Source organism: Neorhizobium sp. PAMB6716 (assembly GCF_058242805.1).
Map to the genome: position 1 here is coordinate 510,106 of NZ_CM177835.1, position 55,486 is coordinate 565,591.

The 55,486-nt window shown below is 61.2% G+C and carries 57 protein-coding genes (2 of these 57 running past the window's edge); 41 read left to right on the plus strand and 16 right to left on the minus strand.

Going from position 1 to position 55,486, the window contains the following annotated elements; genetic code table 11:
- Both AC4CWH_RS02410 and AC4CWH_RS02415 read right to left on the minus strand, forming a co-directional pair.
- A protein-coding gene (locus AC4CWH_RS02410) for a class I SAM-dependent methyltransferase (RefSeq protein ID WP_491320223.1) crosses the window boundary here: on the minus strand, positions 1-402 show its 5' portion. Its footprint begins 384 nt before the window's first position; 402 of the gene's 786 nt are visible here — the first part of the coding sequence; it begins with the start codon at positions 400-402; its stop codon lies off the left edge, out of view.
- Positions 403-687: 285 nt separating this feature from the next.
- Complete coding sequence (locus AC4CWH_RS02415) at positions 688-1,713, minus strand: RluA family pseudouridine synthase (protein WP_491320224.1); 1,026 nt, start codon at positions 1,711-1,713, stop codon at positions 688-690.
- A gap of 42 nt (positions 1,714-1,755) precedes the next feature.
- Between AC4CWH_RS02415 and AC4CWH_RS02420 the strand changes: the two genes are divergently transcribed.
- The gene (locus tag AC4CWH_RS02420) at positions 1,756-2,142 is read left to right on the plus strand and encodes a hypothetical protein (protein ID WP_491320225.1); all 387 of its coding nucleotides are present in this window, start codon (positions 1,756-1,758) and stop codon (positions 2,140-2,142) included.
- A gap of 2 nt (positions 2,143-2,144) precedes the next feature.
- Positions 2,145-2,990, plus strand: a complete 846-nt coding sequence (locus AC4CWH_RS02425) for a TrmH family RNA methyltransferase (protein ID WP_491320226.1) — start codon at positions 2,145-2,147, stop codon at positions 2,988-2,990.
- A 27-nt stretch (positions 2,991-3,017) separates the two neighbouring features.
- Here the strand turns inward: AC4CWH_RS02425 and AC4CWH_RS02430 are convergent, their stop codons facing one another.
- Positions 3,018-4,256, minus strand: coding sequence for a hypothetical protein (locus AC4CWH_RS02430; protein WP_491320227.1), 1,239 nt, complete (start codon positions 4,254-4,256; stop codon positions 3,018-3,020).
- Between the two features lie 142 nt (positions 4,257-4,398).
- Positions 4,399-4,980 (minus strand): DUF1134 domain-containing protein, encoded by a 582-nt coding sequence (locus tag AC4CWH_RS02435; RefSeq protein ID WP_491320228.1) that lies wholly within the window; start codon positions 4,978-4,980, stop codon positions 4,399-4,401.
- Positions 4,981-5,180: 200 nt separating this feature from the next.
- On the opposite strand from AC4CWH_RS02435, the gene chpT reads away from it, so the two are divergent.
- Positions 5,181-5,828, plus strand: coding sequence for a histidine phosphotransferase ChpT (gene chpT / locus AC4CWH_RS02440; protein WP_491284040.1), 648 nt, complete (start codon positions 5,181-5,183; stop codon positions 5,826-5,828).
- 116 nt (positions 5,829-5,944) lie between these two features.
- Entirely contained in the window at positions 5,945-6,307 is a 363-nt protein-coding gene (locus AC4CWH_RS02445) for a response regulator (protein ID WP_491284041.1), read from the plus strand.
- Between the two features lie 169 nt (positions 6,308-6,476).
- On the opposite strand, the gene ctrA is transcribed toward AC4CWH_RS02445, so the two are convergent.
- A complete protein-coding gene (ctrA, locus tag AC4CWH_RS02450) occupies positions 6,477-7,178 on the minus strand; it encodes a response regulator transcription factor CtrA (protein WP_210104264.1) in 702 nt (233 codons plus the stop codon).
- A gap of 439 nt (positions 7,179-7,617) precedes the next feature.
- On the opposite strand from ctrA, the gene AC4CWH_RS02455 reads away from it, so the two are divergent.
- Positions 7,618-7,968, plus strand: a complete 351-nt coding sequence (locus tag AC4CWH_RS02455) for a flagellar export protein FliJ (RefSeq protein ID WP_491320229.1) — start codon at positions 7,618-7,620, stop codon at positions 7,966-7,968.
- 88 nt (positions 7,969-8,056) lie between these two features.
- Here AC4CWH_RS02455 and AC4CWH_RS02460 read toward each other — a convergent pair whose 3' ends face one another.
- On the minus strand, positions 8,057-8,338 hold the full coding sequence (locus AC4CWH_RS02460; RefSeq protein ID WP_491284043.1) for a GNAT family N-acetyltransferase: 282 nt from the start codon (positions 8,336-8,338) through the stop codon (positions 8,057-8,059).
- A gap of 141 nt (positions 8,339-8,479) precedes the next feature.
- Between AC4CWH_RS02460 and AC4CWH_RS02465 the strand changes: the two genes are divergently transcribed.
- Positions 8,480-8,962 carry a paraquat-inducible protein A gene (locus tag AC4CWH_RS02465; protein ID WP_491320230.1) on the plus strand — a complete coding sequence of 161 codons (483 nt, stop codon included), beginning with the start codon at positions 8,480-8,482 and terminating at the stop codon, positions 8,960-8,962.
- 67 nt (positions 8,963-9,029) lie between these two features.
- Here the strand turns inward: AC4CWH_RS02465 and sciP are convergent, their stop codons facing one another.
- A complete protein-coding gene (gene sciP / locus AC4CWH_RS02470) occupies positions 9,030-9,305 on the minus strand; it encodes a CtrA inhibitor SciP (RefSeq protein WP_018327815.1) in 276 nt (91 codons plus the stop codon).
- A gap of 313 nt (positions 9,306-9,618) precedes the next feature.
- Entirely contained in the window at positions 9,619-10,650 is a 1,032-nt protein-coding gene (locus tag AC4CWH_RS02475; protein WP_491320231.1) for a DUF2793 domain-containing protein, read from the minus strand.
- Between the two features lie 271 nt (positions 10,651-10,921).
- Here AC4CWH_RS02475 and AC4CWH_RS02480 point away from each other — a divergent pair, with 271 nt between their 5' ends.
- Genes AC4CWH_RS02480 through AC4CWH_RS02495 form a run of 4 tightly spaced genes read left to right on the plus strand, consistent with a single transcriptional unit; the run spans position 10,922 to position 16,071 of the window.
- Positions 10,922-12,175, plus strand: coding sequence for a sarcosine oxidase subunit beta family protein (locus tag AC4CWH_RS02480; RefSeq protein ID WP_491320232.1), 1,254 nt, complete (start codon positions 10,922-10,924; stop codon positions 12,173-12,175).
- Between the two features lie 52 nt (positions 12,176-12,227).
- Entirely contained in the window at positions 12,228-12,545 is a 318-nt protein-coding gene (locus AC4CWH_RS02485; protein ID WP_491320233.1) for a sarcosine oxidase subunit delta, read from the plus strand.
- Positions 12,542-15,511, plus strand: a complete 2,970-nt coding sequence (locus AC4CWH_RS02490) for a sarcosine oxidase subunit alpha family protein (RefSeq protein ID WP_491320234.1) — start codon at positions 12,542-12,544, stop codon at positions 15,509-15,511. Before AC4CWH_RS02485 ends, AC4CWH_RS02490 begins: the two co-directional genes overlap by 4 nt.
- Before the next feature lie 14 nt (positions 15,512-15,525).
- A complete protein-coding gene (locus AC4CWH_RS02495) occupies positions 15,526-16,071 on the plus strand; it encodes a sarcosine oxidase subunit gamma (RefSeq protein WP_491320235.1) in 546 nt (181 codons plus the stop codon).
- 7 nt (positions 16,072-16,078) lie between these two features.
- Here AC4CWH_RS02495 and AC4CWH_RS02500 read toward each other — a convergent pair whose 3' ends face one another.
- Complete coding sequence (locus AC4CWH_RS02500; protein WP_491320236.1) at positions 16,079-17,281, minus strand: multidrug effflux MFS transporter; 1,203 nt, start codon at positions 17,279-17,281, stop codon at positions 16,079-16,081.
- Between AC4CWH_RS02500 and AC4CWH_RS02505 the strand changes: the two genes are divergently transcribed.
- From AC4CWH_RS02505 to AC4CWH_RS02540, 8 genes are all read left to right on the plus strand, one after another.
- The gene (locus tag AC4CWH_RS02505; RefSeq protein ID WP_491320237.1) at positions 17,276-18,037 is read left to right on the plus strand and encodes a TetR/AcrR family transcriptional regulator; all 762 of its coding nucleotides are present in this window, start codon (positions 17,276-17,278) and stop codon (positions 18,035-18,037) included. The two genes, AC4CWH_RS02500 and AC4CWH_RS02505, sit on opposite strands and share 6 nt — an antisense overlap.
- Before the next feature lie 172 nt (positions 18,038-18,209).
- A complete protein-coding gene (locus AC4CWH_RS02510) occupies positions 18,210-20,636 on the plus strand; it encodes a GcvT family protein (protein WP_491320238.1) in 2,427 nt (808 codons plus the stop codon).
- Positions 20,637-20,854: 218 nt separating this feature from the next.
- Positions 20,855-21,757 carry a branched-chain amino acid ABC transporter permease gene (locus tag AC4CWH_RS02515; protein ID WP_491284053.1) on the plus strand — a complete coding sequence of 301 codons (903 nt, stop codon included), beginning with the start codon at positions 20,855-20,857 and terminating at the stop codon, positions 21,755-21,757.
- A 4-nt stretch (positions 21,758-21,761) separates the two neighbouring features.
- Positions 21,762-23,159, plus strand: a complete 1,398-nt coding sequence (gene livM, locus AC4CWH_RS02520; RefSeq protein ID WP_491320239.1) for a high-affinity branched-chain amino acid ABC transporter permease LivM — start codon at positions 21,762-21,764, stop codon at positions 23,157-23,159.
- Positions 23,159-24,028: an ABC transporter ATP-binding protein gene (locus tag AC4CWH_RS02525; RefSeq protein WP_491320240.1), complete on the plus strand. Its 870-nt coding sequence runs from the start codon at positions 23,159-23,161 to the stop codon at positions 24,026-24,028. Before livM ends, AC4CWH_RS02525 begins: the two co-directional genes overlap by 1 nt.
- Complete coding sequence (locus tag AC4CWH_RS02530; RefSeq protein WP_491320241.1) at positions 24,028-24,771, plus strand: ABC transporter ATP-binding protein; 744 nt, start codon at positions 24,028-24,030, stop codon at positions 24,769-24,771. The genes AC4CWH_RS02525 and AC4CWH_RS02530 overlap by 1 nt, the downstream gene beginning before the upstream one ends.
- Before the next feature lie 78 nt (positions 24,772-24,849).
- Positions 24,850-25,203 carry a DUF6867 family protein gene (locus tag AC4CWH_RS02535; protein WP_491284057.1) on the plus strand — a complete coding sequence of 118 codons (354 nt, stop codon included), beginning with the start codon at positions 24,850-24,852 and terminating at the stop codon, positions 25,201-25,203.
- A 118-nt stretch (positions 25,204-25,321) separates the two neighbouring features.
- The gene (locus AC4CWH_RS02540) at positions 25,322-26,437 is read left to right on the plus strand and encodes a branched-chain amino acid ABC transporter substrate-binding protein (protein ID WP_491320242.1); all 1,116 of its coding nucleotides are present in this window, start codon (positions 25,322-25,324) and stop codon (positions 26,435-26,437) included.
- 96 nt (positions 26,438-26,533) lie between these two features.
- Here the strand turns inward: AC4CWH_RS02540 and AC4CWH_RS02545 are convergent, their stop codons facing one another.
- On the minus strand, positions 26,534-27,067 hold the full coding sequence (locus tag AC4CWH_RS02545; protein ID WP_491320243.1) for an AAA family ATPase: 534 nt from the start codon (positions 27,065-27,067) through the stop codon (positions 26,534-26,536).
- A gap of 267 nt (positions 27,068-27,334) precedes the next feature.
- Between AC4CWH_RS02545 and mhpT the strand changes: the two genes are divergently transcribed.
- The gene (gene mhpT / locus AC4CWH_RS02550) at positions 27,335-28,543 is read left to right on the plus strand and encodes a 3-(3-hydroxy-phenyl)propionate transporter MhpT (protein ID WP_491320244.1); all 1,209 of its coding nucleotides are present in this window, start codon (positions 27,335-27,337) and stop codon (positions 28,541-28,543) included.
- 84 nt (positions 28,544-28,627) lie between these two features.
- Here mhpT and AC4CWH_RS02555 read toward each other — a convergent pair whose 3' ends face one another.
- Both AC4CWH_RS02555 and AC4CWH_RS02560 read right to left on the minus strand, forming a co-directional pair.
- The gene (locus AC4CWH_RS02555; protein ID WP_491320245.1) at positions 28,628-29,557 is read right to left on the minus strand and encodes a response regulator; all 930 of its coding nucleotides are present in this window, start codon (positions 29,555-29,557) and stop codon (positions 28,628-28,630) included.
- Positions 29,550-32,936, minus strand: coding sequence for a hybrid sensor histidine kinase/response regulator (locus tag AC4CWH_RS02560; protein ID WP_491320246.1), 3,387 nt, complete (start codon positions 32,934-32,936; stop codon positions 29,550-29,552). The genes AC4CWH_RS02555 and AC4CWH_RS02560 overlap by 8 nt, the downstream gene beginning before the upstream one ends.
- Positions 32,937-33,152: 216 nt before the next feature.
- On the opposite strand from AC4CWH_RS02560, the gene olsC reads away from it, so the two are divergent.
- Complete coding sequence (gene olsC / locus AC4CWH_RS02565; protein WP_491320247.1) at positions 33,153-33,974, plus strand: ornithine lipid ester-linked acyl 2-hydroxylase OlsC; 822 nt, start codon at positions 33,153-33,155, stop codon at positions 33,972-33,974.
- Between the two features lie 168 nt (positions 33,975-34,142).
- On the opposite strand, the gene AC4CWH_RS02570 is transcribed toward olsC, so the two are convergent.
- Positions 34,143-34,739, minus strand: coding sequence for a LysE family translocator (locus AC4CWH_RS02570; protein ID WP_491320248.1), 597 nt, complete (start codon positions 34,737-34,739; stop codon positions 34,143-34,145).
- Positions 34,740-35,191: 452 nt separating this feature from the next.
- Between AC4CWH_RS02570 and AC4CWH_RS02575 the strand changes: the two genes are divergently transcribed.
- From AC4CWH_RS02575 to AC4CWH_RS02655, 17 genes are all read left to right on the plus strand, one after another.
- On the plus strand, positions 35,192-36,154 hold the full coding sequence (locus tag AC4CWH_RS02575; protein WP_491320249.1) for a GlxA family transcriptional regulator: 963 nt from the start codon (positions 35,192-35,194) through the stop codon (positions 36,152-36,154).
- A 243-nt stretch (positions 36,155-36,397) separates the two neighbouring features.
- Entirely contained in the window at positions 36,398-37,687 is a 1,290-nt protein-coding gene (urtA, locus tag AC4CWH_RS02580) for an urea ABC transporter substrate-binding protein (RefSeq protein ID WP_491284066.1), read from the plus strand.
- Positions 37,688-37,828: 141 nt separating this feature from the next.
- Positions 37,829-39,442 (plus strand): urea ABC transporter permease subunit UrtB, encoded by a 1,614-nt coding sequence (urtB, locus tag AC4CWH_RS02585; RefSeq protein ID WP_491320250.1) that lies wholly within the window; start codon positions 37,829-37,831, stop codon positions 39,440-39,442.
- Positions 39,439-40,608, plus strand: coding sequence for an urea ABC transporter permease subunit UrtC (urtC, locus tag AC4CWH_RS02590; protein ID WP_491320251.1), 1,170 nt, complete (start codon positions 39,439-39,441; stop codon positions 40,606-40,608). Before urtB ends, urtC begins: the two co-directional genes overlap by 4 nt.
- 4 nt (positions 40,609-40,612) lie before the next feature.
- Positions 40,613-41,377 (plus strand): urea ABC transporter ATP-binding protein UrtD, encoded by a 765-nt coding sequence (urtD, locus tag AC4CWH_RS02595; RefSeq protein ID WP_491284069.1) that lies wholly within the window; start codon positions 40,613-40,615, stop codon positions 41,375-41,377.
- A gap of 186 nt (positions 41,378-41,563) precedes the next feature.
- The gene (gene urtE / locus AC4CWH_RS02600; RefSeq protein ID WP_491320252.1) at positions 41,564-42,259 is read left to right on the plus strand and encodes an urea ABC transporter ATP-binding subunit UrtE; all 696 of its coding nucleotides are present in this window, start codon (positions 41,564-41,566) and stop codon (positions 42,257-42,259) included.
- Positions 42,260-42,389: 130 nt separating this feature from the next.
- Positions 42,390-43,601, plus strand: coding sequence for a CE1 family esterase (locus AC4CWH_RS02605; protein ID WP_491320253.1), 1,212 nt, complete (start codon positions 42,390-42,392; stop codon positions 43,599-43,601).
- Complete coding sequence (locus tag AC4CWH_RS02610) at positions 43,538-44,362, plus strand: urease accessory protein UreD (protein WP_491320254.1); 825 nt, start codon at positions 43,538-43,540, stop codon at positions 44,360-44,362. The genes AC4CWH_RS02605 and AC4CWH_RS02610 overlap by 64 nt, the downstream gene beginning before the upstream one ends.
- 20 nt (positions 44,363-44,382) lie before the next feature.
- On the plus strand, positions 44,383-44,685 hold the full coding sequence (locus tag AC4CWH_RS02615) for an urease subunit gamma (protein WP_210104295.1): 303 nt from the start codon (positions 44,383-44,385) through the stop codon (positions 44,683-44,685).
- 4 nt (positions 44,686-44,689) lie between these two features.
- On the plus strand, positions 44,690-44,944 hold the full coding sequence (locus AC4CWH_RS02620; RefSeq protein ID WP_491320255.1) for a DUF1272 domain-containing protein: 255 nt from the start codon (positions 44,690-44,692) through the stop codon (positions 44,942-44,944).
- Between the two features lie 28 nt (positions 44,945-44,972).
- Positions 44,973-45,278: an urease subunit beta gene (locus AC4CWH_RS02625; RefSeq protein WP_491320256.1), complete on the plus strand. Its 306-nt coding sequence runs from the start codon at positions 44,973-44,975 to the stop codon at positions 45,276-45,278.
- A complete protein-coding gene (locus AC4CWH_RS02630) occupies positions 45,278-45,712 on the plus strand; it encodes a lysozyme inhibitor LprI family protein (RefSeq protein ID WP_491320257.1) in 435 nt (144 codons plus the stop codon). Before AC4CWH_RS02625 ends, AC4CWH_RS02630 begins: the two co-directional genes overlap by 1 nt.
- A 62-nt stretch (positions 45,713-45,774) precedes the next feature.
- The gene (ureC, locus tag AC4CWH_RS02635; RefSeq protein ID WP_491284076.1) at positions 45,775-47,487 is read left to right on the plus strand and encodes an urease subunit alpha; all 1,713 of its coding nucleotides are present in this window, start codon (positions 45,775-45,777) and stop codon (positions 47,485-47,487) included.
- A gap of 38 nt (positions 47,488-47,525) precedes the next feature.
- Positions 47,526-47,942 carry a GNAT family N-acetyltransferase gene (locus AC4CWH_RS02640; RefSeq protein WP_491320258.1) on the plus strand — a complete coding sequence of 139 codons (417 nt, stop codon included), beginning with the start codon at positions 47,526-47,528 and terminating at the stop codon, positions 47,940-47,942.
- 55 nt (positions 47,943-47,997) lie between these two features.
- Complete coding sequence (locus AC4CWH_RS02645; RefSeq protein ID WP_491320259.1) at positions 47,998-48,240, plus strand: hypothetical protein; 243 nt, start codon at positions 47,998-48,000, stop codon at positions 48,238-48,240.
- Positions 48,241-48,297: 57 nt separating this feature from the next.
- Positions 48,298-48,987: a TIGR02117 family protein gene (locus AC4CWH_RS02650; RefSeq protein WP_491320260.1), complete on the plus strand. Its 690-nt coding sequence runs from the start codon at positions 48,298-48,300 to the stop codon at positions 48,985-48,987.
- 148 nt (positions 48,988-49,135) lie between these two features.
- Positions 49,136-49,675: a peroxiredoxin gene (locus AC4CWH_RS02655; RefSeq protein WP_491320261.1), complete on the plus strand. Its 540-nt coding sequence runs from the start codon at positions 49,136-49,138 to the stop codon at positions 49,673-49,675.
- A 176-nt stretch (positions 49,676-49,851) separates the two neighbouring features.
- Here AC4CWH_RS02655 and AC4CWH_RS02660 read toward each other — a convergent pair whose 3' ends face one another.
- Positions 49,852-50,781, minus strand: a complete 930-nt coding sequence (locus AC4CWH_RS02660; RefSeq protein ID WP_491318559.1) for an IS110 family RNA-guided transposase — start codon at positions 50,779-50,781, stop codon at positions 49,852-49,854.
- A gap of 316 nt (positions 50,782-51,097) precedes the next feature.
- Here AC4CWH_RS02660 and ureE point away from each other — a divergent pair, with 316 nt between their 5' ends.
- The 4 genes from ureE (at position 51,098) to aidB (ending at position 53,802) form a co-directional block, all read left to right on the plus strand.
- Positions 51,098-51,610 (plus strand): urease accessory protein UreE, encoded by a 513-nt coding sequence (gene ureE / locus AC4CWH_RS02665; protein ID WP_491320262.1) that lies wholly within the window; start codon positions 51,098-51,100, stop codon positions 51,608-51,610.
- Positions 51,611-51,616: 6 nt separating this feature from the next.
- Positions 51,617-52,300 carry an urease accessory protein UreF gene (locus tag AC4CWH_RS02670; RefSeq protein WP_491320263.1) on the plus strand — a complete coding sequence of 228 codons (684 nt, stop codon included), beginning with the start codon at positions 51,617-51,619 and terminating at the stop codon, positions 52,298-52,300.
- A gap of 70 nt (positions 52,301-52,370) precedes the next feature.
- Positions 52,371-52,991, plus strand: coding sequence for an urease accessory protein UreG (gene ureG / locus AC4CWH_RS02675; protein WP_491320264.1), 621 nt, complete (start codon positions 52,371-52,373; stop codon positions 52,989-52,991).
- Positions 52,984-53,802 (plus strand): AidB family quorum-quenching N-acyl homoserine lactonase, encoded by an 819-nt coding sequence (aidB, locus tag AC4CWH_RS02680; RefSeq protein WP_491320265.1) that lies wholly within the window; start codon positions 52,984-52,986, stop codon positions 53,800-53,802. Before ureG ends, aidB begins: the two co-directional genes overlap by 8 nt.
- 38 nt (positions 53,803-53,840) lie before the next feature.
- Here aidB and AC4CWH_RS02685 read toward each other — a convergent pair whose 3' ends face one another.
- Both AC4CWH_RS02685 and AC4CWH_RS02690 read right to left on the minus strand, forming a co-directional pair.
- The gene (locus tag AC4CWH_RS02685; RefSeq protein ID WP_491320266.1) at positions 53,841-54,527 is read right to left on the minus strand and encodes a Crp/Fnr family transcriptional regulator; all 687 of its coding nucleotides are present in this window, start codon (positions 54,525-54,527) and stop codon (positions 53,841-53,843) included.
- Between the two features lie 155 nt (positions 54,528-54,682).
- On the minus strand, positions 54,683-55,486 hold the 3' portion of the coding sequence (locus AC4CWH_RS02690; protein ID WP_491320267.1) for an efflux RND transporter permease subunit. 2,526 nt of this gene lie beyond the right edge of the window; only the last 804 of its 3,330 coding nucleotides appear in the window; its start codon lies beyond the right edge, outside the window — the gene reads right to left on this strand; it ends in the stop codon at positions 54,683-54,685.

Consider the following 55,486-nt stretch of genomic DNA (forward strand, 5'->3'; position numbering starts at 1 on the left):
GCCGCCGTCGATGCTGAAAAAGCGCACTTCGCCCACACGGTCGGTAATGTCGCTTGCCCGCAACTGCGTGCTGTCGCCCTTAATGACGAGATTTTCATCGACCGAGAGCCCCAGCCGCCGGCCGTTTTCCAGAAAACGCTGATATTGCTGCGGCTGTCCGTCGGCACCCGCCTCCTGATCGAAGAGGTCTATGGCGAGGATCGGACTATCGTTGCCGGCGATCTTGCGCATGAGATAATAGGAGCGGCCGTAATAGACGCCGATTTCAGCCAGCGCGCCGGCCATGTTCTGACGCGTCTGGGCGTGCAGGAGAGTGGAAAACACCAGCGCATCCGGTGGGTCGATATATCCTTCGATGCTTTGCAGCGCGTCGAAAATGAATTTTCGATCCTGACCATCCATCCTGAATACCCTCGGTTGCAATTTCATCTCGCAATGAAGACGGTGTATCCGACGGCGCTCTGCAATTTTTAGACTGCAGAGCGTGTCGGATCTTGCCTGTTGTTGCGCTTGCTGAAGAGGATGGAACAATAAAGCGAAATTGCGGCGCCTATGATCGCCGAACTGGGGACAGATCGTTCAGTGTAAAATTCGCGCAATGGTTGTTATTTCACGATCTTTCAAGGATTTTTGACGGCCAGGACCTCGCCCACGTTGAGTGAGCGATCCGTCACAAAGGCGCGTCGCTTAGGCGCGAAGCGCCATCAGCAGTTCTTCCATATCCTCGGGCACCGGTGCCCTGAACTCCATCACCTCGCCGGTGCGCGGATGTTCGAAGGCGAGAAGGAAGGCGTGCAGCGCCTGTCGGTGGAAGCGGTTGACCACATCTTTTGCGTCATCCGGCAGAAGGTTGGCTTTGGTCTTGAAGGCCGCGCCATATTCGGGATCGCCGATCAGCGGATGGCCGATATGGGCCATGTGGACGCGGATCTGGTGGGTGCGCCCGGTTTCCAGCCGGCATTCCACCAGCGAGGCAAGGCAGGTCGAATCGGGCTTTTCATGAAAGCGCTCGGTCACTTCGTAATGCGTCACCGCCTCGCGCGCATCGTCGGTATCCTCGCGTTTGACCGAGCGCTTGGTGCGGTCCGCACCCGAGCGGCCAAGCGGCGCATCGATGGTGCCGCGCAACTGGCGGGGGCGGCCCCAGACGAGCGCGACATAGGCCCGCTCCAGATCGCCGGTGCGGCCGTGGTCGGCAAATTGCGCCGCCAGATGCCGATGGGCGATGTCGTTTTTCGCCACCACCATCACGCCGCTGGTCTCCTTGTCGAGCCGGTGTACGATGCCCGGACGCTTGACGCCACCGATGCCCGACAGGCTGCCGGCGCAATGGTGGATGAGGGCGTTGACCAGCGTGCCCGTCCAGTTGCCGGCGCCGGGATGCACGACAAGGCCGGCGGGCTTCACCAGCACGATCAGGTCTTCGTCCTCGTAGAGAACCTCGATCGGAATGTTTTCACCTTTCGGTTCCGGGTCTTCCGGTTCCGGCATGTCGATGGTGATCGTGTCGCCGACGGCGATCTTTTTCTTCGGCTCGGTGCAGGTCTGGCCGTTCAGCGTGATCGCCCCTTGTTCGATCAGCGCCTTCAGGCGACTGCGGGAAAACTCGCCCTCCAGCATCGATGTCAGCCATGCATCCAGCCGTCCTGTCGCGTCCTCGCCGGCAGTCAGCACTTTCCTTGGCGTCGCGCCTTGGTTAAAGGGGTCGTTCATATGTTCATCCCGATGACAGTTAGAGCGAAGGACTTCTGCCCGATGGCCAATCTCGAACCCGAGCAACAGGAAGAGCCGCCGCTCGATCCGGTGATGGATAACGTCCGCCGCAAGATGGTGCGCCTGCAGATCGTGTCCGGTGGCATCATGTTCGTCAGCCTTATGGCGGTGTTGATGGCGGTTGTCTACAAGGTGCGCCATTCCTCGGAAACGCAGGCGCCGCTGGCCACTGCCGCCGGTTTTGCCGTGCCTGCCGACCAGCCGCTCCCGGTCACCGCGCATCTGCCGCCGGGCTTTCAGGTGCAGTCGGTTTCCAATTCCGGCAGCCAGATCCTGTTTTACGGCGTGGTGGACGGTGTTCGCAAGGCGCTGATCTTCGATCTCGCGGTCGGACGAATCGTCGCCGACGTGACGGTTGGCGAACGCTGACCGTGACAGAGGCCCGCCCGCTCATCCGCATCACCGATCCCGCCGATCCGCGTATTGCGGAATTTCGCGATATCCGGGAACGCGATCTCGTCGGGCGCGGCGGCGGCTTTATTGCGGAAGGCACGGTGGTGCTGCGCATGCTGGCAAGGGCGCATAGGCTGGCTCATGACCGGCAGAGTGGGATCCGTGCAGAAAAGATCCTGCTGCTGGAAAACCGGGTGGCGGGCCTTGCCGATCTCCTGGCGGAATTTGCGCCAGAAGTCCCGGTCTACGTTGCCGATGCCGGTGTGCTGGATGCGATTGCCGGCTTTCACCTGCACCGGGGCGTGCTGGCGCTCGGCAGGCGGGCCGATCCGCCATCGGCCGGCCAATTGCTGGACAGGGCAGAAGAGCCGGCGCTGGTGATCGTCGCCTGCGGCATTTCCAACCACGATAATATCGGCTCGATCTTTCGCAATGCCGCAGCCTTCGGGGCTCAGGCGGTGCTGCTGGATGAAACCTGCTGCGATCCGCTCTATCGCAAGGCGCTGCGCGTCTCCGTCGGTTCGGTGCTCTCGGTGCCCTATGCGCGCGGCGGCAGCGCGCTGTCGCTTCTCGAAGCCGTTGATGCAAAAGGTTTTGCCGTCTGGGGCCTGTCCCCGCAGGGGGAAAGCGATATCCGACATATCCCGGCCGACCGGCGCATTGCGCTGGTGACGGGCACCGAAGGCGAGGGGCTGCCGGCCGAAGTTCTCGCTCGTTTCCGCAACGCCCGCATTCCGCAGATGCCCGGCCTCGACAGCCTGAATGCCGCAACGGCAACCGGCATCGCGCTCTACGAGATTTCAAGGCTTCAAGGCATCATCTGAAGCGGCGACACTGGTGCGTTCGGTCAATCAGGCGTCGGACGCCTGCATCCTCTCCAGAGACTGGCGGGCGCGGGCGGCAAGGCTTTTTGCATCAACCGCTTCAGGATCCTGCGTGCGGTCGTCCTCGCCGGCCGCTGCATCCTGATCCAGAATGGCGATGATCGGCGAGGTCGGACCTTCGGCAACCGCCGTCAGCGCCACCATGTCGGCGGCAATTGTTGCCAGTTCCCGCCGCAGCGCTTCATCCGCCTCGGGCGGGGCAGGGCGGGAAAGCTCGGCGCCCAAGGCTGCACTGCGGGCGCGGATATCGTCTTCAAACGGGCTGAGGTCGGGCATGGATGGGTCGCTCCGATCGGCGGTGGATGCAGGCGTGCTGTCTTCAGGGCTCTGTTTGCCGGTGCGGCGCTTGCGCGCCGTCAGCGCGTGTTTTTCGACGGCTGCTATCTTCTTGCGGGGCAGGGGATAACTGCCGGTCACCGGCTCGCGCCATTCGCCGTCGTCCGCGCCACTGCGGCCGCGCAATTGCTCGATTTCCTGCAGCCGGCGATCGAGCGCCTCCTGCGTGTCGGCCTTCTGGGCGATTTCGCGCATCAGCTTTTCCTCAAGCCGCACGGCGCGGGCTTCCTCCTGCGCCAGGCGTTGCTCAGCATCCCTGGCGCGGGTGGTCATCAGCTTCAGGTCGTTGCGCAGCACTTCGCGCTCTTCACGCAGTGCCGCCGCGCGCTGCTTCAGGCTGTCGGCGGTACTGTCGCGGGTGGAGAGATCGATGTTCAGGTGGTCGAGATCGCCGGTCAGCTTCTGGATGCGCTTGCGCAGCGTGTCGATTTCAGCGTTCTTGGTCGCCACCGTCATTTCCACGGTCGCCAGCGACTGCTTCAACTGCTGGATCAGGCCTTCCTCGCGCCGGAGCCTGGAGCGCAGGTCGGCGGCTTCCACGCTCATGTCGCTCACCTGGATCTGCATGTCGTGATGGCTGGCATGCAGGTGTGCTGCCTCGCCGCTCAGCCGGTCGAAGCGCAGTTGCAGCGAGACATTGCGATCGCGCTCCTCGGTCAACTCCTGCCGTGTGCGGGCATTTTCGGCAGCATAAACGGCCCGCGCCATGTCGCGCTGGGCGCGCACTTCCGCCGGGCTGATCGGCATCGTCGCCTTCAGGCGGTTTTCCGTGTAGCGCACGACGCGGCGATGGACGGCGGGCGCCAGCACCAAGACCAGGAGTGTGGCGCTGAGAAAGCCCAGTCCATAGAGAAGCGCGAACTGGATCACGTGCGGTCCACCCTGCGGTCGGTTATTTCAGAACAATCTAAATTCAGCTACAGCTAGAATATCGATAGGAGATAGGCAACAGGAACGTCAGGCCGGGCACGATTTGACATCATGCCGATGGGGCCTGGCGGGCGAAACCGGATCAGAAGGGGTTCCAGGTCGGCGCCTGGGTAAATTTCAGATAACCGACATTCACGCCGAGGCGGGCGCCGACGCCGGTGCGGATCGGTACGACCAGCACGTCGTTGTTGCGCAGCGCCGTCATGCCGACGCCGGCCACCACGAAGGCCGAGCCGCTAACACCGCCGTAGCGCGCATAGAGGTTCTGGACGGCCGGCAGGTTATAAACCAGCATCATGGCGCGGGCGCCCTGGCCACCGTAATCGATGCCGAGCGAAGGGCCCTGCCAGAAGACCGGATGATTGCCGGCATTCTTGGTATAAAGCTCGCCTTCGCCATAGGTGAGGCCGGCAATGAAGGCACCGGAGCCTTCCTGGCCGAGCACATAGCCGTTCGGCAGGCCGTATTGCTGGAAGGCCTTTTCGACAACCTTGGCCAACCCGCCGGTGGTGTTGCCGAAGAAGCCGTGACCGGCATCGACGATCTCTTGCAGCGTATATTGTTCACCGGATCGCTGCTGTGCCTGTGCTGGCGCAGCGGCCGTGACAGCCAGAATTGGCAGGATGAGCAGTCGAGCGAGGGCAAAGATTGTGTCGAAGCGCATGGGGCCTGTCCGTTTTTTTAATCAATTGGTGCCTCAGATTGCGGCTGAGCCATCTTGAGACCATCCCGTTAACAACCGGTTTACCAAAAATGGTGTCTTTATGGCGGCGACAGAAGGTGAATTCAAGAAAGAGCCACCTTCACGCAACATTGTCGTGAGACATAGCCGATCAACATCGTGGCTACACCCGGGAAAATCAGATGCCGAAGAATCCGAACCTTATCCTCACCGGTCCCGATCTGGCAGCGCTCCTGTGCAGTCGCGTCTGCCATGATGTGATTTCGCCGGTCGGTGCGATCTGCAATGGCCTTGAACTGCTGGACGAGGGCGGTGCCGACGAGGACGCGCTGGACCTCATCCGCACCTCGGCGCAGAACGCCTCCGTGCGTCTCAAATTTGCCCGTCTCGCCTTCGGTGCCTCCGGCTCCGTCGGGGCCTCCATCGATACGGGCGAGGCCGAAAAGGCCGCCAAGGATTTTGCCGCTGCCGAAAAGAAGACGGAAGTCTCCTGGAGTGGCCCGCGTGCGATCATCCCAAAAAACCGCGTCAAGCTGCTGCTCAATCTGTTCATGGTCGCCTATAGCGCCATTCCGCGTGGCGGCAGCATCGATGTGGTTCTGGAAAAGCCGGAGACTGACGCGAAATTTTCGCTGACGGTTAAGGGACGCATGCTGCGCCTGCCGCCGAAATTCGTCGAGCTGTGCAATGGCACCGCCGAGGAACTGGCCGACGCCCACACCATCCAGCCTTATTACACCGTGCTTCTTTCGGAAGAATGCGGCATGGAGCTGCGCCATGTGGTGAATGACGACAACATCGTCTTCATCGCCGAAATTCCGACGGCCTGACAGATTACACGCCGCGCCCCTCGCGTCCGGTAACAGTTCCTTAGCGAGCTGCTCCTATCGTTACGGGAAGCCCTCCATGGCGGGGGCTTTCCGTTATCGTTCTGGGAGGGAACGCGATGCAGCGCCTGATGATTGCCGACAGTTCCGATATCGTTCGCACGGTTGCCAAGCGCATTCTGTCCGAGCTGGGTTTCCTCGTGACGGAAGCCTCCGGTGACCGGGAGGCGCTGATGCGTTGCCAGGCCGAACTGCCGGCGATCCTGATCGTCGATGCGGGTCTTGAGGGCGCGCTCGAACTCATCACGCAGGTCAAATCCCTGCCGGGCGCCAACCGCGTGCGCATCTATTACTGCGTCATCGAGGCAGACCTCAAAAAGATGATGATGGGCAAGCGCGCCGGCGCCGACGATTTCCTGCTGAAGCCGTTCGACCGCAAGATCCTGTCTGCGGTGTTTTCCGGCTTTTCCGCAGCCGCCTGAGGCCCTGCTTTGATACCCCGGCCTTTGACGCCATCCGGCGCTCGCGCTTTTGCGTGCGGCCTTGGCCGCCGGCCGTCATCCTCCTGACAAGACGCCAGCCACAACGAAAAACGTCCGAGATGAAAATCTCGGACGTTTGACTGATCGCGGATCCAGTGGGGTAGAAAGATCAGGCCGTTTCGGCGTATTCGCCGCCATCCGGTTCGCGCAGCACGTAGCCGCGGCCCCAGACGGTTTCGATGTAGTTCGCGCCGCCTGCGGCGTTTGCCAGCTTCTTGCGAAGCTTGCAGATGAACACGTCGATGATTTTCAGTTCCGGTTCGTCCATCCCACCATAGAGGTGGTTGAGGAACATTTCCTTGGTCAGAGTGGTGCCCTTGCGCAGCGAGAGCAGTTCCAGCATCTGATATTCCTTGCCGGTCAGGTGAACCCGCTGGCCGCCCACTTCGACGGTTTTCGCGTCGAGGTTCACGATCAGCTCGCCCGTGATGATGATCGACTGGGCATGGCCCTTCGAACGACGGACGATGGCATGGATGCGTGCAACAAGCTCGTCCTTGTGGAACGGCTTGGTCATGTAGTCGTCTGCGCCGAAGCCGAGACCCCGAACCTTATCCTCGATGCCGGCCATGCCGGACAGGATCAGGATCGGTGTTTTGACCTTGGACAGACGCAGTGTGCGCAGAACCTCGTAGCCGGACATGTCCGGCAGGTTGAGGTCAAGCAGAATGATATCGTAATCGTACAGCTTGCCGAGGTCGACGCCCTCTTCCCCGAGATCCGTCGTATACACATTGAAGCTTTCCGACTTCAGCATCAGCTCGATGCTCTGGGCAGTCGCGCTGTCATCTTCGATGAGTAGAACCCGCATAATTTTCCCCTTTACCGCCGCGAAGGTGTGAATGGCCCCCTAACGCGAGACGGATCCAGACGTTGCCTGATTTGGAAGCTGACACCAATTGGTTAACAAACTCTGACTCCCTTTGGCAAGGCACAGGAATTCGTTAAACAAACTTGGTATTCGCCTGATTTATCATGTGAATCTGCCAGCGCCATACCTGATTCATTTTGTGAGGAATTCCTCCCAAGTGATTCATACGACTCATCATTGTCGTCGGTCGAAATCGACCATGGCATTTACGGACCCTTAAACGATCGTCCCTATCATTAACGATGCCCGTAAATGAAAGGTTACCGCGGCGCCCAATTTATTAACGGCGCGGCAATTTTTCAGTCCGAACTGTTGCAGGTCGGACTCAGGGGGAAATGGGAACATAGCCGGGGTCTCGCTATCCACGGGAGTATTGCGTATGAAGACGCGTGACAGCCTTGTGCGCCTGAAAGAATTTCAGGTGAATGAAAAGCGCCGCCAGTTGCAGCAGTTACAGCTGATGATGGCGGAATTCGAACGTATGTCGAAAGAGCTGGAACACCAGATCTCGCTCGAAGAAAAGAAATCGGGAATCACAGACCCGAATCATTTCGCTTATCCGACTTTTGCCAAGGCGGCCCGTCAGCGGGCAGACAATCTGCAGGTTTCGATCCGCGAATTGCGCGTCCAGCAGGAAAGTGCCGACCTGGCGCTCGAAGAGGCGCAAGCCGAACTTTCCAAGGCAACGGCCTTGGAAGAACGTGACGGCGGCATGCGCGCCCGCGCCTGACGCGGGGTCTCGCACGTCCGTTTTCTAAACCCGTTGCGTGGACGCTTTTTGAGCGTGCGCGCGACGAAGGCGCACCTGCGCCCGCCGCTCAGCGGTTGATCACATCCTGCCAGTCAGGGTGACGCTCCAGCTGTGCCTTGAAGAAAGGGCACAGCGGAATGATCTTCCAGCCCCCCGCCCGTGCAGCCTCCACCGCATGCACCGCCAGCGCCTGCCCGACGCCCTTGCCGCGAAGGGCATCGTCCACCTGCGTGTGATCGATGATGATCAGATGTGGCGAGGCGCGCGAAAACGTCATTTCCGCCTTGGCCCCATCCAGATCGGCGCGGTAGGCGCCACCGGTGGAATGCGTGTCTTCGGTAATCTTCATAACGCTGCCCCTTGTTTTGTCCGTCATCCTCATGATGTAGGACAAAAGCGCCATTATGCCAGCCGCATGTCCGGCAGGGTGTGCCGGAGGGCAGGTGGCTGAACGACAGCCCGGGCAAGACGACAGAGAAGAGGAGGGGGCATGGTCAAGCTGCGCCTGGGGCTGCTGCTGGTGTCGGCCGTTTTTCTTCTGCTTGGGATTTCTCTGCCGATCCTTCAGATCGACCGGCTTTTCCTGTTCAGCCAGACGCCGTCGCTGATCGATCTGGTCTCAGGGCTTGTTGAAGAGGGCGACTGGGGGCTGGCGCTGCTGATTGCGCTTTTTTCCATCGCATTTCCCGCAGCCAAGCTTGTGCTCGTGCTTTCAACGGAGGCGGGGCTCCTCCGGCAAGGTCGGGATCGGTTGGGGATTTTCGGCCGCGCGCTGCCGCATCTGTCTAAGTGGTCTATGATGGACGTGATGCTGGTGGCGATCGCGATCTTCGCGGCCAAGAAGAGTGGGCTGGCGACAGCCGTCGCCCAGCCGGGTCTGTGGTTCTATGCAGGTTCAGCCATCATGACCGGGGTCTTGTCACCCTTTGCATCGATGGCCGCTGAGAACCGGTCAGAGACCGACATGCGCTAAGCCCCCTCGGGAGACGGGCTCCGGAGGACAGCAAAGACGGTCGGTGGCGGTATGCGAACGGCCTGAACTAGTGGCGGTACTGCTGGATCCGCGTTGTTCTCAAGCCTGCAAGGCCGTGGTCGTTGATCGACGACTGCCAGGACAGGAATTCTTCCACCGTCAGGGTGTAACGCTCGCAAGCTTCCTCGAGGCTCAACAGGCCACCGCGCACCGCTGCAACCACCTCCGCCTTGCGACGGATCACCCAGCGGCGCGTATTGGCCGGCGGAAGGTCCGCAATCGTCAGGGGGCTGCCATCGGGGCCGATGACATATTTAACTCGAGGCCGGATCATTTCGGTCATTGGACTCTCTACACTACACAAGACCACATGGGCGACCGTAGCCCCGCAGTTTTAACATTTGACTAAATGGAAACCTCGTTTTGCAGGAAACCGCATTGCGAACACAATTCTTTCGCGTTTTTTTCGCAATTCATCGCCGCCATTGTGTGTTTCGTAAGATTAGAATGTTCTTTCGAACGGTTTGACTGCGGCGCAGCAAGGTTTATGCTGCATTTTAACAGTGGTTTTCAAGGAACGATGATCTGCCGCCCCGGCCGGATTTGGCGGTGGAAAACCCGGCCGGGTCTGCATTTTTTAAGACGATGTGGCGCTGTCAGATCATCTGCAGCGACAGTTCCGTGCGTCCGGCACCCTCATCCAGAACCGCAGTGCCTGCGTGCAGGAAGGTGAGGGTATCGCCTTGCGTCAACGAAGCGAGCGTTGACGCGCAGACGGTGAGGGGGGCGGCCGAGGGAAGGCTGAGGCTGATGAGCGTTGTCGAGGCATTGCGCCGGAGGCTTGCGGTGTGGCCGGAAGACGAGGTGACGGACACCATCATCGTCAGTTTGTAGATCCCGCTTGCAGGCACCACCAGCGTATTGCCGCCGCCGGTCACGGCAGCGCCAAGCGTGACGCCGCCCTGCTCGAGCGCAAGCGTGGTAAAGCCGGTGGAGGCGCCGGAGGCGGGACTTGATGTGCCGGTGGCGCGATGGGCGCGGGCAAGCGGCCGGTTGGGAAAACTCGGCCGGCCGGCGCCATCAAAGCTTATGCCGGTTTTCCAGCTGCCGCCGTCGGCGCTCACCTTCACGGCAAACTGGTCATTGCCGGCAAGGCCCATTTCCGCCCGGCCCGACCAGCCGCTCTGGAAAAGCAGCGAGGCGGTATCGCCAACCGCTGCCTTGTTGATCTTCAACTGGTGCCCGGCACCGGCATTGTTGAAAAGCGAGGCGGCAGAGGAGACCGACAGCCGGTTGCTGTCATCCGGCGTCGCGCTGATGCCAAGCCGTGCGGGTGTGAGGATGTCGGGCAGGCCGGGGGTGACCCAGGTGCTCCCCGAAAAGGCCCGGATTGCTGAAAGCGACTTAAACCAAGCGAGAAAACCGGTGTTTGGCTGCAGAAAGCTCCAGGCGCCATCCTGATAGGTGGCGATGGTGCCCTGGCGGCCGCTCCAGGCCCCGGTTGCGCCTGTTGTCACGGCGTAATGCAGTCCTTCGACCGGTGTCGCCGGAGGGCTCGTTCCATCATATTCGATTGCAAGCTGCACCAGTGTGTCGAGCCGAAGCAGCGCCTCGTTGTGCGTGACGTGTTTTTGCGCCTGCGAGGGCAGGATATAGGGCAGTCTGAGGTTCGGTGTCGTGTCGGCCATGGCGTGATCTCCCCGTGTGTCGCGGCCATTCTAAGGGCTCAGTCCCCTGTGGGGACGCAGACGCAGTCAAGCGGTTGAAACTGTTGGCGCAGCCTTCGAGTTCATGCCCGTCGACGGATAACAAGGGGCATTCAGGCTAAGTGGAATCGCGCGTGCGCGCATGGCCAGCCTGGAACATCGGTCGTGGACGGCGCGCAAGGGCCTTGCGAATGCCCTTGTCCTTTGTATTGCATATGCGAAGGTGGCGACGATATTCGAGACAGGACCCCGCATGCGTTACTCCGCCCTAGACATCGTCCGGCACGCCTTTTCCGGCAACCGCCACTGGAAACCGGCCTGGCGCGAGCCGCAGCCGAAGGCGCATTATGATGTGATCATCGTCGGCGGCGGCGGGCATGGCCTGTCCACCGCCTATTATCTCGCCAAGGAATTCGGCATCACCAATATCGCGGTCTTGGAAAAGGGATATATCGGCTCCGGCAATGTCGGGCGAAACACCACCATCATCCGCTCGAATTACCTGCTGGAAGGCAATGAGCCCTTCTACGAGTTTTCCATGAAGCTGTGGGAAGGGCTGGAGCAGGATTTCAACTATAATGCCATGGTCTCCCAACGCGGCGTGATCAACCTCTTCCACTCCGATGGCCAGCGTGATGCCTATGCGAGGCGTGGCAATGCCATGATGATGCATGGCGTGCATGCAGAGCTTCTGGATCGCGACGCGGTGAAGAAGTCGATGCCCTATCTCAATTTCGACCACGCGCGTTTTCCGATCATGGGTGGCCTGCTGCAAAAGCGCGGCGGTACCGCCCGCCACGATGCGGTCGCCTGGGGGTATGCACGCGGCGCAGATCAGCGCGGCGTCGACCTGATCCAGCACTGCGAGGTAAGCGGCATCCGCCGCGACGAGACGGGCAGGGTTCTCGGCGTCGAGACGTCAAAGGGCTTCATCGGCTGCAACAAGCTGGCGCTGGCCACCGCCGGCCACACCTCGGTGACCGGCCAGATGGCCGGGCTTCGGCTTCCTATCGAAACGCATGTGCTGCAGGCTTTCGTGTCGGAAGGCCTGAAGCCGGTCATCCACAATGTCATCACCTATGGCGCCGGACACTTCTATATCTCGCAGTCGGACAAGGGCGGCTTGGTCTTCGGGGCCGACATCGATTATTATTCCTCCTATGCGCAGCGCGGCAATCTGGCGATGGTGGAAAGCACCATCGAGGAGGGCGTGTCGCTAATTCCCGGCCTCTCGCGCGTCAAAGTGCTGCGTGCCTGGGGTGGCGTCATGGACATGTCGATGGATGGATCGCCGATCATCGACAAGACGCCGATCGACAATCTCTATCTGAACTGCGGCTGGTGTTACGGCGGCTTCAAGGCGACGCCCGCCTCCGGCTTCTGTTTTGCCCATCTGATCGCAAGGGACGAGCCGCATTATACGGCGCGATTCCTGCGGCTCGACCGCTTCGAGCGCGGCCTTGCCATCGACGAAGGCGGCAAGGGGCCGCAACCGAATCTGCATTAGGCGAACCTGCATTAGCCGAACCCGCACGACCCTGCATTGACGAGTTTTTACCATGGCAAGCCTGATCACCTGTCCCCATTGCGGGGTTCGTCCCAAGGAAGAATTCACCGTTCGCGGTGATGCCTTGCCTCAGCGTCCAGCCTCCCATGCGCCGGATGAAGCCTGGCATGCCTATGTCTATCTGCGCGACAATGTGAAGGGCGTCATCTTCGAGCACTGGCACCATGTCGGCGGTTGCCGGCGCTTTCTGGTGGTGGAGCGGGATAATGTCAGCCATGCCGTTCTGTCGGTCACGGATGCCGCCGTGTTCAGGCGTCCCGCTGTCCCTGGAGAGGACGCCCAGGCTTCCGCTGGAAAGGGCCTCGCATGACCCCCCATCGTCTGTCTTCCGGCGGGCTCGTCAACCGTGCGGTGCCGCTGCGCTTTACCTTCGATGGCAAGCCGCTCAAGGGTTTTGCCGGTGATACGCTGTCGTCTGCGCTTCTGGCCAATGGCCAGATGCTGATGGGCCGCAGTTTCAAATATCATCGCCCGCGCGGCCCCGTGACGGCCGGTTCCGCCGAGCCGAACGCATTGGTGACGGTGGGCTCCGGTGCCCGCAGCGAGCCCAATGCGCGTGCCACCGTTGCCGAGCTTTACGATGGGATGACGGCTGCCAGCCAGAACCGCTGGCCCTCGCTTGCCTATGATATCGGTTCGGTCAACAGCCTGTTGTCGCCCTTCCTGTCGGCCGGCTTCTACTACAAGACCTTCATGTGGCCGGCATCCTTCTGGGAAAAGGTGTATGAGCCGCTGATCCGCCGCGCCGCAGGCCTTGGCCGGGCGGTGATGGAGCCCGATCCCGACCGTTATGAAAAGGCCTGGGCGCATTGCGACCTGCTGGTCATCGGTGCCGGCCCGACCGGGTTGATGGCCGCTCTTGCCGCAGCGCGCGCCGGTCTTCGCGTCATTCTGGCCGACGAGGATTTTCAGCTGGGCGGGCAGCTTTTGTCGGAAACCGCCGTGGTGGGTGGCCTGCCGGCGGCAGATTTTGCCGCAGCCATCATCGCCGAACTGGCAAGCCTTGCCAATGTCACGCTGATGGCGCGCACCACCGTGTTCGGCTGGTATGACGACATGGTGTTCGGCGCGGTCGAAAAGGTCCAAAAACATGTGGCGCTGCCCGATCCGGACCTGCCGGTGGAGCGGGTCTGGCGGATGGTCGCCAAGCGCGCGCTTCTGGCGACCGGTGCCGAGGAACGCCCGCTGGTGTTTGGCGGCAATGACCGGCCCGGCATCCTGACGGCGGGTGCCGCGCGCACCTATCTCAACCGTTATGGCGTGGGCGTCGGGCGCAAGGTGGCCGTGTTTACCAATGGCGGCTCCGGCTATCGCACGGCAGCCGATCTGACGGCAGCCGGCGTCGAAGTCACAGCCATTATCGATCCACGCAAGGATGCAGGCCCCGCGCAGGCGGATCTGGCGAGAGAAGGCCTGCGCATCCTGTCCGGCGCTTCTGTCACGGCAACGCGCGGGCGGCTCGGGCTCACCGGCCTCGTGGCGGAGCGTTCCGGCCACGAAGAGGTGATCGATTGCGATGCGCTTCTGATGTCCGGCGGCTGGTCTCCCATCGTGCATCTTCTGTGCCAGCGCGGCGCAAAGCCGGTGTGGAGCGAGGCCCATCAGGCATTTCTGCCGCCCGATGTCGGCGCTGGCTTTGTCGCTGCGGGCGCTGCGGCCGGCCTTGATCGCCTGTCGGCCTGCCTGAGAGATGGCGCGGAGAAGGCCATGGCGCTTGCCCGCGATCTGGGCTTTGCCGCTTATGACGCTGACATTCCTGAAGTCGAAGGTGAGTATGATCCGGCCTTTTCGCCGCTCTGGTACGTGCAGGGCTCGAAGGGCAAGGCCTTTGTCGATTTCCAGAATGACGTGACGGTGGCCGACTTGAGCCTGTCGCAGCGCGAAGCTTTTGGCCATATCGAACACACCAAGCGTTATACCACCGCCGGAATGGCGACCGATCAGGGCAAGCTTGGCAATATCAACACGGTAGGGCTTGTCGCCGGCATGCGCGGTGTCTCACCGGCCGTCGTCGGCACCACCACCTTCCGGCCCTTCTACACACCGGTCTCCTTCGGGGCTCTGGCGGGCACGGCGCGCGCCGAGCAATCGCGCCCCACCCGCCGCTCGCCGCTGCATGGCTGGGCGGCGAGACACGGTGCGATCTTTGTCGAGGCCGGCCTCTGGCATCGCTCCGCCTGGTTTCCGCGCCTCGGCGAAAAGACCTGGCGCGAAGCCGTTGACCGCGAAGTGCTGACCGTGCGCGAAAACGCCGGCCTCTGCGATGTCTCGACGCTCGGCAAGATCGAGATTTTTGGCACGCAGGCGGCGGAATTTCTGAACCGCGTCTACAGCAATGCCTTCCTGAAGCTTCCCATCGGCAAGGCCCGTTATGGCCTGATGCTGCGCGAGGACGGCATCGTTTTCGATGACGGCACGGTGAGCCGGCTTTCGGAAAACCATTACGTGATGACCACCACGACCGCCTATGCGGCCGAGGTCATGGCGCATCTGGACTATTGCGCGCAGGTTCTGTTCGCCGATCTCGATGTGCGTTTTGCCTCCACCACCGACCATTGGGCGCAGATGTCGCTCGCCGGACCAAAAGCCCGCATCATCCTGCAGCGTCTGGTGGAGGATGATTTGTCCGATGCCGCATTCCCGTTCCTTGCCGCCCGCGCGATCACGCTGAAGGGCGGGCTTGCCGCGCGCCTCTTCCGCATCTCGTTTTCCGGTGAACTCGCCTATGAACTGGCCGTGCCCGCAGGTTATGGCGAGGCGGTGGCCGATCACCTGATGGAAGCCGGCCGCGAGGATGGCATCTGCGCCTATGGGGTGGAAGCGCTGAACGTGCTGCGCATCGAAAAAGGCCATGTCACGCACAGCGAACTCGACGGCCGCACCACCGCAGACGATGTCGGCCTTGGGCGCATGATGGCGATGCAGAAGCCGGATTTCATCGGCAAGCGCCTCTCCACCCGTTTTGGCCTGACGGCCGCCGACCGGCTGCAGATGGTCGGCCTCAAGCCGGTGGAGCCCGATGCCGAGATCAAGGCCGGTGCGCATATCCTGAAGGAAAACGCCAAGCCGTCGACCACCAACGATCAGGGTTTTGTGTCCTCCGCCTGTTATTCGCCGACGCTTGGCCGCTATATCGCGCTTGCCCTGCTCAAATCCGGGCGCGAACGTCTTGGCGAAAAGGTCCTTGTCTGGGACCGGTTGCGCGAAAGCGAGGTGCTGGCAGAGGTGTGTTCGCCGGTCTTTGTCGATCCCGACAATCTGAAACTGCAGGTTTGAGGGGATTTTCGAAGATGTCGATCACCTACACCCACCGGCATGTGCTGGAAGACCATATCACCGGCTTTGAAACCAGGCCCAACGCCAACCATCTCTCTGTCTTCCGCCGTCCGGCCATTGCCTGTGTGCTGGCCCATGCCGGCCACGAAAGCGATGTGGATCTGGCGCTGGACATGATGGATGGCGTTTCCAAGCGGGTCTGCGGCCCCGGCGAATGGCTGGCCGTCTCGCAGGAGATGGCGCCGGAGAGCCTGATGCGCACACTTCACGCCATCCCCGGCGCCGCCATCCTCGATGACAGCGACGGGCGCGTGCTGCTGCGCCTCGACGGCCCGCATGCTCGAAAGATCCTTGCCAAATGCGTGGCGGTCGATCTCCATCCGGACGCTTTTGCGCTGAATATGTCCGCGCCCATGCTGATCGCCCACGTTTCCGGCAATCTTGCCCGCACCGCAGATGATGCCTTCGAGATTATCGTGCCGCGCTCTTATTCAGGCACCGTATTCGAAGAGATCAAGGAGATGGGCCGCGAGTTTGCACTCACGGCCGGGTTCGCCTGAAGAGGCATCAGGCCGTCGCTTCGTGCGTCATCTCGGAGGAACCGAAGGTCAGAACGGCAACCGCGGCCGTTGCGACAGCGCAGGTCGTCATGACAAAGATCAACGGCAACGCGGTTCCGTCGTCGAGGATACCGATGGCAAAACTGCCGAGTGCGCCCGCGCCAAAACCCAGCGCCCCGAGCAATGCCGCGGCTGTTCCCGATATCGCGCCCTGCGCCTCCATTGCCAGAATGTTGCAGGTCGGCATGATGCTTCCGATCGCCATGACCATGACAAACAAAAGACTGCAGACAGAGAGCAGACTGTCGGCACCGGCAATCAGCATCGTCAAGAGGATGATGCCGGTTCCGGCATAAAGGAGAGAGCCCAGTTTCACCGTCGCCCGGATGCCGATGCGCGAGGCGACCTTGGAGGCGCCCTGTGCGCCAATTCCGATGCCGATTGCGTTGAGGCTGAAGATGAACGCATAGGCCATGGGCGTCAGGCCATAGACATTGATCAGCACAAAGGATGACCCGGCGATATAGGCAAAGAAGCCGCCCTGTGCCAAGGCAAGCGCTCCCGCATAGGGAATGAAGTTGCGCGCAACCAGCAGCCTTGCATACCAGCGAAGTGCGGCGCTGGGCCGGCTGATGACGCGCAGTTCCGGCATGCGGGTTTCCGGAAGCATCGTGGCGGTGACAAGCGCCACCAGGGCGCCGAACACCGCCAGCACCGCAAAAATGTTGCGCCAACTGCCCCATTGCAGAAGCACGCCACCCATCAGTGGCGCAAGCACGGGAGCAATGCTGAGGACCAGCATGACCACAGACATCAGCTTGGCGGCTGCCTGACCGGTATGGACATCCCGGATCGATGCGGTTGCAATCACCATGCCGATCGAGCCGCCAATCCCCTGCAGGAAACGCAAGCCCAGCAACTGGTTGGCTGTCATGCTGAACATGCAGCCTATCGAGGCTAGGATGAAGATGGAAAGCGCAAGATAGATCATCGGCTTTCGCCCGGTCCTGTCCGACACCGGGCCGTAAAACAGCTGGCCGATCGTGAAGCCGATGAAATAGGTCATCATGCTGAGCTGGATATGGGCGCCAGTCGTCGCCAGATCTTGCGCCATGCGTGGCATGCCCGCCACATACATGTCGGTCGCGAAGGGACCGAGGGCGCAGACGGCGCCCAGGGACACCGCAAGGGAAGTGTTTTTCTGTTGCATGAGTTCGTCCGTCGAGCCAGGTATAGGATGAAATCCGACATGGAAACGATTGCGTTTCCTTTGGTTCGAAGGAAACGCTATCGTTTCCTTTTGTCAACCGATTTTTCCAGGGATGAGTCGATGGTATCTTCAGCCTCACAGGCAGGACGGCCGCCCAGCCTTGCGGACGATGATCGCAAGTCGTTGATCTTGCAGGGTGCTGAGCGCGTATTCGAACAGTTCGGTTATGGCGATGCAACAATGGAAGAGGTGGCCCGCGCCTGTGGCATGGCTAAAAAGACGGTCTACAAATTCTATCCGGACAAGGCTGCCCTTTTCAGCGCCCTGGTGCAAAGCCATGATGTGGTGCCCGTGAGCGAGGGGATCTCGCAGCCGGGGCGCGCCACCGATACGCTCGCCCGGATGCTGCGGGAGCTTGCGACGATCATTCTGTCGCCCCGGCAGATCACGCTGACGCGGCTGGTTATCGCAGAATCGCTGAAATATCCGGAACTGGCCGGACAATTCTATCGCGATTGCATTGAAAAAACGGTCAATCAGGTCACGCAGGTGCTCGCCAGTGATCCGTCCCTCAAACTGCCGACGGATGTCGATCCCCGTATTCTCGCGGATATGGTCATCTCGACTGTTCTCGGCGGTGTTCATCTGCGTGCGCTGATGCTGAACCTTGAGAAATCAGCGCTTGAGGCGGAGTTGCGCCTGCGCATCGACATTGCCACGCACCTGATTTCCCGTATCTTTCCCGGAACGAGATGATTATCCTTCTGCCGTGCAGATATCCGGATCAGACAGGTCCGCACACACCTACGCTGATGCCGATACGATCCTTGTCGAATAGATGCGATGTGTCCTGAACAAGGTTCTTGGACGTCGCATATCCGCCCGAGCCTGATCCAACTATTTCTGTTCGCAGAGGGAGTCTCCATTCATGAAAAGCCATGCCAGAGTCGTCGTCATCGGGGGGGGGGTCGTCGGCTGTTCGGTGCTTTATCACCTGACGAAATTCGGCTGGACCGATGTGGTGCTGGTGGAACGGGCCGAGCTGACGGCGGGCTCAACCTGGCATGCGGCCGGCGGCATGCACACGATCAACGGCGATCCGAACGTTGCCAAGCTGCAGAAATACACGGTCGAGCTTTACAAGGAGATCGAAGAGTATTCCGGTCAGGATATCGGTCTGCACATGACCTCCGGCCTGATGCTGGCGGCAACGCCTGAACGTTTCGACTGGATGAAATCGCTGCTCGCCAAGGGCAAATATGCCGGCGGCGAGGCGCGGCTGATTTCTGCCGAAGAAGCCTATGAGATGATGCCGCTGCTGGACCCCAAGCAGTTCGTCGGTGCCGTCTTTGATCCACATGAAGGCCATCTCGATCCCTATGGCACCACCCATGCCTATGCGAAATCGGCCAAAAAGAACGGTGCCGAGATCTACCTGCACACCAAGGTCGAAAACCTCATTCCGCTGGAAGACGGCAGCTGGCGGGTGATTACCGACAAGGGTGATATCTATGCCGAGCATGTGGTGAACGCCGCCGGCCTCTGGGCGCGCGAAGTGGGCCGCATGGTGGGTGTGGAACTGCCGGTTCTCGCCATGGAGCATATGTATCTCATCACCGAGGATATGCCCGAGGTGATCGAGTTCAACCGCTCCACCGGCCGTGAACTGATGCATTGCGTCGATTTCGACGGCGAGATCTATATCCGCCAGGAGCGCAACGGCATGCTGATGGGGACCTATGAAAAGGATTGCCGCCCCTGGTCGCCGCTGGAAACCCCCTGGGATTTTGGCCCTGAACTTTTGCCCGAAGATCTGGAGCGGATCAGCGGCGAGCTGGAAGTGGGCTTTCGCCATTTCCCTGCCTTCAACAATGCCGGCATCAAAAAGATCGTCAACGGCCCCTTCACCTTCTCGCCGGATGGCAATCCGCTGGTAGGCCCGGTGCGCGGGCTCACCAATTACTGGTCGGCCTGCGCGGTCATGGCCGGCTTCAGCCAGGGCGGCGGAGTCGGGCTGGCGCTTGCCAACTGGATCATCGAGGGCGATCCGGGCTTTGACGTGTTTGCCATGGATGTCTGCCGTTTCGGCGATTACGCAACGCCCGCCTATACCAATGCCAAGGTGCGCGAAAACTATTCGCGCCGCTTTTCCATCCGTTATCCGAACGAAGAACTGCCCGCCGCCCGCCCGCTGCTGACGACGCCGATCTATGACCGGCTGAAGGCGGAAGGGGCGGTATTCGGCGCTTATGCCGGGCTTGAAACGCCGCTGTGGTTTGCGCCAGAGGGTGTCGAGGACAAGTTCTCGTGGCGCCGCTCCAGCGATTTCGAAACGGTGGGGGCGGAAGCCAAGGCTGTGCGCGACAGCGTCGGCCTGATGGAAACCTCGGGCTTTGCCAAATATTCGGTGAGCGGCGAGGGGGCCGCCCAATGGCTGGATATCATGCTCGCCGGTCGGCTTCCCTCCGTCGGCAGCATGGCACTCGCCCCGATGCTGAACGAGGCGGGCAAGCTGATCGGCGATTTTACCATCGCCAACATGGATGGCGACGAATTTTTGCTGATCGGCTCCGGCATTGCCGAGGATTACCACATGCGCTGGTTCGAGGAGCATCTGCCGGAGGACGGTTCGGTGGTGCTCGGCGCGCTGGGCCTTGGTCTCGTCGGGCTGTCGGTTGCCGGCCCCAAGGCGCGCGCCGTGCTGCAGAAACTCACCCATCTCGATCTCTCCAACGAGGCCTTTCCCTTCATGTCGATCCGCGAGATGGAGCTGGGCATGGTGCCGGCAATCGTTGGACGCGTGAGCTATACCGGTGATCTCGGCTACGAGATCTGGCTGCGGCCGGAATACCAGCGCAGCCTGTTTGAGGTTCTCATGCAGGCCGGGGAAGAGTTCAACATCCGTCTGTTTGGCCTCAGGGCGCTGAATGCGCTCAGGCTGGAAAAGGGTTTTGGCAGCTGGTCGCGTGAATATCGCCCGCTTTATGGCCCGATGGAAGCAGGCCTTGGCCGGTTCATTGCCTTGAAAAAAGACGTGAATTTTATTGGGAAGATGGGGGCGATAGAGGAAAAGCTGGCCGGCGGCACCTTGCGGCTGATTACCCTTGGCGTGGAAGCGCACGATGCAGACGTGCTCGGTGATGAGCCGATCTCGATCCATGGTTCGGTTGTCGGCTGGGTCACATCCGGCGGTTTTGCCCATGCCTCCGGCGTGTCCGTTGCCATGGGGTATGTGCCGAAGGAGTTTGCGACGACGCGTGAGGGCTGGCAGATCGAGGTGCTCGGCGAAATGCTGCCGGCCCGCCTGATCACGCAGGCCCTGTTTGATCCGGATGGTCAGCGGATGCGGGGCTGAAGCGCTGCCAAAATGATCAGCAGATGCCGTTTTTATGGCGCTGATGATTTTATTTGCGGCATTGCACGGGAAAGTGCGGGGAAACTGTGGCGGTTGTGGCTTTTTGACTTCACATTTCAAGTGAAAGCGGTATCAATTCGACAAAACCTAAGAACCCGTAAGGGCCACACAGACTAGAGGCACGATCGAATTTAACGAATCGCGCCCGGGGGAAAAATATGGAGTATTTTATCCAGCAGCTCTTAAACGGGCTGACTCTTGGATCGATCTATGGCCTCGTGGCAATTGGCTACACGATGGTTTACGGCATCATCGGCATGATCAACTTTGCCCATGGTGATATCTTCATGCTCGGCGGCTTTGCCGCCCTTATCGTTTTCCTGATCCTCACCTCGTTTTTTGCCGGTATTCCCGTGGCGCTGGCGCTGCTGGTCATGCTGGTCGTTGCCATGCTGGTGACGAGCCTGTGGAACTGGACGATCGAGCGTGTCGCCTACCGTCCCTTGCGCGGTTCCTTCCGCCTTGCGCCGCTGATCACCGCGATCGGCATGTCGATCGTGCTGTCGAACTTCATCCAGGTCACGCAGGGCCCGCGCAACAAGCCGGTTCCGCCGCTGGTCAATGATGTCTACCACTTCGGCACGATCACCGTGTCGCTGAAGCAGATCCTCATCGTCATCGTCACCAGCGTGCTGCTCGCCGCCTTCTGGTATATCGTCAACAAGACGCCGCTCGGCCGCGCCCAGCGTGCGACGGAACAGGACCGCAAGATGGCAGCCCTGCTCGGCGTCGACGTGGATCGCACCATCTCGATCACCTTCGTCATGGGCGCCGCGCTCGCGGCCGTCGCCGGCACCATGTACCTCATGTATTACGGCGTCGCCTCGTTCAACGATGGCTTCATTCCGGGCGTCAAGGCCTTCACCGCAGCCGTTCTCGGTGGCATCGGCTCGCTGCCGGGTGCTGTTCTCGGCGGCCTTCTGATCGGCCTCATCGAATCCCTGTGGTCGGCCTATTTCTCCATTGCCTACAAGGACGTGGCGACCTTTGCCATTCTCGCTTTCGTTCTGATCTTCAAGCCGACCGGCATTCTGGGCCGACCTGAAGTGGAGAAGGTGTAACATCATGAGCAATGCAAATTCTCCGGCGACCGATGCGGCGCCGGGCCTCATGGCGAAGGCGCTCCGCGAGGGCCTCTTTGCCGGCCTGCTGGCGTTCGGCATGTTCCTTCTTTATGTCGGCGTTGAAACCTACCAGAACATCGACAATGCGCTGGTCTGGCGCATGCGCTGGGGCCTTCTGGCCGTATTCGTGGCGATTGCGGCCGTCGGCCGCTTCCTCGTCGTCGGTTTCATCCGCCCCAACATTGATCGGCGCAAGCTGAGCAAGGCCAAGTCCGGCCTTCTGGAAGTGTCCGAGGACAAGGGTTTCTTTCACCGGCATTTCCTCAAGATCGCGATGATCGCGCTCGTGCTCTATCCGCCTGTTATCGTCACCCTCTATGGCGTGCAGGGCTCGCTGAAATTCGTCGACAATTTCGGCATCCAGATCCTCATCTACGTGATGCTGGCCTGGGGTCTGAACGTGGTCGTTGGCCTCGCCGGCCTGCTCGATCTCGGTTATGTCGCCTTTTATGCGGTGGGCGCCTATTCCTACGCGCTTCTGTCGGACCATTTTGGCCTGTCCTTCTGGGTGCTTCTGCCGATGGCGGGCATTCTGGCGGCCTTCTGGGGCATCATTCTCGGCTTCCCGGTGCTGCGCCTGCGCGGCGACTATCTGGCGATTGTCACGCTCGCCTTCGGTGAAATCATCCGCCTCGTGCTGATGAACTGGTCGGAAGTCACCGGCGGTACGGCGGGAATTTCCGGCGTCGCCAAGGCTTCGATCTTCGGAATCTATTCCTTCGATGTCGGTGCCCCCAACAACTTCGCCAAGGTGTTTGCCCTGCCGATGTCCTCGGCCTATTACAAGATCTTCCTGTTCTACGTGATCCTGGCGCTTTGCATGGTCACCGCTTACGTCACGATCCGGCTGCGCCGCATGCCGATCGGCCGGGCCTGGGAAGCGCTGCGCGAGGACGAGATCGCCTGCCGTTCGCTCGGCATCGATACGGTCAAGACCAAGCTGACGGCCTTTGCCATCGGCGCGATGTTCGGCGGCTTTGCCGGGTCGTTCTTTGCTGCCCGCCAGGGTTTCGTGTCGCCGGAAAGCTTCGTTTTCCTGGAATCGGCGGTCATTCTGGCCATCGTCGTTCTCGGCGGCATGGGCTCGCTCACCGGCATTGCCATTGCAGCCGTCGTCATGATCGGCGGCACCGAGGCGCTGCGCGAGATGGAATTCCTGAAACACATTTTTGGGCCGGATTTCACGCCGGAACTTTACCGCATGCTGCTCTTCGGTCTGGCCATGGTGGTGGTCATGCTGTTCAAGCCACGCGGTTTCGTCGGCTCGCGTGAACCCACGGCCTTCCTCAAGGAGCGCAAGTCCGTATCCGGCAGCTTCACCAAGGAAGGTCACGGCTGATGACATCCGCAAATGAGACCATGACTTCGGATACCATTCTCAAGGTAGAGCATCTGTCGATGCGCTTCGGCGGCCTGATGGCGATCAACGACCTCTCGCTGGAGGTCAAGCGCGGCGAAATCACCGCGCTGATCGGCCCGAACGGCGCCGGCAAGACGACCGTCTTCAACTGCATCACCGGCTTCTACAAGCCGACGATGGGCATGATCACCCTGCGCCAGAAAGCCGGCAAGGAGTTCCTGCTGGAACGCCTCACCGATTTCGAGATCACCAAACATGCCAAGGTGGCGCGCACCTTCCAGAACATCCGGCTGTTTTCAGGCCTCACGGTTCTTGAAAACCTGCTGGTCGCCCAGCACAACAAGCTGATGAAGGCGTCTGGCTACACGGTAATGGGCCTCATCGGCCTCGGTTCCTACAAGCGCGAGGCGGAAGCCTCGATCGAGCTTGCCCGCCACTGGCTGGAACGGGCAGACCTCACCGACCGCGCCGATGACCCCGCCGGCGACCTTCCTTACGGTGCCCAGCGCCGTCTGGAAATTGCCCGCGCCATGTGTACCGGCCCGGAGCTTTTATGCCTCGACGAGCCGGCCGCGGGCCTTAACCCGCGCGAATCGCTGGCGCTCAACACGCTTTTGAACGGTATCCGCGATGAGACCGGAACCTCCATCCTGCTCATCGAACATGACATGTCGGTGGTGATGGAAATTTCCGATCATGTGGTGGTGCTGGAATACGGGCAGAAGATTTCTGACGGCAACCCGGATCACGTCAAGAACGATCCGAAGGTGATTGCCGCCTATCTCGGCGTTGAGGACGACGAGGTGGAAGAAGTCATTGCCGAAGAACTCGACGGGGGCACGCTGTGATGGCCGTCAACACGATCAAAGCCGAACCTCTCCTGAAGGTCAGCGGCGTCGAAACCTATTACGGCAATATCCGTGCGCTCTCCGGTGTCGATATCGAGGTCAACAAGGGTGAAATCGTCAGCCTGATCGGCGCCAACGGCGCCGGCAAGTCAACGCTGATGATGACGATCTGCGGCAGTCCGCAGGCGCGCACCGGGACCGTCGTCTTCGACGGAACCGACATCACCCGCACGCCGACGCATCTGATCGCCCGCCAGCGCATTGCCCAGTCTCCCGAGGGACGGCGCATCTTTCCGCGCATGACGGTCTATGAGAACCTGCAGATGGGCGCCGGTCTCGACCAGTTGAAATATTTCAACGAGGACGTGGAAAAGATTTTCACGCTGTTTCCGCGTCTCAAGGAAAGACAGTCCCAGCGCGGCGGAACGCTGTCGGGTGGCGAGCAGCAGATGCTCTCCATCGGTCGCGCGCTGATGGCCCGCCCAAAGCTTCTGCTGCTGGATGAGCCGTCGCTGGGCCTTGCACCGCTGATCGTCAAGCAAATCTTCGAGGCGATCAAGGTGCTGAACGAGAAGGAGGGGCTGACCGTCTTCCTCGTGGAGCAGAACGCCTTTGCGGCGCTGAAACTGTCGCACCGCGCCTATGTGATGGTGAACGGCAAGGTGACCATGAGCGGATCGGGCCGGGAACTGCTGGCCAACCCGGAAGTGCGGGCCGCCTATCTGGAAGGTGGACGGCATTGATCGCGCACATCTCCATCCGGGCCGGGGCAACAAACCCCGTCCTGCCGTCTTTCCGTCAAGCGTCAGGGAGAGCTTGAGATGCAGGGACTTTTTTTCGAAAGCGATACCGGCGCGCGGTATGTCCTGCGGTTCATCGTCTTGATGATCGGACTGTGGACGGCCTGGCGCACCGGCAAGGCGGTTGCCGAAAGCTGGAAGGATTATCCGATGGTGATCGGTTACGTGCTTCTGCTCGGCGTCCTCCTGCGGTTCCTGCATTTCTCGCTGTTCCAGGGACCTTTCCTCAGCATCGGTTTCTACGCGCTCGATGTCGTGCTGCTGCTGATCGTGGCAACAGCAGGTTTCCGTCATCGCCGCACCCGCCAGATGGTGGAAAACTACTACTGGCTTTACGAAAAAAGCTCTGCTTTTTCGTGGCATAAGAAGAATTGACAGGCTGAGGCTTTCGGCTTCAGACTGCGATAAACAGGGAACACGTTTCCGGCGCGAGAGTGTGGTGGGTCTCGCGCAGGTTTTAATTCAAACCCGCTCAAAAACTGGGAGTAACACAATGAAGAAGTCTCTTCTTTCGGCCGTGGCACTGACAGCCGTCATGGCATTCAGTGGTTCGGCCTGGGCCGATGTCCTCGTCGGCATCGGTGGCCCGCTGACGGGTCCGAACGCAGCCTTCGGCGCACAGCTCCAGAAGGGTGCCGAACAGGCCGCAGCCGACATCAATGCTGCCGGCGGCATCAACGGCGAAAAGATCAAGATCGTGCTCGGCGACGACGTGTCGGACCCGAAGCAGGGCGTTTCGGTTGCCAACAAGTTTGTAGCCGATGGCGTGAAGTTCGTCGTCGGTCACTTCAACTCGTCGGTTTCGATCCCGGCCTCTGAAGTCTATGCCGAAAACGGCATCGTGCAGATCACACCGGCCTCGACCAACCCGAAGTTCACCGAACGGGGCCTGTGGAACACCTTCCGCACCTGCGGTCGTGACGACCAGCAGGGTGCCGTTGCCGGCGAATATATCGCTTCAAAGTTCAAGACCGCCAAGGTTGCCGTCGTGCATGACAAGACCACTTATGGTCAGGGTCTTGCCGACGAAACCAAGAAGGCCATGAACAAGCTTGGCATCAAGGAAGTCATCTACGAAGGCATCACCGTCGGCGACAAGGACTTCTCCGCCCTCGTGTCGAAGATGAAGGAAGCCGGCGTCGGCATCGTTTATTTCGGCGGCCTGCACACCGAAGCCGGTCTCCTGATGCGCCAGATGGCGGACCAGGGCCTCAAGGCTCCGCTGATGTCGGGTGATGGCATCACCTCCAACGAACTGGCCTCGATCGCCGGCGACGCCGTCAACGGCACGCTGATGACCTTCCCGCCGGATCCGCGCACGAACCCGAACGCCAAGGACATCGTGGCCAAGTTCCGCGCTGCAAACTTCGAGCCGGAAGCCTACACGCTCTATTCCTACGCTGCCCTGCAGATCTTTGCTGACGCCGCCAAGGCTGCTGGCAGCAATGATCCGACCAAGGTTGCTGAAGCGATGAAGGCCAAGGGTCCGTTCAAGACCGCCATCGGCGACATCGGCTTCGACGCCAAGGGCGACATCACCCGTCCTGACTATGTCATGTACGAGTGGAAGAAGGGCGCTGACGGCAAGTACAGCTACTTCCAGATGTAAGATTTTTGGCAGGCGGGAAACCGCTGCCAATATCAACGGAAAGCCCGGCTCGCGCCGGGCTTTTTCATGTCCGGCCGTGGCTGGCGATGCGCCGGATCAGTTCGCGAGATGGGCGAGCACGAAATCAGCACGCTGCGAAACCGAGGTCCTGGGCAGGATGACGGGCTCGTAGCCGAGCGTGGGATAGACGGCGCATAGCCGCTCATATTCCGCCACCGCCTCTTCAAACCCGTGCTGACGTTCCCCGTCGGTCACATAGATTTCCGGCCAGGGCGGCGTGAGGAAAACCCGACCGTGGTAACGATGCTGGCGGCAGAGGTCGAACATCACCCGGTCATCGCCTGTCGCATGGGCAAGGGCTGACGCCGCATCCACCAGCCCGCGATCAAAGAACACCCAGCCGGTTTTGTCGGCCATCGCCGCCCGATCCGCAATCGAGAGCGTGATGGCGCGCCGCGCAAAGGCCGGAAGATCGCTCCAGGGGAGGGCCGTGCCTCCGGATGCCAGTTCCCGCACCACGACACGGCGCCCGGGCTCCGGCACGGTTGCAAAGCCGCGACGCTGCAGTTCCTCAAGAAGCGTTGACTTTCCGCCGCCCGAGCAGCCGGAGAGAATAACGAACCCAGACATGAACGGTCTCCTCTGTACCATTTTCAGGTTGCAAGGTCGGACATCGAATGCCGTTTCCCCGCGTGATAAGTGTGTTGACTGTTATGAGGCATAGCAATAATTTGACACTTGCCTGAAATGCGAGCGTTGCGAAAACGTGCTGCCGCACAGGGCCGTGCCTTGGAGGAGGTGCGATGGGATTGGCCGGCGAACCCAGTTGGATGAGGGGTCGACGGCACTGGAGGTGGCGGCCGCTCCAAGCCTGCCCGAGGATGGGAGAATTTCACGATGACGAACACCATTGCGCTCCGCACCCGCGGAGGGCGAGCGCTGACGCTTGCCTTCCTGGCGGCCATAATCGAGGGATTTGACTTGCAGGCCGCAGGCGTCGCGGTGCCGAAACTTGTACCGGCCTTCGGCCTGACGCCGCCGCAGATCGGGCTTTTTTTATCTTCGGCAACATTCGGGCTGATTTTTGGCGCCCTGTCCGGAGGCTGGATTGCCGACCGATGGGGGCGCCGGACGGGGCTTGTGCTCTCGCTTTTGACCTTCGGCATCTTTTCGGTGGCAACCATTTTCGCCACCAGTTTCGATCAGTTGCTGGTGCTGCGGATCCTGACCGGTGTCGGCCTCGGTGGCGCCTTGCCCAATCTCATCAATATCGCCGCGGAATCGGTGGAGCCCGGCCGTCGCGGCTGGGCAGTTTCCATCATGTATGCCGGCGTGCCGCTCGGTGGCGCCATTGCCAGTGGCGTTGCAACGCTTGGCCTGCATGGCGACGACTGGCACAGCATCTTTCTGGTGGGCGGGCTGATGCCGCTGCTGCTCGCACCCTTCGTACAGGTCATGTTGCCACCGCTGGCCGTGGTGCGCCAGAAGGCGTCTGCCGCGACCGTGCGTCTTCGCACCCTGTTCCAGCCGGAAACGCTTGTGGGGACGTTGCTTCTGTGGCTTTCCTTCTTCCTCGGCCTCATGGTCGTTTATGTGCTTCTCAACTGGATGCCGCAACTGCTCGTCGCCCGCGGCCTGACCAAAAACGAGGCATCCCTCGTGCAGTTGCTGTTTAATGTCGGCGGCGTGGCGGGCAGCCTGATCGGCGGTCGCATCTTTGACAGCCCACGGCCGGTGATCCCGGTGCTTCTTGCCTTTGCTGCCTCGGCTGCAGCGCTCATCATGCTCGGCATTCTGCCGGCTGAACTGGTGCTGATGCTGGTGGGGGGCGTACTCGTGGGAGGCGCGATCCTCTGCATGCAGGCTATTCTTTATGCCACGGCGCCGCAATGTTATCCCTTCGAGATCCGCGGCACCGGCGTCGGCATCGCGATTGCCGTCGGGCGCCTCGGCTCCATCGCCGGACCGCTGTTCACCGGCCTTCTGGTGGCGGCCGGGGCAACGCCGACGCAGGTGATGTTTGCGCTGGTTCCTTTGACGGTGCTGACCGGCACGTTCACTGTCGTACTTCTGTTTCGCCGCACCCGCCGCCCGGCTTTCGCCTGAAGCCCGGCCGCCTGCGGCCCTTCATAGTCCACATCAGGTCCGCAGCACTATCGCGGGCCTGATCGCATCTCGGGCGCTCGCGGTTTAGACTTCGTGCAGCACATGGGCGGCCTTTACTGCCGCAGACGCCCGGTTTTCAACACCGAGCTTCACATAGATCTGTTCCAGATGTTTGTTCACGGTGCGCGCCGAAAGCCCGAGGATATCGCCGATATCCTTGTTGGACTTGCCCTTGGCAATCCACAGCAGCACTTCGGATTCGCGTGTCGTCAGCGGAAAATGCTCGCGCAGCACCGCATCGTCGGCGCGGTTGTTCTGGCCGGTCACACGAAACAGATATTCGTCGGCCCCGATGGCGCCGAGGAAGGCAAATTGCAGGCTGGCTTCGCCGGCCTTTGTGAAGGCAAACGAGGCATCGCGGGAAAAGCCCGGTTTTTCACGGCCGCCCATCCAGGCTGCAATATGCTGCACGACGATATCAAGCCCGTCATCGCTGCCGGTTGCCGCGTTGATGAGGCGCGTTGCCTGCGGGGTGGACCAGTGCAGCTGGCCATTTCCCTTCACCGCCAGCAGGTGCCGGCCGGCGGCATCCAGTGCCACACGCGCGCTCTGGGCGGAGCGGGCGTTCGACAGATGCACGCGGATGCGCGCGCGCAACTCGTCGATATTGATCGGCTTGGTGAGGTAATCCACACCGCCGCAATCGAGCGCATTGACCACATGTTCGGTTTCGGTCAGCCCCGTCATGAAGATCACCGGCACCTGTGACACGGCCGGATTGGCCTTCAGCCGCCGGCAGGTGGCAAAACCGTCCATGGCCGGCATCACGGCATCGAGCAGGATGAGGTCGGGCGTGATACGCTCGACAATGTTGAGCGCCGATTGGCCGGATGTGGCGATCAGCACGGAAAAGCCGGATTGCTCCAGCGCTTCGGTCAAGAAACCCAGCGCCTCGGGACTGTCATCCACCAGAAGCACGATGTCGCGGGGCTGCTCGCTCTTCATGTCAGGCATCGTCGGCGACCCTTTCCTCGCGGAACCGGTTGAGGAAGCTGAGATATCCCGCCAGATCGAAGGACTGGATATAGGCCCCGGCCGCCGTGGTAAAGGGCTGGTTTTCCGGCAGTTTGTCGAGATCGGCCAGTTTTGCCTCGATGCCGCGGACATAACCGATTTCGCCGAGCTGGATCAGGTCCTGCAGATGCGTTTCGCCGGGGCTTTTGAGCACCGGAACCGGCGGCGGCGGTTCGGGTTCAACGTCGCCCTCGTAGATCCAGGTGAGGCCAAGATGCAGCGCCAGCTTGTCGGAGAGCTGGCGGATATCGACGGGTTTTGCAATCGTATCGCTATGGCCATCGCCGTCGCGGATGGTGCTCGCGCCATCGCCGATATTGGCTGACAGCATCAGGATCGGCGCCGTCTGGCCGCTTTCGCGCAAGCGCTCCACCAGCTGCCAGCCGTTCATGCCGGGCATCAGGATGTCGACGAGGAAAAGATCCGGCTTCACGCCTTCGATCAGTGTGAGGCATTCGGTGGCGCCATTGGCCGTCAGCACGACGAAATCGAGCGGCGACAGCACTTCGCGCATCAGGTCGCGGTGGTCCTCGTTATCGTCAACCACAACAAGCGTGCGGCGCGGGCCGGTATAGGAGACGATCTTCTTTTCCGGCGCGGGCATCGTGCTTGGCCGGTCGATGGCCGAGAGCATCAGGCGGACGCGAAAGGTTGAGCCTTCGTCTTTTTTGCTTTTTACCGAAATCTCGCCGCCCAGCGTATTGGTCAGAAGCTGGGTGATGGTGAGGCCAAGGCCAAGCCCCGGCATTGGCCGAATGTTTTCCGCCTCGCCCCGCTGGAACGGCTCGTAGATGCGCGGCAGGTCCTTTTCGGCAATGCCGCGCCCGGTATCGGACACGGTAAAAGTAGCGACCTGACTGCGATAGGCGACCTCGAAGGTGACGGTGCCCTGGTCGGTAAACTTGATGGCGTTGGAGAGGAGATTGACGAGGATCTGGCGCAGGCGCTTTTCGTCGCTTCGCACATAATGCGGCAGGCTGCGGGCGCGGATATGGGTGAAGGTCAGGCCCTTCGCCTGCGCCTGCGGGCGAAACATCTCGACGATCTGGTCGAGAAACTCCTGGATGTTGATCTCGTTCGAATAGACCTGCAACCGGCCGGCCTCAATCTTGGAAATATCCAGCAGCCCGTCGATGAGGCCGGAGAGGTGGTCGGCCGAGCGCTTGATCACCTTGATGGCGGATTGGCGCGGGGCAGGGATGCTCTCGTCGCGCTCAAGAATCTGCGCATAACCCATGACGGCGTTGAGCGGCGTGCGCAGCTCGTGGCTGAGGCCGACAACATAGCGGCTTTTGGCGCGGTTGGCGGCTTCTGCCGTTTCCTTGGCCTTCTGCAGGGCGGCATCGGTTTTCTTGTGGGCTGCGATTTCTTTGAGCAGCAGCGTGTTCTGGCGCGAGGATTCTTCTTCCGCCACCACCCGGCTGTCATGGGCCAGCACATAAAACCACGAGACGATGCCGGCGATGATGGCAAAGACGAAAAAGACGATGAGAATGGTGCCGTAAACCACCTCGGCATTGGCCGGCGTCGCCTCGCTCACCTGATAGGAGATCATCGCCATGATGCCGCCGATCAGCGAAATCGAGAGGATGGCGGTCATGGCGTAGCGGCCAAGCCGCGTCATCAGCCTCTCGACGATGTGATCGGAGAGGAAGGAACGCGCCACGCTGCCGATCTGCGCCTTCATCTGGGCTTTCGGCTTGCACATGTCGTGGCAGCGGCTGTCGAGCGAGCAGCAGAGCGAACAGATCGGCGCCGCATAGGCGGGACACCAGGCCATGTCCTCCGGCTCGAACGGGTGTTCGCAGATCGAGCAGGTGATGGCGGTGAGGTTCTTCCAGGCATGGCGCGGTTTGCGTGCGAGATAGAAACGTCCGCGCGTGCCCCAGGCAATCAAGGGCGAAAGCAGGAAGGCTGACAAGGTGAGGAAGGTGGAGAGCGAGGCGGCGAGTGGCCCGAAGGTGCCGAAATGGGCAGACAGCGCAATCGCCGTTGATCCCAGCATGGCGCCGAGGCCGACCGGGTTCAGGTCATACAGATGCGCCCGCTTGAACTCGATGCCCGGCGGCGACAGGCCGAGCGGCTTGTTGACGAAGAGATCGGCGGAAATCGTGCAGAGCCAGGCCATGGCGATGATGGAAAAGATGCCAAGCGTCGCCTCCAGCAGCCGGTAGATGCCAAGTTCCATCAGTAAAAGCGCGATCGCCACGTTGAAGATCAGCCAGACAACGCGGCCGGGATGGCTGTGGGTGAGGCGGGAAAAGAAGTTCGACCAGGCAAGCGATCCCGCATAGGCGTTCATCACGTTGATCTTCAGCTGTGAGACCACGACGAAGGCCGCCATCAGCAAAAGCGCAGCCGTTTCGTTCGGAAACATGTAGCCGAAGGCGGTGAGATACATATGGGCGGGATCGCCGGATTCGCGCACCGGCACGCCGGTGGAAAGCGTCAGCACCGCCAGAAACGAGCCGGCCAGAAGTTTTGGCACGCCGACCACCACCCAGCCGGGGCCGGCGAGAAAGATCGCCAGCCGGTGGCGCCATTTCTGCTGGCCCTCCGCCGGCAGGAAGCGCAAAAAATCCACCTGCTCGCCGATCTGCGGCATGAGCGCCAGGATCACCGCGGAGGCGGCACCGAATTCCAGAAGGTTAAACGGGGCTGCCCCGCCCACCTGCGCGTTGGAATGATTGATGCCGGCAAAAGCCCGCCACAGATCGAACTTCTCCCAGTCCATGGTGGCGATGAAGATGAAGGGCAGGATGTTGAGCACGATCCAGAACGGCTGGGTGATCAGCTGGAAACGCGAGATCAGTTGCACGCCATAGATGACGAGCGGGATCACCACGGCTGCACTGATGATGTAGCCGATGGCGGGCGGTATGCCGAGCGCAAGCTCCAGCGCGCCGGTCATGATCGAGGCTTCGATGGCAAAGAGCATGAAGGTGAAGCTGGCATAGATCAGCGAGGTGATGGTGGAGCCGATATAACCAAAACTAGCGCCGCGCGTAAGAAGATCGATATCGACGCCGTGGCGAATGGCATAACGACTGATCGGCAGGCCGACCACCAGCATGACGGCGGCGGCTACCAGAATGGCAAAAAAGGCATTCGTCGTGCCGTAGGACAGCGTGATCGCGCCGCCGATGGCCTCCAGCGCCAGAAAGGAAATCGCACCGATGGCGGTCTGGGCAATGCGGGTGGAGGAGAAGCGACGGGCGCTCTTGGCGGTAAAGCGCAGCGCGTAATCTTCCAGCGTCTGATCGGCGACCCAGCGGTTATATTCGCGCCGGACGGGAATGATGCGTTGCCGCGCGGTCATGCGTGCTCTGGCGTCCTTTTGGGCATGGCGAGTGTTTAGGCACTTTTATGCGTTCAGCCTGCTTTTGCAAGCGCAAACGCCGCTGCCACAAGTCTGCCACAGGTCCTTGTAACGGATGGGACACGCGCCTTTTTGCCCCGGCGTGCAGAATGCCCTGAAGGGTGAATTTCCAAGACTGCCCGGCAGGTCCCGTCAACCGTGTTCGATGGCCATCCCATGACAACAGCGCTCGATTCCGCCGCATCGCATGCCGAACAGACATTTGGAACCCAGGGCCTCCAGCCGATGGATCGCCCCAGCCGCATCACCCGCTTTTTCATGGGCATCGTCGCCTGGGCCGAGCGGTTGAATTTTAAATATGCAAGGCTCGGCAATCCGCCGGTTTATGACACCGCGACCTTTCCATGGGCGGTGGAAATCGAGAAGGCGGCACCGGCCATTCGCGCCGAACTGGACCGCATTCTGGTGCGCCAGGATGAACTGCCGTCCTTTCAGGATATTTCCGCCGACGTGAAGACGATCTCCACCGACAACCGCTGGAAGACGTTTTTTCTCCTCGGCTTCGGCGTGAAATCGGAACAGAACATAGCAGCATGCCCTGCGACATGGGAGGCCATGCAGAAGATTCCCGGCCTCACCACGGTGATGTTTTCCATCTTCGAGCCGGGAAAACATCTTCCGGCCCATCGCGGCCCTTATAACGGCGTGCTGCGCCTGCATCTCGGCCTCATCGTCCCGGAACCGCGTGAAAAACTTGCGATCCGCGTGCGCGACGAGATCTGCCACTGGGAAGAGGGCAAGGTGCTGATCTTTGACGACGCCTATGAACACGAGGCCTGGAACCACACGGACAAGACCCGCGTGGTGCTGTTCGTGGATTTCGTCAAACCGCTGAAATTTCCCTCCCGCCTCGTCAACTGGCTGCTGATGCACATGGCCGTCTTCACCCCGTTCATCCACGAGGGGCTGGATAACCACAAGGAATGGGAGAAGAAGTTTTATGCCGAAGCGGAAAAACTGAGGAACCGGCCGAACTGACGAGCCGCATCACCTCGTTTGAGCAAAATGCGTTTGGGACAGGCGCTTGTGAAAGCACCGCCACAAAGGCACTTCGGATCCGCACGGTGGCCAGCACGATGACCACCGGTGTCGCCGATCCGGTGTCATCGGTCCCGAGAGCGCGAGCGCGCGATCCAGTTTCGGATGTTATCGCAGAAGCGGCCAGAGGGTCGCAACGAGCAGCAGGCCCATGGCGATATTGAACCATTTCAATCGTGACGGCTGTGTGAGGAACTGGCGAAGCGCCACGCCGAAGCCGGCCCAGACCGCGACGCTCGGCAGGTTGACAATGGCGATCACGACCGTGATCAGCAAGATCGACGCAAAGGGACTGTCGGCCTTGGCATAGGCCGCCATGGCGGTCACCGCCGCAATCCAGGCCTTCGGGTTTACCCATTGGAATGCCGCCGATTCCACTAGGGTCAGCGGTCGGGCAGCGTCCGTATCACCGTTGGAGATTGTCCGGGACATGCCGATCCGCCAGGCGAGATAGAGGAGATAGGCGCCGCCGGCGATCTTCAGCGCCAGACCGATCGGCGGCCAGGCCGTGATCAGGGCGCCGAGCCCGAAACCGACGGCCAGAAGCACGGTGGAAAAACCCACGGTAATGCCGAGGATCTGCGGCACCGTGCGCCAGAAGCCGAAATTGGTTCCTGAGGCAAGCAGCATGAAATTGCTTGGCCCGGGCGACACCGAGCCGACCAAGGCAAAAAGGGCGACGGCGAGAACAGTCTCATATGGCATGACGTGGCACTCCCCTGCGGGGAGGCGGCCTCCCGGCGGCGTTCAAGATTGGGTCGGAACAGGAAACCAGGGTGGCGGAGCCTGAAGCCTGCCGCCCCATTGGTCGCTCAGCGCGTCGCAAGCGGGCAGCCAGTGTCAGCCGTGTGGCCTGTCATGCGGCTTCTCATGCGACCGGATGAGACAGGCTGCATCGAGTTGTTCCATTTCCCGGTGGTTTGTCGTGATCACCGCAGTCGGCACAGGCGAGACGCCCTGTCGACTGCCGGCATTCCGGATCACTAAGGAATGAATCGAGATGAGCGGGCAAGGTAAAGCCCGCGGCCCGTGCAACGGTGTTTGCCGATCGTCGTCACATCATGGCCCTGCGCATTCCTGTTGCCACGTCCCAATCATGGCGGAGGTTGCTGTGATCTGCTATTGTCAATATTGACAGTCTTGATAGGAATATTGCCATGAAAGTGCAGGTGCTGGCCCTTGATGGCGTCTTCGACACCGGTCTCTCGTCCATCCTCGATGTCCTCACTACCGCCAATGAACTCGCCATGATGCGCGCGCTCGATGTGCCGCCTTTCGAGGTCTCGGTCGTCGGTATGCGACGCGAGGTAAAAACGGCGCAAGGGTTTGGCGTTCCGATCTCGGCCATGCCGGCTCCGGCGGGAGGCGACTGGCTTGTGGTTCCGGCGATTGGCTACAAGATGCCGGACCTGCTTGTGCCGGCGCTGGCGCGGCCGGATGTCCAGGATGCAGCCGCCGCACTCAGGGAAGCAAGGGCCGGTGGCATCAATCTTGCCGCCGCCTGTATCGGAACCTTCGTGCTTGCCGAATCCGGACTGCTTGATCGGGAAAGGGCAACAACCACCTGGTGGCTTGCGCCGCTCTTTCGCCAGCGTTATCCGTCCGTTCGGCTGGAGGATGGGCGGATGGTGGTGAAGTCCGGTGCGCTGGTCACGGCCGGCGCGGCCCTTGGCCATGTGGACATGGCGCTCTGGCTGGTGCGCCAGGCGAGCCCGGAACTGGCAAACCTCGTGGCACGTTACCTCATTGTCGACAGCCGGCCGGCGCAATCGGCCTATGTCATTGCGGATCATCTCGCGCATACCGATCCTGTGGTCGAGAAGTTCGAACGCTGGGCGCGGGGCCGGCTGTCTGAAGGTTTTTCGCTTGACGATGCGGCCGATGCCGTCGGCGCCGGCAAGCGCACGCTGGCGCGCCGTCTGCAGCAGGTGCTTGGCAAGACACCGCTTTCCTATTTTCAGGATCTGCGCGTCGAGCGTGCCGTTCATCTGCTGAAGACCAGCGACAAAAGCCCTGATGAGATCGCCGGCATGGTCGGGTATGCCGATGGCGCAACGTTGCGGACCCTGTTGCGCCGCAGGCTCGGCCGCGGTGTGCGGGACGTGCGGGCGCGCGGCTGAGTAAGTCCCGCGGGAGCATCGAAACGCCGGGAACGGCTAAAGCGCGGATACGATGCCGCGAGCCAGACTTGGCGGATGAAGCGCTGCTGTCCGGCAGCTTGCAGTGATCTTCCCGTTTCGCCCCCTGCCTTACGTCATATGACGTATGTGGTTTTGCACTGCAGCGAACCATAGTTCCTGAAGCAACGACAAACGGCCGGTTCCAAGGCCCGTTGCCACCGAACAAGAAGAGGGGTTCGAACCATGAATTTCAAAGCCAGGCTTTCCGGCGCGATGCTCGCTGCCATCATGTCCACCACGTCCTTCCACGGCGCCTTTGCCGCAGACGACACCATCAAGATCGGCGTTCTCCATTCGCTGTCGGGCACGATGGCGATCTCGGAAACGACGCTGAAAGACGTCATGCTGATGCTCGTTGCCGAGCAGAACAAGAAGGGCGGCGTTCTCGGCAAGAAGCTTGAAGCCGTCGTTGTCGATCCGGCCTCCGACTGGCCGCTGTTTGCCGAAAAGGCCCGCCAGCTGATCTCCCAGGACAAGGTTGCTGCCGTCTTCGGTTGCTGGACCTCGTCCTCGCGCAAATCCGTTCTGCCGGTTTTCGAAGAGCTGAACTCCATCCTCTTCTACCCCGTGCAGTACGAGGGTGAAGAATCCTCGCGCAACATCTTCTACACCGGTGCCGCGCCGAACCAGCAGGCCATCCCGGCTGTCGATTATCTGGCTGAAAACGAAGGCGTGCAGCGCTGGGTTCTCGCCGGCACCGACTACGTCTATCCGCAGACGACCAACAAGATCCTGAAGGCCTACCTGATGTCGAAGGGCGTCAAGGAAGAGGACATCATGATCAACTACACGCCGTTCGGTCATTCCGACTGGCAGACGATCGTGACCGACATCAAGAAGTTCGGCTCGGCCGGTAAAAAGACCGCCGTTGTCTCCACCATCAACGGTGATGCCAACGTTCCCTTCTACAAGGAACTGGCAAACCAGGGCATCAAGGCCGAAGACATTCCGGTCGTCGCTTTCTCGGTCGGTGAAGAGGAACTGGCCGGTCTCGACACCACGCCGCTGGTCGGCCATCTCGCTGCCTGGAACTACTTCCAGTCCGTCGATGCACCCGTCAATGCCGAGTTCATCAAGGAATGGCATGCGTTCACCAAGAACGACAAGCGCGTCACCAACGACCCGATGGAAGCCGCCTATATCGGCTTCAACGCCTGGGTAAAGGCTGTGGAAGCCGCCGGCACCACCGATACGGACAAGGTTCTCGACAGCATCATCGGCGTTTCCGTGCCGAACCTGTCGGGCGGCACCTCCACCGTCATGCCGAACCACCACATCACCAAGCCGGTCCTGATCGGCGAAATCCAGTCCAACGGTCAGTTCGAAATCGTCCAGCAGACCCCGTCCGTGGTCGGCGACGAATGGTCGGATTACCTGCCGGATTCGAAGAACCTGATCTCCGATTGGCGCAAGCCCATGTCCTGCGGCAACTTCAACGTTGCAACGGGCAAGTGCGGTGGCAAGGGCAGCTGATCGGCCTGCTTCCGGTCCAGTGCCTGACACCTTGAGCGCGTCCCTCTCCCCGTCCGCCGGGGGGAGGGAGTTAGAACGTTGCCGGCCCCCGGCAGATGCCTTTTCGGCCCGGGGTGCTGCGCGACGAGAGGGGGCGATCTGATGTTACATCAATTTTTTCGGTTAATTTTGACGGTGCTTGCCGTGTGCGCGGTGTCTTTTACTGCCGCCGCCCAGAGCGACCCGAAAACGCTGTTCAACGAGCTGGGCAAGGCGGATTTCAAGCAGGCGGAAGTGCTGATCGGCCAGCTGGCGGCCAGCGGCGATCCGCGTGTCGTGCCGGCGCTTGAAGCCTTTAGCGAAGGCGATCTTTATGCCCGCAAATCCGATGGCGCCGTGTTCATCACCAAGGCCTCCGGCGCCAATCTGGCGCTGATCGATCCGCTGTCGGGAGAGACCGCCGGCGAGGCGCCGAAGGGCGCCATGAACAAGTTGAAGATCAATAACAGCCTTCGCCGCGTCATCCGCTCGGCGCTCGGTGGCCTCACGCTTCTGAGCCCCGACCGCAATGTGCGCCTGGAAGCTGCCGATGCGGTGCTGCGCTCGCCCAGCGCCGAAAACCTCGATCTGGTCGAGGCAGCCCTTGCCAAGGAAACCGACCGTGAGGTGAAGGCGCGCATGGAAGAGGCGCGTGCCGCCTCCGTTCTGTCGTCTGACCGCTCGCTCGACGAAAAACGCGCCGCGATCGAAACCGTCGCAAGCCTTGGCGGTCGCGGTGCTGTCAGCATCCTGATGACCGCCTCCGGTGCGCTCGATCCGGCCCTGAAGCCGGATGTCGATCGCGCCATCGGCAAGATCGAAAGCACGCTCGCCTTCTGGGATATGGGCCAGAACATCTGGTACGGCATTTCGCTCGGTTCCGTGCTGCTGCTGGCCGCCATCGGCCTTGCCATCACCTTCGGCGTGATGGGCATCATCAACATGGCGCATGGCGAGATGGTGATGATCGGCGCTTACGCCACTTTCATGGTGCAGGAGGTGATCCGCACGTCTGCGCCGCATTTGTTCGACTGGTCGTTGGCGATTGCCGTGCCCGTCGCCTTCCTCATCACCGGTGCCATCGGCCTTGTCATCGAACGCGGTGTCATCCGTTTTCTTTATGGCCGGCCGCTGGAAACGCTGCTGGCGACCTGGGGCATTTCGCTCATTCTGCAGCAGTTGATCCGCACCATCTTTGGCCCGACCAACCGCGAGGTCGGCAATCCCTCCTGGATGTCCGGCTCGTTTCCGCTGGGTGGCCTGTCGATCACCTGGAACCGGCTGTGGATCGTTGCCTTCTCGCTGTCGATCTTCTTTGGCCTGCTGCTCCTCATGAAGCGCTCCGCTTTCGGCCTGCAGATGCGCGCCGTCACCCAGAACCGCCGCATGGCCTCCTCCATGGGCATCCGCACCGCCTGGGTTGACGCTTTCACCTTTGCGCTTGGCTCAGGCATTGCCGGCATCGCCGGCGTGGCGCTGTCCCAGATCGATAACGTCTCGCCCAATCTCGGCCAGTCCTACATCATTGACAGTTTCATGGTCGTGGTCTTCGGTGGCGTTGGCAATCTCTGGGGAACGCTGGTCGGGGCCTTGTCGCTCGGCGTCCTCAACAAGTTCCTGGAGCCCTCGGTCGGTGCCGTGCTCGGCAAGATCCTGGTGCTCGTCCTCATCATCCTTTTCATCCAGAAGCGGCCGCGCGGTCTCTTCGCACTCAAGGGAAGGGCGATCGAAGCATGATCACGAGCTTTATCCTGCGTGCCCTCGAAGGCCGTATCGTTGTTGCCGTCGCCGTGCTTCTGGCGGTCGCCGTGCTGGTGCCAGCCGCCAATCTGCTGACACCGCCCGACAGCGCGCTGCATATCCCGACCTATGCCGTCTCGCTGATGGGCAAATATCTCTGCTACGCGCTTCTGGCGCTCGCACTCGATCTCGTCTGGGGTTATTGCGGCATTCTCTCGCTCGGCCACGGCGCGTTTTTCGCGCTCGGCGGTTATGCCATGGGCATGTATCTGATGCGCCAGATCGGCTCGCGCGGCGTTTATGGCAATCCGGAACTGCCCGACTTTATGGTCTTCCTCAACTGGAAGGAACTGCCATGGTTCTGGCATGGCATGGACATGTTCTGGTTTGCCATGCTGATGGTGCTGGTCGTGCCGGGCCTGCTCGCCTTCATCTTCGGCTGGTTTGCCTTCCGCTCCCGCGTCAACGGCGTCTATCTGTCGATCATCACCCAGGCGATGACCTATGCGCTGCTGCTTGCCTTCTTCCGCAACGACATGGGGTTCGGCGGCAATAACGGTCTCACAGACTATAAGGAAATCCTCGGCTTTTCCGTGCAGGCGGATGGCACGCGCGCCGTGCTTTTTGCACTCTCGGCCATCATGCTTTCGCTCTGCCTGATCATATCGTCGGGAATCGTGCGCTCGAAATTCGGCAAGGTGCTGGTCGGCGTGCGCGATGCCGAAAGCCGGGTGCGCTTCCTCGGGTTTCGCGTCGAAAACATCAAACTCTTCACCTTCGTCGTGTCTGCCATGATGGCGGGCATTGCCGGTGCGCTTTTCGTGCCGCAGGTCGGTATCATCAATCCCGGTGAATTTGCACCGGCCAATTCCATCGAAGTGGTGGTGTGGACGGCGGTTGGCGGGCGCGGCACGCTGATTGGCCCGATCATCGGCGCGATCCTTGTCAATGGCGGCAAGAGCTTCTTCACCGGCGCCTTCCCGGAAGCCTGGCTTTATGCGCTCGGTGCCCTTTTCATCGGCGTCACGCTGTTTTTGCCAAAGGGCATCGTCGGCACCATCCAGGCGCGGAAATCAGGTCGCAAAGCGATGAAGGCGGCAGTGGAGGCCGAAAAGGGTCGTACCGAAACACCGGCAGTAAATCCCATCCAGGCGGCGGAGTGATCCCATGAACCAGATCGTCAGCGAAACCCGCCCGCAATCGCTTCTTTATCTCGATGGCGTTTCCGTCTCCTTTGATGGTTTCAAGGCGCTGAATTCCCTGTCCTTCGTGGTGGAGCCGGGCGAATTGCGCGCCATCATCGGCCCGAATGGTGCGGGCAAGACAACGATGATGGACATCATCACCGGCAAGACAAGGCCCGACAGTGGCCGGGTTTTGTTCGAAGACACGATCGACCTCACCCGCAAGGACGAGGCCGACATTGCCCAGCTCGGCATCGGCCGCAAGTTCCAGAAGCCGACGGTGTTTGAAAGCCACACCGTCTGGGACAATCTGGAACTGGCGCTGAACCGCAAGCGCGGCGTCTTCGCCACGCTGTTCTATCGCCTGACGCCGGAGGACAAGGCGCGCATCGAGGAGATCATGACGACGATCCGCCTGACGCACCGCCGCGATGAACTGGCCGCCAATCTGAGCCACGGCCAGAAGCAGTGGCTGGAAATCGGCATGCTTCTGGCGCAGGAGCCGAAGTTGCTGCTGGTGGATGAACCCGTCGCCGGCATGACCGACGCCGAAACCGCCGAAACCGCCATCCTGCTGCGCGAAATCGCTAAGACCCGCTCGGTCGTGGTGGTGGAGCACGACATGGGTTTTATCCGCGATCTCGGGGTGAAGGTGACATGTCTGGCGGAAGGATCGGTGCTGGCTGAGGGGTCGATCGATTTTGTGTCGAGCGATCCGAAGGTCATTGAGAATTATCTGGGGCGGTGAGGTTATGCAAACCTGCGCATCCCCAAAAATCCCCTCCCCACCCTCCCCACAAGGGGGAGGGCTTAACCTAGCTCGACCTTTCTCCCGTATGGCAAGGCGGTGCCGCGAGTTTTCTCCCCCCGTGTGGGGGAGATGGCCGGCAGGCCAGAGGGGGTTTTATCCTGTACTGAATTCACGGAGGCCCCCATGCTGACAGTCGACAACATCAACCTGCATTACGGCGCCGCCCAGGCTCTACGGGGCGTTTCCATCACCGCGCCGATGGGCAAGATCACCTGTGTGCTCGGGCGAAACGGCGTTGGAAAAAGTTCGCTGCTGCGCGCCATCACCGGTCAGCAGTCCGTCAGCGCCGGTTCGATTGCATTCAACGGCGCTGCCCTCAACGGCCTTGCGCCTTATGCCCGCGCCAAGCATGGCATCGGATATGTGCCGCAGGGGCGGGAAATCTTTCCGCTGCTGACGGTGAAGGAGAACCTCGAAACCGGGTTTGCACCGCTTGGCCGCAAGGAAAAGTTCATCCCGGATGATATTTTCGCGCTGTTTCCGGTGCTGAATTCCATGCTGTCGCGCCGTGGCGGCGATTTGTCAGGGGGCCAGCAGCAGCAGCTGGCGATTGGCCGCGCCATGGTCACACGGCCAAAAATTCTGGTGCTGGATGAACCGACGGAGGGCATCCAGCCGTCGATCATCAAGGATATCGGCCGCGCCATCCGTTACCTGCGCGACAGCACGGGCATGGCTATCCTTCTTGTGGAACAGTATCTCGACTTCTGCCGGGAGCTTGCAGACCATGTCTACATCATGGATCGTGGCGAAATCGTGCATGAAGGGGCGGCAGAAACGCTGGATACGGCAGAAGCAAGGCGCCACCTGACCGTGTGATGCTATTTTATCGCATAGCTGCTCTTCCACTCCTGGGGAGTTTCCGAGTGATTTCTAATATGTTAACCAGAGCGCAGTTTAATCCAATACACACTCCGTTTTCACGCACTCCCGTTTGACGAGGCGCTTGATGGCATCTGGACTTCGCTCCGGCATCTTCCTTTCCCGTGCTCTTGGCGGCCTTGCGGCTGCAGGGGCATTTTTCATGGCCGCAACGGCTGCCAGTGCCGGTTGCGGCGTGGCGGTGGATGCGGGATATCACGACATCAGCCTCACCGTTGGGGGTGTTGAGCGTCATGCCGTGTCCTACGTGCCCTCAGCCTATAACGGCACGGAAAAGCTCGCCGTCGTGTTCGATTTCCATGGCAGCAACAGCTATCCGCGGGCCCAGATGCGCCGCAGTTCCTGGGACAAGGTGGCCGAGCGCGAAGGTTTTATCGTGCTTGCCCCGCAGGGCAGCCTGGATGGCAAGCCGCCCGGCACCCATGCCTGGAACGTTCCGGGTGTGACCAGCCAAGCCGGCGGGCTGGATGAGATCGCCTATATCAAATCCGCCATCGAGACGGTGAAGCAGGATTACTGCGTTGACCCCACCCGCATCTATGCCTCGGGTTATTCCGGCGGCGGGCGTATGCTGTCGGCCTATATCTGCTCCGGCGCCGATGATTTTGCGGCCGCCGGTTTTGTGAATTCCCTGCGTGTGGGCTTGCCGGTCGAACGTCGCGATGGCAAGTGGGGCCCTGATCCGGCCAGCTGCAAGCCTTCGCGTCCCGTCTCCATCATGGCCTTTGCCGGCGTGAAGGATGAGGCAAACCCCTATGCCGGCGGCGGAAAGCCCTATTGGCAATATGGTTTCAAGACCGCGCTGCAGCGCTGGGCGGAACTGGATGGCTGCAAGGGCAACGGCACTTCCGCCAGCATCGATGGCGTCACGTTCAGCCTGTTTGACACCTGCATGAGCGGTGCCCGCATCGCCACTTACGAATTTGCCGAGGGCAGCCACGACTGGCCGCGACCCAGCGCCAAGGCCAATGTGATTGCAGCGGCGACTGAGAGCCAGGCGGGTGTCGTCAAGGTTTCTGCGGGCAAGAAGCAAAGCTTCGATCCCAATGTTGATCCGGCGTCGCGGATGTGGGACTTCTTTGCCAAGGCCAATATGACCAATGTTGTCGCAACCGCCGCCCAGCCGATCGGCAAGGCAAAGGCTGTTGCGGTCTGCGCCGGCGTTGCGGCTTCCGTTTCGGGCAATGCCGAGGGAATGTCGGCCGAGGGAATGACGTGCAGCAACAGCCAGCCAACAGACCAGCGCCGCAGCGGGCTCGGGGCGAAGGGCGCCTTGTAACAAAACGGCTGGCAGGTCGCTCGCGGCTTGCCGAGCTTTATCAGGACGGCTGTGCGAAAATTCGCCTGCCGGAAAGTTTTACCCCCGCGCTGGAGGCTGTCCTCATCAACAGCTCCGGCGGCCTGACCGGCGGCGACCGCCTGTCGTGGTCCTTGCGCGCCGGCCCCGGCACCGATGTGACGGTGACCACCCAGGCCAATGAAAAGATCTACAAGGCCGCCGCCGATACCGCCCTTCTGTCAAGCCGCATCGAGGCGGGCGAGGGCGCCCGCGTCGCCTGGCTGCCGCAGGAAAGCATTCTCTTCGACCGCGCTTCCCTGACGCGTGAACTGGAGGTGGATCTTGCCCATGACGCGGAATTTCTGGCCGTCGAAGCCATCATTCTCGGGCGCACCGCCATGGGCGAAAGCGCCGATAACGGCCTGTTTCGCGATCGCTGGCGCATTCGCCGCGAGGGGCGCCTGATCCATGCCGAGGATGTGCGGCTGTCGGGAGAAATCAAGGCTCTCGGGCAAAGACCGGCGGTGCTCTCCGGCCGTGTCGCTTTTGCCACGGTGTTTTATTCCGGCCCACAGGCCGAGGCATTTTTACCGCGCCTGCGCGATAGTCTGGACGCCGGATATTCCGGCGCAAGCCATTGGCAGGACAAGCTTGTGGTGCGTATTGCCGCCGCTGATGGCTTTGCCTTGAGAAAAATTCTGGTTCCTGTCATTTCGCTCTTGCGAAACGGCGCGCCAGTGCCGAAAGTCTGGAACATCTGAGCATAAAAATCGGGGAACCCATGAACCTCAGCCCAAGAGAAAAAGACAAGCTCCTGATTTCGATGGCGGCAATGGTTGCCCGCCGCCGGCTGGAGCGCGGCGTGAAGCTGAACCATCCCGAAGCGATCGCGCTCATTACCGATTTCGTCGTGGAAGGCGCGCGCGACGGCCGCGCCGTGGCAGACCTGATGGAAGCCGGCGCCCACGTCATCACCCGTGACCAGGTGATGGAGGGGATTGCCGAGATGATCCACGATATCCAGGTGGAAGCAACCTTTCCCGATGGCACCAAGCTGGTGACCGTCCACGAACCGATCCGGTAGCCCCATGCTGGAACTTCGCCCCAATTGCGAATGCTGCGACCGGGATCTGGCACCTGACAGCCGGGACGCCATGATGTGCAGCTTCGAATGCACCTATTGCGCCGATTGCGCCACGAACACGCTGTCCGGCATCTGCCCCAATTGCGGCGGGGAACTGGTGCGCCGGCCGGTGCGGCCGGCGGGAAAGCTCATCAACAATCCAGCTTCCACGAAACGCGTGCTGAAGGCTGAAGGCTGCCAGCCGGTCAAAGCGGCGTAAACGTCGGCCTTATGAGAGGGACACCATCATGATACCCGGAGAAATCATTGCCGCAGAGGGCGATATCATCCTCAATGCCGGCCAGCCGACGGTGACGATCGAAGTGTCGAACACCGGCGACCGGCCGGTGCAGGTGGGAAGCCATTACCACTTTTTCGAAACCAATGCCGGGCTCTCCTTCGAGCGTGACACGGCGCGCGGCATGCGGCTGGATATCCCGGCCGGCACGGCGGTGCGTTTCGAACCGGGCCAGACGCGCGAGGTGACGCTGATCCCGCTGTCTGGCAAGCGCGAGGTCTATGGTTTTCGCCAGCAGGTCATGGGCAAGCTGTGATGCCCGCCGTGCCCCGCCTTCTCCTGTCGTGCTGGCTTGGCCTTGGCGGCGCCCTTCTTGCGGGTGCCGTAATGGCCGAGGACGCGCCGAAGGTGGATTGCGACAAGGCCGAGACGCAGGCGGATATGAACATCTGCGCGGGGCGTGATTTCACTGCTGCCGATGCCGATCTCAATGCCCAGTGGAAGATCACCCGCCAAGTCATGATCGATTGGGACAAGCAATTGTCTGCCGATCAGCGCGGCGCCGAAAAGGCACTGCTGAAAGGCCAGCGCGCCTGGATCGATTATCGCGACGGGCAGTGCGAATCGGAAGGTTTTTCTGCCCGCGGCGGCACGCTGGAACCGATGCTGGTCCTGTCGTGCAAGGCGGAACTGACCAAGGTCCGCACCGAAGAACTGAAAACACTCGCCGAAACAATCGGCCAACAATAACGCGGCGGACCGGCGCGAGGGGCGCCGCCTGCCAGCAGACACGTTCTGGAGCCAGAAAACCCATGCCTTACAAGATGTCCCGCGCCGCCTATGCCTCAATGTTCGGCCCGACCATCGGCGACAAGGTGCGCCTTGCCGATACCGAATTGTTCATCGAGGTGGAGAAGGATTTCACCACCTATGGCGAGGAGGTAAAATTCGGCGGCGGCAAGGTGATCCGTGACGGCATGGGCCAGAGCCAGGTGACGCGCGCCGATGGCGCCGTCGATACCGTCATCACCAATGCGGTGATCATCGACCATTCCGGCATCATCAAGGCCGATATCGGCCTGAAAGACGGGCGGATCGTCGCCATCGGCAAGGCGGGCAACCCGGATACGCAGCCGGGCGTCAACATCATCGTCGGGCCCGGCACGGAAGCGATTGCAGCCGAAGGCAAGATCATCACCGCCGGCGGCATGGATGCGCATATCCACTTCATCTGCCCGCAGCAGATCGAGGAGGCGCTGATGTCGGGCCTCACCTGCATGCTGGGCGGCGGCACCGGCCCGGCCCACGGCACGCTTGCCACCACCTGCACGCCGGGACCCTGGCATCTCGCCCGCATGATCGAGGCCGCCGATGCGTTTCCGATGAACCTCGCCTTTGCCGGCAAGGGCAATGCCTCGCTTCCCGGCGCGCTCGAAGAAATGGTGCTCGGCGGCGCCACCTCGCTCAAACTGCACGAGGACTGGGGAACGACCCCCGGCGCCATCGATTGCTGCCTGTCGGTTGCCGATGCATACGACGTGCAGGTGATGATCCACACGGATACGCTGAACGAAAGTGGCTTCGTGGAAGACACGATCGGCGCCATCAAGGGCCGCACCATCCACGCCTTCCACACCGAAGGTGCCGGCGGCGGCCACGCACCCGATATTATCAAGATCTGCGGCCAGATGAACGTCATCCCGTCGTCGACAAACCCGACGCGGCCGTACACGATCAACACGCTGGCTGAACATCTGGACATGCTGATGGTCTGCCATCACCTGTCGCCGTCGATCCCTGAGGACATTGCGTTCGCTGAAAGCCGCATCCGCAAGGAAACCATTGCGGCCGAAGACATTTTGCATGACATCGGTGCTTTTTCGATCATTTCGTCCGACAGCCAGGCCATGGGCCGCGTCGGCGAAGTCGCCATCCGCACCTGGCAGACCGCCGACAAGATGAAGCGCCAGCGCGGCCGTCTGGCGCAGGAGACCGGCGAAAACGACAATTTCCGCGTCAAGCGTTACATCGCCAAATACACCATCAACCCCGCCATCGCCCACGGCCTCAGCCACGAGATCGGCTCGGTGGAAGTGGGCAAGCGCGCCGACCTCGTGATGTGGAGCCCGGCCTTCTTTGGCGTGAAGCCGGACATGGTTCTGCTCGGCGGCATGATTGCGGCAGCCCCGATGGGCGATCCCAATGCCTCCATCCCGACGCCGCAGCCGGTGCATTACCGCCCGATGTTCGGCGCCTTCGGCAAGGCCCGCACCAATTCCTCCGTCACTTTCGTGTCCCAGGCCTCGCTCGATGCCGGTCTCGCAAACCGTCTCGGTGTTGCAAAACAACTGGTGGCGGTCAAAAACACCCGCGGCGGCATTTCCAAGAAGTCGATGATCCACAACGACCTGACGCCGCATATCGAGGTGGACCCAGAAACCTACGAAGTGCGCGCCGATGGCGAGCTTTTGACTTGTGAGCCGGCGACGGTTCTGCCGATGGCGCAGCGGTACTTCTTGTTCTGAGCGAGGACGAAATGCCCAGGCAAATCCGCAGGATGCAGATGGGCGATATCGATGAATGGGCCCGCATGCGTGCGTGCCTGTGGAGCAGCCTGGATTTCAACGGCCACAAGGCCGATGTGATGGACCAGCTTGGCAAGGACCATCACCGGGCCTATCTCGCGCTTGCAGACGATGGGCGCGCGCAAGGGTTTGCCGAAATGTCCATCCGCGAATACGCCAATGGCTGCACCGCCACGCCGGTGCCTTTTCTCGAGGGCATATGGGTTGAGCCGGAGGCGCGCCGGTCTGGGGTTGGCGGCGCGCTTCTGTCGCATATCTCTGCGGTGCTTCGGGAAGAGGGTTATGCGGAGCTTTGCTCCGACGCGGAAATCGACAATATCACGTCCCATCAGGCCCATGCCGCCTGGGGTTTTGCGGAAACAAAGCGGGTGGTCTACTTTCGAAAACCGCTCTGATTGCGAGGACCAGCATTTGGTGTAGACTGATGCTCCGACGTGTCAGGGTGATGCCATGGCTGACGATATCAACAATTTTGTCCATGATCATCTGCGTGCTGTCTCTGCTGACATGCGCGACATGCATGAAATCCTTCGCGAGCAGGGCAGTCGTTTGACGCGCATCGAGGTGGGGCTTGCGGGTCTTCGACGGGACCAGGGAGCAGATGCAGAAGGCGTGGCAGAGATGGGCCTGAGGCTGGTCCGGCTGGCCGACAAGGTGCAACGGATCGAACACCGGCTTGATCTTGCCGATTGATCTTGTGTTCATGCCGGGCACTGTGGTGTGCCGAAACAGCCGGACAGGACGAGTGGCATGACCAGGTTCGTCCGCGCGCTTTTGATCATTCCGCTTGTTGTTTTGCTGCTGCTGATCCTCGGCACGCTCGTCCCACGGCCGCTCTCCTCTTCCTCCGTTGGCGATGGCAATCCGCCAATCCGCGAAATCCTCCTTCTGCACAATCCCATTCACACCGATATCGCGTTGCGGCTGGATGATGATCTGCGCGCTGAGTTTGCAGAGCTTGCCAATGAAGGCTTTGCCATCGGCCGGTCGGATGCGGTTTATCTGGTGCTCGGCTGGGGTGGACGGTCATTTTATATCGAGACGCCGACCTGGGGTGACCTGAAGCCGATGCCGGTGTTTCGGGCACTCACGGTGGATCGCTCTGTGATGCATGTGGATCTGACCGGAGATATTCCCCGCGACCTGCCGCAGGTGCGCAGCCTTTTGTTGTCAGAGGCCGGTTACCGGCAGATGGTGCAGGCGATCAAGGTGAGTTTTGCGGGCGAGCAGGGCAGGGTGAAGTCCGTTCCCGGCGCCTCCTATGGCGACAACGACATGTTCTTCGAAGCCAACGGCCGCTTCAATGCACTTGTCGGCTGCAACACCTGGACGGCGGCCATGCTGCGCGCCGGCGGGTTGCGCACCGGTATCTGGACGCCCCTCCCGCAATTGCTGGATTGGTCGCTCGACATTCATGGTTCAGTATCCAGCCAGCCATGAGCTTGGCGCATAGCGGCCATGCCCGGCTGTTGAAATCGGCCTTCCATGCTGCGCTGCACGCAAAAATCCGTTACCCTGTCGCCTTTAGTTTTGCCCCCAGTGTGTATCGCACAAGCCGGGGCACCATGACTTAGACAGGAGACGAATTATGTTGATTGGCCGCAAGGTACCCGATGTTACCTTCCGCACGCGCGTGCGCGACGAAGCGATCGGTGGCCCCAACCCCTTCCGCTGGCAGGACAAGACGTCGGGCGATTATTTTGCTGGAAAACGCGTCGTGCTGTTTTCGCTGCCGGGCGCTTTCACGCCGACCTGCTCGACCTTCCAGCTGCCCGATTTTGAAAAGCTGCATGGCGAATTCCAGTCGGAAGGCATCGATGCCATCTATTGCATTTCGGTGAACGACGCCTTCGTGATGAATGCCTGGGGCAAGACGCAGGCCCTTGAAAACGTGCAGCTTATCCCCGACGGTTCCGGCGAATTCACCCGCAAGATGGGCATGCTGGTTGCCAAGGACAATCTCGGTTTCGGCATGCGCTCCTGGCGTTACGCTGCCATCATCAACGATGGCGTTGTCGAGCAGTGGTTCGAGGAAGACGGCTTTTCCGACAATTGCGACAGCGACCCCTACGGCGTTTCCTCGCCGCAGAACATTTTGGAAAACCTTCGCCGCAAGATCGCGGCCTGAGGTTTTTTGGGGGGGGCGGCTAAGGCCTGTGCCAGCCGCCCCCTCATCCGGCTGCCGCCACCTTCTCCCCGTGGGGGAGAAGGGATATGCCGTGACGATTGCCGTCAACCTTGATCCGGGTGAGACAGCAAAGATTTTCCCCTTCTCCCCAGCGGGGAGAGCGACTGTCTTTGCAGTCAAGCGTTTTGCCATGGTTTTTGGTCCCGGATGATGGCGTTGAGCATGGTGAGGAGTTTGCGCATTGTTGCGACGATGGCGACGATCTTGGGTTTGCCGGCTGCGACGAGACGGTCACGAAAGGCTTTGAGCACGGGGTTGTGCCGGCTGGCGACGAGGGCTGCCATGAACAGCACGGCCCGCACTTTGCCCCTGCCGCCGCCAATGAAGCTCTTGCCTTTCCACGTGCCCGATTGTCGGGTAAAGGGTGCCAGACCCGCCAGCGATGCGATCTGACGTCGATCGAGACTGCCCAGTTCCGGCATCTCGGCGAGCAGCGTGCGAGCGGTGGCGGCCCCCACCCCCGGCACCGATGTCAGCAGCTGCTCGCGCACCCGCCACAGCGGCGACCTGCGGATATGTTCATCGAGATCGGCGTCGAGACTTTCCAGCTCGCGCTTGAGGGCTTTCAGCAACCGCGTAATGCTCTTCTGGGCCTCTTTCGCCAGAACCATGCGCGCCCGGTTTTCCTCGGCCACGATCATCTGGACGATCTGCCGCCTGCGGGCCACAAGTGCCGACAAAGCCTGGGTTTCCAAGTCTTTGAGCGGTCTCAGCTCTGGCTGGGTCGCAATCACGAAAGCGGCAATCACTGCCGCATCGATCGGATCTGTCTTGGCGCGACGGCCGATCGCATTGGCATAAGAACGCACCTGCGCCGGATTGACCACGAGGACGGCAAAGCCCGCCGAAGACAGCGCCGCCACCGCCAGCATCTCAAACCCGCCGGTTGCTTCCATGGCAACGGCATCGGCTTTGATCGATTGCAGTCGCGAGACCAGATCTTCGACGCCCGCATGCGTATTTTCCACCGCAAACGTCACACCGGATGGCGCCACGGCGATATCCAGACGATCCTTCGAAACATCGATCCCAACAACGATATCCATCTTTTCCCATCCTTGCCTAAACGGACTTTGCCTGCGCAAGCGGTCCTGGCGACTGTTCGGGTTCGATGGAACGGCGGACGGAGACCCTTGCTCTCCCACGGGCTTGGTGTCCCAAAGGTTTGTCGGTCTCCCATCCGCCACCGCATCGGGCAGTACACACCCAAATGCGGCTATTGGGAAGTTACAAGGGTGCCGGCAGGCGGATGAGGGGGCCACTTGCGCGACCTCAGCCTCAAAATCCATTCCATGTAAAATCCCGCTTGTCACGAGCACCAGCCTTGGCAATGATGCCGGCCACCATCACAGGAAGATTTTCATGCAGCATGTCCATTCCTATCGCCCGGCCGGCGAGATTTCCGATCCGCCCGTCGATACCGTCACCCTCCCGCACGATCTGCGCCACCTGCGCCGCAAGCTTCTGCATCTGTCGAACGGCGATATGGTGATGCTCGATCTCAAGGATGCCGTGCTGTTTCACGATGGCGACCGGCTGGTGCTGGATAATGGTGACACGGTGGAAGTGAAGTCGGCGGCTGAAAAGCTGTTCGAGATACGCGCCAAAAACCGGCTGCACCTCATCGAACTCGCCTGGCATCTCGGCAACCGGCATCTGGCGGCGCAGATCGAGGAAGACCGCATTCTGATCCTGCGTGATCACGTCATCCGCTCCATGCTGCAGGGGCTCGGCGCCACGGTGCTGGATGTGGAAGAAGCTTTTCAGCCGGCCCGCGGCGCTTATCACGCGCATGGAAGCCATGATCATCATGACCATGGTGCGCACGACCATGGGTCTCACGATCATCACGGCCACGATCACAGCCATGACTAACCGCTGATGCAGGCGCCACTGGAAACGCAGGCGCTGCTGCGGCTGATGGCATGGCTGTCTCCGGCCTTTCCCGTCGGCGGTTTTGCCTATTCCGGCGGGCTGGAACGGGCGGCTCACGATGGGCTGGTGCTGGATGCGAAAGGCCTGCACCTCTGGCTCGAAACGCTTCTGTGCCACGGCACCTGGTGGAACGATGCGGTGCTGTTTTCAGCAAGCCACCGCGCCTTTGAGGAGGCCGATCCGGCGGCGCCTGCGCTTTCGGAACTGTCCGAACTAGGGCTGGCGCTTGCCGGTTCTGCGGAACGGCATCTGGAAACACTGTCGCTCGGCCGTGCCTTCCTCGCCGCCGCCACTGCCTGGCCGCATCCGGTGTTTGAAACGCTACCGCGGGATTGTCCTTATCCGGTGGCCGTCGGCGCTGTCTCGGCAGCCCACGGGATCGCTTGCGTGCCGGCACTTGCCGCCTTTCTCCATGCGGGCCTCTCGCAAGGCGTGTCGGCCGGCATTCGCCTTGGCGTCACCGGCCAGCACCAGGGCGTTGCCATCCTTGCGGCCCTTGAAGGTGAAATGTCAGGCATTGCCGAAAAGGCGGAAAAAACCACGCTCGATGATCTCGGCACGGCCACCGTGCAGGCCGATATCGCCTCGCTCCGGCATGAGACGCAGGCCTCTCGGCTCTTCCGCTCGTGATGCGAACTTGGCTTGCGCCAGGGGCACCGCGCGTTATTCTGGCTTTTGAAATTGAAGGGAACGACATCAGATGAAATCGGCGAATGGACCCTTGCGGGTTGGCATCGGCGGGCCGGTCGGCTCGGGCAAGACGGCGCTCACGGAAAAGCTCTGCAAGGCGATGCGCGACAAATATTCGGTCGCCGTCGTCACCAACGATATCTACACCAAGGAAGATGCCGAAGCGCTGGTGCGCATGCAGGCGCTCTCCTCGGATCGCATCGTCGGCGTCGAAACCGGCGGCTGCCCGCACACGGCCATTCGCGAGGATGCCACGATCAACTTGCAGGCCATTGCAGGGCTCAACGAAAAATTTCCGGATCTCGACCTGATCTTCATCGAATCCGGCGGCGATAATCTGGCCGCGACCTTCTCGCCGGATCTGGCCGATATCACCATCTACGTGATTTCCACCTGCCAGGGCGAGGAAATCCCCCGCAAGGGCGGGCCGGGCATTACCCGCTCGGATATGCTGGTCATCAACAAGAAGGATCTGGCGCCGTATGTCGGCGCCGATCTCGACGTGATGGACCGCGACGCCAGCAAACAGCGCGCCGGCATGCCCTTTGTCTTTACCGATCTGAAGCGCGGCGAGGGCGTCGATCACCTCGTGCGGTTTCTGGAAACCCATGGCGGATTGCAACATGCCTGAGATGAGGCGTTTCGGTTCCTACGCGGTGACGGCACTGATCGACGGCGTATACAAGGCGCCGATCGAGCACCTTGCCCATGCCAGCAGCGACGCGGCGCGCGATGCGGCAGTTGCCTCCTGGGGCGCGCCGACGGTGGATATGGACGTCAACCTGTTTCTACTCAGGGGGCCAGACGGTGTCACCTTGGTCGATGCGGGCACGGGTCCGTTCTGGGGACCGCAACTCGGCCTTGGCCGGGCAGAGCTGGCGGCGGCGGGCGTTGAGCCGCAGGATGTGGTCCGCGTGCTTGTCACGCATCTGCACGGCGACCATGTGCTGGGGCTGTTTGACGATGTCGGGCCCTATTTTCCGAACGCGGACATCTACGCGCCGAAACCCGACCTCGACTTCTTCGGCAATGCTGCCCTGAAGGAAACGGTGCCCGCCTATCGGCGTGGCGGCTTCGATATCGCTCCGCGCCTGCTGGAAAGTTATGGCGGGCGGGTGAGGCCGTTGGAAGAAGGCCCCGTTTTGCCGGAGATCGAGGCCATCGCCATGCCGGGCCACACGCCCGGCCAATTCGGTTATCTCATCGGCACGGAGGGCGAGCAGCTTCTGCTTTGGGGTGATCTGGTGCACGCGCCAGCCCTGCAGCTCAACGATCCCGACTTCTGCTTCATCTATGATGCCGATGCAGCCATGGGTGCCGCGAGCCGCCGGTCGATTTTCTCGCGTGCCAGCCGGGAGCATTGGGTGGCATCCGGCGGGCACGTTTCCGGCTTCGTGCGTGTTGAAAAGTCCGGTGACGTCTGGCGGTTTACGCCTGCCTGACCGACCCCGGCCGCCCTATGTCCGTCGGCCGGGAAACCTCACACATCCTTCAAAGCCGAGACATCGCCGATCTGGATCACGCGTCCGCGCACGGTCACCCCGATGCGGCGCAGCGATGAGAAGGCGCGGGACAGCGCTTCCGGCGCAAGACCCAACATGCCGGCCAGAAGATTTTTCTGGAAGGGCAGGCGGATGGAGGCAGCGCCGGTGGCCGCCCCGCAGCGGTTGATCAGGTAATCGGCAACCCGCTGCGGCGCCGTGTGCAGGCGGTCGTTTACCACGCAGTCCATGGTGGAGAGAAGGTGGGTCGAGAGTGCTGTCATGATGGCCTTGGCGACCTGTGTATCCTGCACGGCGAGTTCGCGCACGTCCTGTATGTCGAAACGGGCAAGGCTGACGTTTTCCGCCGCCTGGGCGCTAAACCGGTATTTTTCGCCGCCGAAGATCAGGCATTCGGCAAACACGTCGCCGGGGGCGCAGATGCGGATATCGGCCTGGCGTCCATCGCGGCTGACGCGGTAAAGCCTGACATAACCTGAGAGCACGCAGTAAAAGGCCAGTGCCGGTTCGCCCTCGCGAAACACATTGGCCCGGGCGGCCATGCTGTAAACATGCGCCGAATCCAGCAGCCTTGCCAGCGCCGCGCCTGAGAGCGCGCTGAGGAAAGGCGTCTTCGTCAGAAGACCACGTTCACGGATATTGGCTTTGTGGCTCTTGTCCAACATGTCATGCCCCCTTCGCATGTCCGGTACGGTTTTGCGTGCATCCGGGGGATTTTCTAGCATTGCGTGGAAAAGCCCGATTTGACATCGATCAAACCGGGCTTTGTTTCAGGCACTGTTTCAACGGGCAGGGCGGCTTTGCCGCCAAAGCCCATGCTTTATTCGGCCGCAAGCGGCGGCAGGCGCAGCACGTTGTTGGCAGCCGGCGTGTCCGTCCGGCCGGGACCTGCGTCCTTGCGCTGTTCGCCGGCAAGGCGGTTTTCGAGGGCCGCAAGGCGCGCCGCGTTGCGACGGCTGGCCTCGCTCAGTTCCTCGGCGGAAAGAACCGCCTCCTCTTTTTCCTTCTTGCCGACGAAGCGGCCGAAGATGCGGCCGAGCAGGCGTGAAAGGTCATCCATGATGAGGAAGAAGGCCGGCACCACGAGAAGGCTCAAGACCGTGGAGACGATGATGCCGCCGATCACGGCAATTGCCATGGGCGAGCGGAAGGAGCCGCCTTCGCCCACACCAAGTGCTGAAGGCAGCATGCCCGCCGACATGGCAATCGAGGTCATGATGATCGGGCGCGCCCGTTTGCGGCCGGCTTCCACCATGGCATCGACACGCTGCATGCCGTGCCGTTTCATTTCGATGGCAAAATCGACGAGCAGGATGGCGTTTTTCGTCACAATGCCCATCAGCATCAGGATGCCGATCAGCACCGGCATGGAGAGCGCATTGTTGGTGACGATCAAGCCCACCGCCACGCCGCCGATGGCAAGCGGCAGCGAGAAGAGAATGGTGAAGGGCTGGATCACGTCCTTGAACAGCAGGATGAGCACCACGAGCACCAGAAGCAGGCCCAGCAGCATGGCATTGGCAAAACCCTGCACCATTTCGCCCTGCACCTTGGCATCGCCGCTTTCAGCGAGCCGCACCGTTGCCGGCAGGTTGGTTTCCTCAACGATGCGCTTGAACTCGGC

Excerpts from the sequence above, each read along its gene's own strand:
- AC4CWH_RS02670 (WP_491320263.1), top strand. The coding sequence starts at position 51,617 with ATGCAGGCGCCACTGGAAACGCAGGCGCTGCTGCGGCTGATGGCATGG.
- AC4CWH_RS02435 (WP_491320228.1), bottom strand. The coding sequence starts at position 4,980 with ATGCGCTTCGACACAATCTTTGCCCTCGCTCGACTGCTCATCCTGCCA.
- urtB (WP_491320250.1), top strand. The coding sequence starts at position 37,829 with ATGTTACATCAATTTTTTCGGTTAATTTTGACGGTGCTTGCCGTGTGC.
- AC4CWH_RS02605 (WP_491320253.1), top strand. The coding sequence starts at position 42,390 with ATGGCATCTGGACTTCGCTCCGGCATCTTCCTTTCCCGTGCTCTTGGC.
- AC4CWH_RS02570 (WP_491320248.1), bottom strand. The coding sequence starts at position 34,739 with ATGCCATATGAGACTGTTCTCGCCGTCGCCCTTTTTGCCTTGGTCGGC.
- ctrA (WP_210104264.1), bottom strand. The coding sequence starts at position 7,178 with ATGCGGGTTCTACTCATCGAAGATGACAGCGCGACTGCCCAGAGCATC.
- AC4CWH_RS02540 (WP_491320242.1), top strand. The coding sequence starts at position 25,322 with ATGAAGAAGTCTCTTCTTTCGGCCGTGGCACTGACAGCCGTCATGGCA.
- urtD (WP_491284069.1), top strand. The coding sequence starts at position 40,613 with ATGAACCAGATCGTCAGCGAAACCCGCCCGCAATCGCTTCTTTATCTC.
- urtE (WP_491320252.1), top strand. The coding sequence starts at position 41,564 with ATGCTGACAGTCGACAACATCAACCTGCATTACGGCGCCGCCCAGGCT.
- AC4CWH_RS02480 (WP_491320232.1), top strand. The coding sequence starts at position 10,922 with ATGCGTTACTCCGCCCTAGACATCGTCCGGCACGCCTTTTCCGGCAAC.
- sciP (WP_018327815.1), bottom strand. The coding sequence starts at position 9,305 with ATGACCGAAATGATCCGGCCTCGAGTTAAATATGTCATCGGCCCCGAT.
- AC4CWH_RS02490 (WP_491320234.1), top strand. The coding sequence starts at position 12,542 with ATGACCCCCCATCGTCTGTCTTCCGGCGGGCTCGTCAACCGTGCGGTG.
- AC4CWH_RS02515 (WP_491284053.1), top strand. The coding sequence starts at position 20,855 with ATGGAGTATTTTATCCAGCAGCTCTTAAACGGGCTGACTCTTGGATCG.
- urtC (WP_491320251.1), top strand. The coding sequence starts at position 39,439 with ATGATCACGAGCTTTATCCTGCGTGCCCTCGAAGGCCGTATCGTTGTT.
- mhpT (WP_491320244.1), top strand. The coding sequence starts at position 27,335 with ATGACGAACACCATTGCGCTCCGCACCCGCGGAGGGCGAGCGCTGACG.
- AC4CWH_RS02560 (WP_491320246.1), bottom strand. The coding sequence starts at position 32,936 with ATGACCGCGCGGCAACGCATCATTCCCGTCCGGCGCGAATATAACCGC.
- AC4CWH_RS02650 (WP_491320260.1), top strand. The coding sequence starts at position 48,298 with ATGACCAGGTTCGTCCGCGCGCTTTTGATCATTCCGCTTGTTGTTTTG.
- ureG (WP_491320264.1), top strand. The coding sequence starts at position 52,371 with ATGAAATCGGCGAATGGACCCTTGCGGGTTGGCATCGGCGGGCCGGTC.
- AC4CWH_RS02465 (WP_491320230.1), top strand. The coding sequence starts at position 8,480 with ATGGTCAAGCTGCGCCTGGGGCTGCTGCTGGTGTCGGCCGTTTTTCTT.
- AC4CWH_RS02485 (WP_491320233.1), top strand. The coding sequence starts at position 12,228 with ATGGCAAGCCTGATCACCTGTCCCCATTGCGGGGTTCGTCCCAAGGAA.
- AC4CWH_RS02615 (WP_210104295.1), top strand. The coding sequence starts at position 44,383 with ATGAACCTCAGCCCAAGAGAAAAAGACAAGCTCCTGATTTCGATGGCG.
- AC4CWH_RS02415 (WP_491320224.1), bottom strand. The coding sequence starts at position 1,713 with ATGAACGACCCCTTTAACCAAGGCGCGACGCCAAGGAAAGTGCTGACT.
- aidB (WP_491320265.1), top strand. The coding sequence starts at position 52,984 with ATGCCTGAGATGAGGCGTTTCGGTTCCTACGCGGTGACGGCACTGATC.
- AC4CWH_RS02420 (WP_491320225.1), top strand. The coding sequence starts at position 1,756 with ATGGCCAATCTCGAACCCGAGCAACAGGAAGAGCCGCCGCTCGATCCG.
- AC4CWH_RS02640 (WP_491320258.1), top strand. The coding sequence starts at position 47,526 with ATGGGCGATATCGATGAATGGGCCCGCATGCGTGCGTGCCTGTGGAGC.
- AC4CWH_RS02530 (WP_491320241.1), top strand. The coding sequence starts at position 24,028 with ATGGCCGTCAACACGATCAAAGCCGAACCTCTCCTGAAGGTCAGCGGC.
- AC4CWH_RS02495 (WP_491320235.1), top strand. The coding sequence starts at position 15,526 with ATGTCGATCACCTACACCCACCGGCATGTGCTGGAAGACCATATCACC.
- AC4CWH_RS02685 (WP_491320266.1), bottom strand. The coding sequence starts at position 54,527 with ATGTTGGACAAGAGCCACAAAGCCAATATCCGTGAACGTGGTCTTCTG.
- AC4CWH_RS02630 (WP_491320257.1), top strand. The coding sequence starts at position 45,278 with ATGCCCGCCGTGCCCCGCCTTCTCCTGTCGTGCTGGCTTGGCCTTGGC.
- chpT (WP_491284040.1), top strand. The coding sequence starts at position 5,181 with ATGCCGAAGAATCCGAACCTTATCCTCACCGGTCCCGATCTGGCAGCG.
- AC4CWH_RS02445 (WP_491284041.1), top strand. The coding sequence starts at position 5,945 with ATGCAGCGCCTGATGATTGCCGACAGTTCCGATATCGTTCGCACGGTT.
- AC4CWH_RS02645 (WP_491320259.1), top strand. The coding sequence starts at position 47,998 with ATGGCTGACGATATCAACAATTTTGTCCATGATCATCTGCGTGCTGTC.
- AC4CWH_RS02575 (WP_491320249.1), top strand. The coding sequence starts at position 35,192 with ATGAAAGTGCAGGTGCTGGCCCTTGATGGCGTCTTCGACACCGGTCTC.
- AC4CWH_RS02545 (WP_491320243.1), bottom strand. The coding sequence starts at position 27,067 with ATGTCTGGGTTCGTTATTCTCTCCGGCTGCTCGGGCGGCGGAAAGTCA.
- AC4CWH_RS02460 (WP_491284043.1), bottom strand. The coding sequence starts at position 8,338 with ATGAAGATTACCGAAGACACGCATTCCACCGGTGGCGCCTACCGCGCC.
- livM (WP_491320239.1), top strand. The coding sequence starts at position 21,762 with ATGAGCAATGCAAATTCTCCGGCGACCGATGCGGCGCCGGGCCTCATG.
- AC4CWH_RS02455 (WP_491320229.1), top strand. The coding sequence starts at position 7,618 with ATGAAGACGCGTGACAGCCTTGTGCGCCTGAAAGAATTTCAGGTGAAT.
- AC4CWH_RS02510 (WP_491320238.1), top strand. The coding sequence starts at position 18,210 with ATGAAAAGCCATGCCAGAGTCGTCGTCATCGGGGGGGGGGTCGTCGGC.
- AC4CWH_RS02555 (WP_491320245.1), bottom strand. The coding sequence starts at position 29,557 with ATGCCTGACATGAAGAGCGAGCAGCCCCGCGACATCGTGCTTCTGGTG.
- AC4CWH_RS02660 (WP_491318559.1), bottom strand. The coding sequence starts at position 50,781 with ATGGATATCGTTGTTGGGATCGATGTTTCGAAGGATCGTCTGGATATC.
- AC4CWH_RS02535 (WP_491284057.1), top strand. The coding sequence starts at position 24,850 with ATGCAGGGACTTTTTTTCGAAAGCGATACCGGCGCGCGGTATGTCCTG.
- AC4CWH_RS02500 (WP_491320236.1), bottom strand. The coding sequence starts at position 17,281 with ATGCAACAGAAAAACACTTCCCTTGCGGTGTCCCTGGGCGCCGTCTGC.
- AC4CWH_RS02655 (WP_491320261.1), top strand. The coding sequence starts at position 49,136 with ATGTTGATTGGCCGCAAGGTACCCGATGTTACCTTCCGCACGCGCGTG.
- AC4CWH_RS02525 (WP_491320240.1), top strand. The coding sequence starts at position 23,159 with ATGACATCCGCAAATGAGACCATGACTTCGGATACCATTCTCAAGGTA.
- olsC (WP_491320247.1), top strand. The coding sequence starts at position 33,153 with ATGACAACAGCGCTCGATTCCGCCGCATCGCATGCCGAACAGACATTT.
- urtA (WP_491284066.1), top strand. The coding sequence starts at position 36,398 with ATGAATTTCAAAGCCAGGCTTTCCGGCGCGATGCTCGCTGCCATCATG.
- ureC (WP_491284076.1), top strand. The coding sequence starts at position 45,775 with ATGCCTTACAAGATGTCCCGCGCCGCCTATGCCTCAATGTTCGGCCCG.
- ureE (WP_491320262.1), top strand. The coding sequence starts at position 51,098 with ATGCAGCATGTCCATTCCTATCGCCCGGCCGGCGAGATTTCCGATCCG.
- AC4CWH_RS02620 (WP_491320255.1), top strand. The coding sequence starts at position 44,690 with ATGCTGGAACTTCGCCCCAATTGCGAATGCTGCGACCGGGATCTGGCA.
- AC4CWH_RS02475 (WP_491320231.1), bottom strand. The coding sequence starts at position 10,650 with ATGGCCGACACGACACCGAACCTCAGACTGCCCTATATCCTGCCCTCG.
- AC4CWH_RS02625 (WP_491320256.1), top strand. The coding sequence starts at position 44,973 with ATGATACCCGGAGAAATCATTGCCGCAGAGGGCGATATCATCCTCAAT.